This is a genomic window from Actinomadura sp. NBRC 104412 (genome assembly GCF_030269515.1).
GTDB lineage: Bacteria > Actinomycetota > Actinomycetes > Streptosporangiales > Streptosporangiaceae > Spirillospora.
Genome location: NZ_BSTM01000015.1, coordinates 1 through 57,671, shown reverse-complemented (window position 1 = coordinate 57,671; position 57,671 = coordinate 1). Strand labels below are relative to the sequence as shown.

44 protein-coding genes and 1 pseudogene (1 of these 45 running past the window's edge) are annotated in these 57,671 nt (G+C 71.6%); 29 read left to right on the top strand and 16 right to left on the bottom strand.

The features are described from left to right. From QSK21_RS19840 to QSK21_RS19785, 12 genes are all read left to right on the top strand, one after another. A protein-coding gene (locus QSK21_RS19840) for an ABC transporter permease (RefSeq protein WP_285697793.1) crosses the window boundary here: on the top strand, positions 1 to 597 show its 3' portion. It extends 339 nt beyond the left edge of the window; 597 of the gene's 936 nt are visible here — the last part of the coding sequence; the start codon falls outside the window, past its left edge; it ends in the stop codon at positions 595 to 597. An 11-nt stretch (positions 598 to 608) separates the two neighbouring features. After that, a complete protein-coding gene (locus tag QSK21_RS19835) occupies positions 609 to 1,388 on the top strand; it encodes an ABC transporter ATP-binding protein (protein ID WP_285697791.1) in 780 nt (259 codons plus the stop codon). Then, complete coding sequence (locus tag QSK21_RS19830; protein WP_285697790.1) at positions 1,385 to 2,536, top strand: M24 family metallopeptidase; 1,152 nt, start codon at positions 1,385 to 1,387, stop codon at positions 2,534 to 2,536. The genes QSK21_RS19835 and QSK21_RS19830 overlap by 4 nt, the downstream gene beginning before the upstream one ends. Then, entirely contained in the window at positions 2,533 to 3,594 is a 1,062-nt protein-coding gene (locus QSK21_RS19825; RefSeq protein ID WP_285697789.1) for an aminopeptidase P family N-terminal domain-containing protein, read from the top strand. The genes QSK21_RS19830 and QSK21_RS19825 overlap by 4 nt, the downstream gene beginning before the upstream one ends. Next, entirely contained in the window at positions 3,591 to 4,670 is a 1,080-nt protein-coding gene (locus QSK21_RS19820) for an ornithine cyclodeaminase family protein (protein WP_285697788.1), read from the top strand. The genes QSK21_RS19825 and QSK21_RS19820 overlap by 4 nt, the downstream gene beginning before the upstream one ends. Then, positions 4,667 to 5,224, top strand: a complete 558-nt coding sequence (locus QSK21_RS19815) for a LeuD/DmdB family oxidoreductase small subunit (protein WP_285697787.1) — start codon at positions 4,667 to 4,669, stop codon at positions 5,222 to 5,224. Before QSK21_RS19820 ends, QSK21_RS19815 begins: the two co-directional genes overlap by 4 nt. Further along, entirely contained in the window at positions 5,221 to 6,483 is a 1,263-nt protein-coding gene (locus QSK21_RS19810; RefSeq protein WP_285697786.1) for an aconitase/3-isopropylmalate dehydratase large subunit family protein, read from the top strand. Before QSK21_RS19815 ends, QSK21_RS19810 begins: the two co-directional genes overlap by 4 nt. Further along, positions 6,480 to 7,760, top strand: coding sequence for a 3-isopropylmalate dehydratase large subunit (locus tag QSK21_RS19805; protein WP_285697785.1), 1,281 nt, complete (start codon positions 6,480 to 6,482; stop codon positions 7,758 to 7,760). The genes QSK21_RS19810 and QSK21_RS19805 overlap by 4 nt, the downstream gene beginning before the upstream one ends. Beyond that, entirely contained in the window at positions 7,757 to 8,293 is a 537-nt protein-coding gene (locus QSK21_RS19800; RefSeq protein WP_285697784.1) for a LeuD/DmdB family oxidoreductase small subunit, read from the top strand. Before QSK21_RS19805 ends, QSK21_RS19800 begins: the two co-directional genes overlap by 4 nt. Positions 8,294 to 8,377: 84 nt before the next feature. Next, positions 8,378 to 9,757, top strand: coding sequence for an NtaA/DmoA family FMN-dependent monooxygenase (locus tag QSK21_RS19795; RefSeq protein WP_285697783.1), 1,380 nt, complete (start codon positions 8,378 to 8,380; stop codon positions 9,755 to 9,757). Further along, the gene (locus QSK21_RS19790) at positions 9,754 to 10,959 is read left to right on the top strand and encodes an LLM class flavin-dependent oxidoreductase (RefSeq protein WP_285697782.1); all 1,206 of its coding nucleotides are present in this window, start codon (positions 9,754 to 9,756) and stop codon (positions 10,957 to 10,959) included. The genes QSK21_RS19795 and QSK21_RS19790 overlap by 4 nt, the downstream gene beginning before the upstream one ends. Beyond that, the gene (locus tag QSK21_RS19785) at positions 10,956 to 12,068 is read left to right on the top strand and encodes an MsnO8 family LLM class oxidoreductase (RefSeq protein ID WP_285697781.1); all 1,113 of its coding nucleotides are present in this window, start codon (positions 10,956 to 10,958) and stop codon (positions 12,066 to 12,068) included. Before QSK21_RS19790 ends, QSK21_RS19785 begins: the two co-directional genes overlap by 4 nt. Positions 12,069 to 12,092: 24 nt before the next feature. On the opposite strand, the gene QSK21_RS19780 is transcribed toward QSK21_RS19785, so the two are convergent. Further along, a complete protein-coding gene (locus tag QSK21_RS19780; protein ID WP_285697780.1) occupies positions 12,093 to 12,479 on the bottom strand; it encodes a helix-turn-helix domain-containing protein in 387 nt (128 codons plus the stop codon). 137 nt (positions 12,480 to 12,616) lie between these two features. On the opposite strand from QSK21_RS19780, the gene QSK21_RS19775 reads away from it, so the two are divergent. The 7 genes from QSK21_RS19775 (at position 12,617) to QSK21_RS19745 (ending at position 18,889) form a co-directional block, all read left to right on the top strand. After that, positions 12,617 to 13,162, top strand: a complete 546-nt coding sequence (locus QSK21_RS19775; RefSeq protein ID WP_285697779.1) for a DUF4242 domain-containing protein — start codon at positions 12,617 to 12,619, stop codon at positions 13,160 to 13,162. Beyond that, positions 13,159 to 14,226: an acyl-CoA dehydrogenase family protein gene (locus QSK21_RS19770; protein WP_285697778.1), complete on the top strand. Its 1,068-nt coding sequence runs from the start codon at positions 13,159 to 13,161 to the stop codon at positions 14,224 to 14,226. The genes QSK21_RS19775 and QSK21_RS19770 overlap by 4 nt, the downstream gene beginning before the upstream one ends. Next, on the top strand, positions 14,223 to 14,957 hold the full coding sequence (locus QSK21_RS19765; protein ID WP_285697751.1) for an ABC transporter ATP-binding protein: 735 nt from the start codon (positions 14,223 to 14,225) through the stop codon (positions 14,955 to 14,957). Before QSK21_RS19770 ends, QSK21_RS19765 begins: the two co-directional genes overlap by 4 nt. After that, positions 14,954 to 16,144: an ABC transporter substrate-binding protein gene (locus QSK21_RS19760; RefSeq protein WP_285697749.1), complete on the top strand. Its 1,191-nt coding sequence runs from the start codon at positions 14,954 to 14,956 to the stop codon at positions 16,142 to 16,144. Before QSK21_RS19765 ends, QSK21_RS19760 begins: the two co-directional genes overlap by 4 nt. Then, the gene (locus QSK21_RS19755; protein WP_285697747.1) at positions 16,141 to 16,968 is read left to right on the top strand and encodes an ABC transporter permease; all 828 of its coding nucleotides are present in this window, start codon (positions 16,141 to 16,143) and stop codon (positions 16,966 to 16,968) included. Before QSK21_RS19760 ends, QSK21_RS19755 begins: the two co-directional genes overlap by 4 nt. A gap of 645 nt (positions 16,969 to 17,613) precedes the next feature. Then, complete coding sequence (locus tag QSK21_RS19750; RefSeq protein ID WP_285697746.1) at positions 17,614 to 18,354, top strand: alpha/beta hydrolase; 741 nt, start codon at positions 17,614 to 17,616, stop codon at positions 18,352 to 18,354. A 40-nt stretch (positions 18,355 to 18,394) separates the two neighbouring features. Continuing rightward, on the top strand, positions 18,395 to 18,889 hold the full coding sequence (locus QSK21_RS19745; RefSeq protein ID WP_285697743.1) for a beta-class carbonic anhydrase: 495 nt from the start codon (positions 18,395 to 18,397) through the stop codon (positions 18,887 to 18,889). A gap of 159 nt (positions 18,890 to 19,048) precedes the next feature. Here the strand turns inward: QSK21_RS19745 and QSK21_RS19740 are convergent, their stop codons facing one another. The 4 genes from QSK21_RS19740 to QSK21_RS19725 form a co-directional block, all read right to left on the bottom strand. After that, positions 19,049 to 19,366, bottom strand: coding sequence for a hypothetical protein (locus QSK21_RS19740; RefSeq protein WP_285697741.1), 318 nt, complete (start codon positions 19,364 to 19,366; stop codon positions 19,049 to 19,051). Positions 19,367 to 19,626: 260 nt separating this feature from the next. Beyond that, positions 19,627 to 19,992 (bottom strand): DUF488 domain-containing protein, encoded by a 366-nt coding sequence (locus tag QSK21_RS19735; RefSeq protein WP_285697739.1) that lies wholly within the window; start codon positions 19,990 to 19,992, stop codon positions 19,627 to 19,629. A 167-nt stretch (positions 19,993 to 20,159) separates the two neighbouring features. After that, positions 20,160 to 20,300, bottom strand: coding sequence for a hypothetical protein (locus QSK21_RS19730; protein ID WP_285697737.1), 141 nt, complete (start codon positions 20,298 to 20,300; stop codon positions 20,160 to 20,162). Between the two features lie 250 nt (positions 20,301 to 20,550). Then, entirely contained in the window at positions 20,551 to 20,811 is a 261-nt protein-coding gene (locus tag QSK21_RS19725) for an acyl carrier protein (protein WP_285697735.1), read from the bottom strand. 299 nt (positions 20,812 to 21,110) lie between these two features. On the opposite strand from QSK21_RS19725, the gene QSK21_RS19720 reads away from it, so the two are divergent. Genes QSK21_RS19720 through QSK21_RS19710 form a run of 3 tightly spaced genes read left to right on the top strand, consistent with a single transcriptional unit; the run spans position 21,111 to position 24,547 of the window. Beyond that, on the top strand, positions 21,111 to 22,556 hold the full coding sequence (locus QSK21_RS19720; RefSeq protein ID WP_285697976.1) for a class I adenylate-forming enzyme family protein: 1,446 nt from the start codon (positions 21,111 to 21,113) through the stop codon (positions 22,554 to 22,556). Positions 22,557 to 22,610: 54 nt separating this feature from the next. Continuing rightward, positions 22,611 to 23,921, top strand: coding sequence for a beta-ketoacyl-ACP synthase II (gene fabF / locus QSK21_RS19715; protein ID WP_285697734.1), 1,311 nt, complete (start codon positions 22,611 to 22,613; stop codon positions 23,919 to 23,921). After that, positions 23,918 to 24,547, top strand: a complete 630-nt coding sequence (locus QSK21_RS19710) for a GNAT family N-acetyltransferase (protein WP_285697733.1) — start codon at positions 23,918 to 23,920, stop codon at positions 24,545 to 24,547. The genes fabF and QSK21_RS19710 overlap by 4 nt, the downstream gene beginning before the upstream one ends. Before the next feature lie 129 nt (positions 24,548 to 24,676). On the opposite strand, the gene QSK21_RS19705 is transcribed toward QSK21_RS19710, so the two are convergent. From QSK21_RS19705 to QSK21_RS19690, 4 genes are all read right to left on the bottom strand, one after another. After that, entirely contained in the window at positions 24,677 to 26,350 is a 1,674-nt protein-coding gene (locus tag QSK21_RS19705; protein WP_285697732.1) for a thiamine pyrophosphate-binding protein, read from the bottom strand. Positions 26,351 to 26,375: 25 nt separating this feature from the next. After that, positions 26,376 to 27,629 carry an aldehyde dehydrogenase family protein gene (locus tag QSK21_RS19700; protein ID WP_285697731.1) on the bottom strand — a complete coding sequence of 418 codons (1,254 nt, stop codon included), beginning with the start codon at positions 27,627 to 27,629 and terminating at the stop codon, positions 26,376 to 26,378. A gap of 63 nt (positions 27,630 to 27,692) precedes the next feature. Next, positions 27,693 to 32,897, bottom strand: coding sequence for a type I polyketide synthase (locus tag QSK21_RS19695; RefSeq protein ID WP_285697730.1), 5,205 nt, complete (start codon positions 32,895 to 32,897; stop codon positions 27,693 to 27,695). Between the two features lie 3 nt (positions 32,898 to 32,900). Beyond that, a complete protein-coding gene (locus QSK21_RS19690; RefSeq protein WP_285697728.1) occupies positions 32,901 to 38,522 on the bottom strand; it encodes a type I polyketide synthase in 5,622 nt (1,873 codons plus the stop codon). A gap of 151 nt (positions 38,523 to 38,673) precedes the next feature. Here QSK21_RS19690 and fabI point away from each other — a divergent pair, with 151 nt between their 5' ends. Then, entirely contained in the window at positions 38,674 to 39,438 is a 765-nt protein-coding gene (gene fabI, locus QSK21_RS19685; protein ID WP_285697727.1) for an enoyl-ACP reductase FabI, read from the top strand. Here the strand turns inward: fabI and QSK21_RS19680 are convergent. From QSK21_RS19680 to QSK21_RS19670, 3 genes are read right to left on the bottom strand one after another with little or no spacing between them, the layout of a single operon-like run. Beyond that, positions 39,435 to 40,340, bottom strand: coding sequence for a phytanoyl-CoA dioxygenase family protein (locus QSK21_RS19680; protein WP_285697725.1), 906 nt, complete (start codon positions 40,338 to 40,340; stop codon positions 39,435 to 39,437). The two genes, fabI and QSK21_RS19680, sit on opposite strands and share 4 nt — an antisense overlap. A gap of 18 nt (positions 40,341 to 40,358) precedes the next feature. After that, positions 40,359 to 41,096 carry a 3-oxoacyl-ACP reductase FabG gene (gene fabG / locus QSK21_RS19675; protein ID WP_285697724.1) on the bottom strand — a complete coding sequence of 246 codons (738 nt, stop codon included), beginning with the start codon at positions 41,094 to 41,096 and terminating at the stop codon, positions 40,359 to 40,361. Further along, positions 41,093 to 42,844, bottom strand: a complete 1,752-nt coding sequence (locus QSK21_RS19670; RefSeq protein ID WP_285697722.1) for a fatty acyl-AMP ligase — start codon at positions 42,842 to 42,844, stop codon at positions 41,093 to 41,095. Before QSK21_RS19670 ends, fabG begins: the two co-directional genes overlap by 4 nt. Positions 42,845 to 43,251: 407 nt before the next feature. Here QSK21_RS19670 and ccrA point away from each other — a divergent pair, with 407 nt between their 5' ends. Both ccrA and QSK21_RS19660 read left to right on the top strand, forming a co-directional pair. Further along, positions 43,252 to 44,595, top strand: a complete 1,344-nt coding sequence (ccrA, locus tag QSK21_RS19665) for a crotonyl-CoA carboxylase/reductase (protein ID WP_285697721.1) — start codon at positions 43,252 to 43,254, stop codon at positions 44,593 to 44,595. 158 nt (positions 44,596 to 44,753) lie between these two features. Beyond that, positions 44,754 to 45,545, top strand: a complete 792-nt coding sequence (locus QSK21_RS19660) for a response regulator (protein ID WP_285697720.1) — start codon at positions 44,754 to 44,756, stop codon at positions 45,543 to 45,545. Between the two features lie 21 nt (positions 45,546 to 45,566). On the opposite strand, the gene QSK21_RS19655 is transcribed toward QSK21_RS19660, so the two are convergent. Further along, positions 45,567 to 48,656 carry an AfsR/SARP family transcriptional regulator gene (locus tag QSK21_RS19655; RefSeq protein WP_285697718.1) on the bottom strand — a complete coding sequence of 1,030 codons (3,090 nt, stop codon included), beginning with the start codon at positions 48,654 to 48,656 and terminating at the stop codon, positions 45,567 to 45,569. 148 nt (positions 48,657 to 48,804) lie between these two features. On the opposite strand from QSK21_RS19655, the gene QSK21_RS19650 reads away from it, so the two are divergent. Both QSK21_RS19650 and QSK21_RS19645 read left to right on the top strand, forming a co-directional pair. Next, on the top strand, positions 48,805 to 50,091 hold the full coding sequence (locus QSK21_RS19650) for an MFS transporter (protein WP_285697716.1): 1,287 nt from the start codon (positions 48,805 to 48,807) through the stop codon (positions 50,089 to 50,091). A 197-nt stretch (positions 50,092 to 50,288) separates the two neighbouring features. Next, complete coding sequence (locus QSK21_RS19645) at positions 50,289 to 52,064, top strand: AMP-binding protein (RefSeq protein WP_285697714.1); 1,776 nt, start codon at positions 50,289 to 50,291, stop codon at positions 52,062 to 52,064. A gap of 19 nt (positions 52,065 to 52,083) precedes the next feature. Here QSK21_RS19645 and QSK21_RS19640 read toward each other — a convergent pair whose 3' ends face one another. Beyond that, positions 52,084 to 53,964 (bottom strand): AfsR/SARP family transcriptional regulator, encoded by a 1,881-nt coding sequence (locus QSK21_RS19640; RefSeq protein WP_285697711.1) that lies wholly within the window; start codon positions 53,962 to 53,964, stop codon positions 52,084 to 52,086. An 813-nt stretch (positions 53,965 to 54,777) separates the two neighbouring features. Here QSK21_RS19640 and QSK21_RS19635 point away from each other — a divergent pair. Together QSK21_RS19635 and QSK21_RS19630 are read left to right on the top strand one after the other, a co-directional pair. Next, positions 54,778 to 56,001 (top strand): sensor histidine kinase, encoded by a 1,224-nt coding sequence (locus tag QSK21_RS19635; RefSeq protein ID WP_285697708.1) that lies wholly within the window; start codon positions 54,778 to 54,780, stop codon positions 55,999 to 56,001. After that, positions 55,998 to 56,651, top strand: a complete 654-nt coding sequence (locus QSK21_RS19630; protein ID WP_285697705.1) for a response regulator — start codon at positions 55,998 to 56,000, stop codon at positions 56,649 to 56,651. Before QSK21_RS19635 ends, QSK21_RS19630 begins: the two co-directional genes overlap by 4 nt. A gap of 18 nt (positions 56,652 to 56,669) precedes the next feature. On the opposite strand, the gene QSK21_RS19625 is transcribed toward QSK21_RS19630, so the two are convergent. Both QSK21_RS19625 and QSK21_RS19620 read right to left on the bottom strand, forming a co-directional pair. Beyond that, a complete protein-coding gene (locus tag QSK21_RS19625; protein WP_285697703.1) occupies positions 56,670 to 57,497 on the bottom strand; it encodes an ABC transporter permease in 828 nt (275 codons plus the stop codon). After that, a pseudogene (locus QSK21_RS19620) lies at positions 57,494 to 57,671 on the bottom strand (daunorubicin/doxorubicin resistance ABC transporter ATP-binding protein DrrA); the annotation flags it as partial. The pseudogene QSK21_RS19620 and the gene QSK21_RS19625, both read right to left, overlap by 4 nt.

Below are 57,671 nucleotides of genomic sequence, written 5' to 3'. Positions count from 1 at the left end.
CTCTACAAGACGGTGCTGCGGGTGGTCGCCGGGATGGCGATCGCGGTGCTCGCCAGCCTGATGATCGGCCTGATCATGGGGCTGTCGAGGTTCGGCGAGCAGTTCCTGGACTCCTGGGTGATGGTGGCGTTCACCGTGCCCTCGGTGGTCTACGGCATCCTGGCCATCCTGTGGTTCGGGCTGAACGACTTCGCCGCGATCATCGCGATCGGGGTCACCGCCACCCCCGCCGTGGCGATCAACATCTGGCAGGGCGTCAAGGCGATCGACACCTCGCTGGTCCACATGGGCGAGGCGTTCCACTTCTCCCGTGCCTCGATCCTGCGCAAGATCGTGATCCCTCAGCTCGTGCCGTACATCCTGGCGGCGCTGCGGTACGCGCTGGGCACCGCCTGGAAGATCGCCACCGTGGTCGAGCTGATCGGCCTGTCCAGCGGCGTCGGCTACCAGCTCCACTACTGGTTCGGCCTGTTCAACATGACCCAGGTGCTGGCCTGGACGATCGCGTTCACCGTGGTCCTGCTGCTGATCGAGTACGTGGTCCTCAAGCCGATCGAGGTCTATCTGACCCGCTGGCGGCCGAGCGTGCAGGGCTAGGAGGGAGCACCGTGTCCGATTCGTACCTCACCATCGAGGACCTCTCCAAGGAGTTCGAACGGGACGGCGAGCCGCCGCTGCGAGTGATCGACAACCTCAACGCGCGGGTCGAGGACGGCGCGCTGCTGTCCATCCTGGGGCCCTCCGGCTGCGGCAAGTCCACCCTGCTCAACATCATCAACGGGCTGGACGACGTCACCTCCGGCCGGATCACCATCAACGGCACCACGATCAGCCGCCGGTCGCGGTCCGCGGTGAAGATCGGCGTGGTGTTCCAGGATCCCCGGCTGCTGAACTGGCGTACCGTCCGCGACAACGTCCGGCTGCCGCTGGACGAGCTGAAGGTGCCCAGGGACGAGGCCGAGGAGCGCGTCGACCGCTATCTCGACCTGGTGGGCCTGCGCGAGTTCGGCGAGTACTACCCGTTGCGCCTGTCGGGCGGGATGCGGCAGCGGGTGTCGCTGGCCCGGGGGCTGGCGATCGAGCCCGACCTGCTGCTGGCCGACGAGCCGTTCTCCGCGCTGGACGAGATCACCGCCCGCAAGCTGCGGATGGAGCTGATCCGGATCTGGCAGGCCACCGGCCGCACGATCATCTTCGTCACGCACAACATCCGGGAGGCGGTCTTCCTGTCCACCCGGATGCTGGTGGTCACGGCCCGGCCCGCCACCACCCATCTCGATCTGCCCATCGACATCCCGCATCCGCGGGTGCCCGAGGACGACCGGCTGTTCGAGATCGAGAAAGAGGTCACCCGCGACTTCATCCGCATGGAGGAGGCAGCCGAATGACGCCGGAGGATCTGCGCGAGCGGGATCACCGCTACCGCCGCGTTCGCGACGCGATGGACGAGCAGGGCCTGGACGCCCTGCTGGCGTTCGCGCCCGGATGGCGGCGGGAGAACGTCCGCTACCTGACCGACGCACCGGTGAAGGGCAGCGTGGCGCTGGCGCTGCTGCCGGCGACCGGCGACCCGTGCGCGTTCACGGTGCGGCATGCCGACGCCGCCGCGATCGCCGCCGCCGGCTGGGTCACCGACTGCACCACGGTCGCGCTCCCCGAGGACACCGAGCCGGCCGGCCGGCTGACCGGCCGGCTGCGCGACCTGGCCCCCCGGCGGCTCGGCGTCGCCCACCTCGAACTGCTTCCCGCGTTCCTCGACGACGTGCTCCGCAAGGCCCTGCCCGGCACCGAGATCGTGTCGGCGACCGCCCTGATGGACGGCGTCCGCCTGGTCAAGAGCGACTGGGAGCTGGCCAGGATGCGGCGCAGCGCGGAGGTCTGCGAGGCGGGCTGGCGCGCGTTCGTGGACGTGCTGGAACCCGGGCTGCCCGAGTACCGGATCGTCGCGGAGGTGGAGGCCGAGATCAAGCGGCGGGGCGCCGAGGACAACTTCATGCTCATCGCCTCGGGCGGTGACGAGGTGCGCGGCATGACCCCGCCCGGTCCCCGCCTGCTGGAGGACGGCGACATGGTCCGCACCGAGCTGACCCCGCAGATGGACGGCTACTGGCTCCAGATCTGCCGGTCGGCCGTGGTCGGCACGCCCAGCGACGGGCAGCGCCGCTCGTTCGACCTGTTCAACGAGTCGGTGGAGGCGGGCCTTTCGGTGGTGAGGCCCGGGGTGACGGCGCACGAGGTCGCCAAAGCGCAGAACGACGTCTTCCGCAAGTACGGGTACGGCGAGTACTGCACCAGCCAGTACACCCGCGTCCGCGGGCACGGGCACGGGCTGCACCTGGACGAGACACCGATCATCGAGGGCAACGAGACCGTCCTGCCCGAAGGGGCGGTGTTCATCATCCATCCCAACACCTACACGCCCCTGGCCGGTTACCACGTGCTGGGCGATCCGGTGACGGTGACCGCGACCGGCCCCGAGATCCTCATCAGCACCGAGCGCAAGCTGTTCTCCACCGCCGAAGAGAGGGCGTCATGAAACGCGGGCTGGTGGTCCTGGACCACGACGAGATCCCCGAGTCCGAGTGGACGTCCCGCGTGGGAACGCTCCAGAACAGGCTCGCCGAGGACGGCATCGACATCGCCCTCGTCTACGGCGACGTGTACCGGTCGGACGACATCGGTTACCTGACGAACCTGTGCATCTATTGGAACGAGGGCGTCGTCGCGGTACCGGCGGAGGGCGAGCCGTCCTTCCTGACGAAGCTGTCACCGCGCGTGCACACCTGGATGCGGCGCACGTCCAAGGTCTCCGACCTGCACAGCGGCCGGGCGTTCGGCCCGCTGGTGGCCGGTCTGCTGGACGGCAGGGAACGCGGCGTGGCCGGCCTGGTCGACGCGGCGCTGTGGCCCGCCGCCCTGGTGACGGAGCTGACCGGCGCGCTGCCCGGCTGGGAACTGCGTCCGCTGGGCGGCCTCGTCCGCGAGCAGCGGCTGCGGCCGTCACCGAACGAGACGGCCTTGATCCGCGACGCCACCGCACTGCTGGACGAGGCCCTGCGGCGGGCCGTCGCGCCGGGCCTGGCGCCCGCCGACAGGGTGTCGGTCGTCGAACGGACGCTGCGCGGCGGCGGCTACACCGAGGTGCTGGTGGACACGACGAGCGCCCAGGACGGTGCCGTCTCGGTCGACGTCACCGGGCAGTACCGGCACAACTGGCTGCGCGCCGCGAGAACGGTCGCGGACCCCGGCGGCGCTTCCCCGGCGGCCGGACTGGAGGCCGGGCTGGAGGCCGCGATCGGCGCCGTCGCCGCCGGTACGGCCGAGTCCGCGCTCGGGCATGCCGCCCTCTCGGCGCTCCCCGCGTTCCCGGACGGGACGGAGGCCGAGGTCCGCTGGATCGACCAGGCCGACCTGTCCACCGGCGGCGACTACCGGCCACCGGGCGAGGACGTCCGGCTGGAGCAAGGCTCGGTGGGGGCCGTCGCCATCGAACTGATCCTTCCCGGCGGCGGCCGTGCCGTCGTCGCCGACACCGTCCTTGTCGGACCGCGAAGCGCCGAGAGACTGACCGGAAGCAAGGAGCCGCGATCGTGAGAATCCTGTCGAACGCCGACGTGGAGAAGGTGCTGACAGCAGAGGAGACCATCGGCGCGCTGGAGACGGCGTATGTCGAGCTGACCGAGGGCCGCGCCGCCAACCGCCCCCGCAACCACACCTATTTCCCCGTCGAGGACGCCGACCACCCCGGTTTCCGGTTCCGGTTCAAGTCCCAGGAGGGCGGCAACGCGGCCAGCGGGGTGTGGGCGCTGCGGATCACGTCCGACATGGCCGGTGTGGAGACGCTGCCCACCGGGGAGAAGCGGCGGCGGCTCATCCCCGCCGCGCCCGGCGGCACGTACGTCGGCCTGGTGACGCTCTACAGCATGAAGACGCTGGAGCCGCTGGCGATCATCCACGACAGCTTCGTCCAGAAGATGCGGGTCGGGGCGACCTCGGCGCTGGGCATCCGGGAGATGGCGCCGGAGGGCGTCACCGTGGCCGGGATGTTCGGCTCCGGCTGGCAGGCGCAGGCGCATCTGGAGTGCCTGCTGCTGGTCCGGCCGGAGATCGAGGAGGTGCGCGTCTACAGCCCGACCCGCCGCAACCGGGAGACGTTCGCCGCGGAGTGGTCGGCGCGCACCGGCCGCCGGATCGTGGCGGTGGACGAGCCGAGGGGCGCGGTCGAGGGCTGCCGGATCGTCACCTGCGCCACGGCCGCGATGGACCCCTGCTTCGAGGGCGGGTGGCTGGAACCCGGCTCCCATGTCACCGCGATCACGTCCCCGGACGGCACCGCGACCCGGCGCGAGCTGGACGACGCCACCTTCGACCGGGCCGACAGGATCGTGGTGCTCTCCCGCGAGCAGGTGCACCACGACAAGCAGTTCGACATCCTCGGGCCGGTCGAGCGCGGCCGGATGTCCTGGGACGACATCCGCGAACTGGGCGAGGTGCTGGCCGGGCGCGCTCCGGGACGCACGTCCCCGGACGAGGTCACGATCTTCGCCAACAACACCGGGATGGGGCTCCAGTTCGCCGCCGTCTGCGCCCGCGCGCTGGCGCTGGCCGAGGAGCGGGGCCTCGGCCACGAGGTGCCGACCGACTGGTTTCTCGAGGAGACCAGCCCGTGAGCGCCGGGACGCACCGCGTGGGCGGGCCCAGTGTCGTCTTCGGTGACGACGTGAACACCGATGTCATCATCCCGGGCCGCTACCTGGTCAGCATCGATCCGCAGGAGCTGGCCGGGCACGCGTTCGAGCCGCTCGGGCCGCGCGTCCAGGAGCGGCTGCGGGAGAGCCGCGTGGTGGTCGCTGGCCGCAACTTCGGCTGTGGCAGCGCCCGCGAGCAGGCCGCGACCTGCCTGATCGGGGCGGGGATCACCGCGGTGGTCGCCGCGTCGTTCTCGCGGGTTTTCTTCCGCAACGCCATCAACACCGGGCTGGTCGCGGTCGAGTCGCCCGGTGCGGCGCAAGCCGTCAGGGAACGCGCCGCCGACTTCGACGGCGACGGGGGAGTGCCGGGCGGCGAGGTCCGGGTCGACTACGCCGACGGGGTCGTGGAGGTGGACGGCGAGCGGTTTCCGTTCGCGCCGTACCCGGAGAACCTGCGGACGATCCTGGAAAGCGGCGGGCTGATCCCCTACCTGATGAACACCATCGCCACGACGAAGGGGGGCGCCCGATGAGCAGGACCTTCGCGCAGAAGGCGCTGGAACGGGCCTCGGGCGAGAGCGGGCTGGAACCGGGGCGGATCGTCGACGCCTACCCCGATCTCTACATGAGCCACACCGCGAGCTGGCGGTGCATCCGCACGCTGGAGCGGATGGGCGTCGACAGGCTGTACGACGTGGACCGGATCGCGATGGTCATGGACCATATCTCGCCGGCGAACTCGGCCAAGACCGCCGCCGACCACCGGCTGTGCCGCGAGTTCGCCGAGAAGATGGGGATCCGCACGTTCTACGACGTCAACGCGGGCATCGCCCACATCGTGCTGATGGAGAAGGGACATGTCAGGCCGGGCGCGCTGATCATCGGCACCGACTCGCACTCCACCATCTACGGGGCGCTGGGCGCGCTCGGCACCGGCGTCGGCTTCAGCGAGATCACCGCGGCCTGGGTGACCGGGCGACTCTGGATGAAGGTCCCCGAATCCATCAAGATCACGATCGAGGGTCCGCCGCCCGCCGGGGTGCACCCCAAGGACATCATGCTCCGCCTGATCGGCGACCTCGGGGCGGACGGCGCCACCTACTGCTCGGTCGAGTTCCACGGCTCCTACCCGGCCGCGATGTCGGTGTCGGAGCGGATGACGCTGTGCAACCTGGCGATGGAGATGGGCGCCAAGAACGCGTTCGTCCCGCCCGACGAGACCACCCGCGCCTACCTGGCGGAGGCCGGCGTCGCGCCGGACGACTACGTGGAGCTCCGGCCGGATCCCGGCGCCGTCTACCGGCAGGAGGAGGTGATCGACACCCGGGCGCTCTCGCCGCAGATCGCCGTCCCGCACACGGTCGACAACGTCGTCCCCGTGGAAGAGGTCGAGGGCACCCGCCTCGACCAGGTGTTCGTCGGCTCCTGCGCCAACGCCAAGTACGACGACCTGGCCGTCGCGGCGCGCTACCTGAAGGGCAGAACGGTGGCACCCGGGGTCCGGCTGATCGTCACCCCCGCGTCCGCCACGATCATGTCGAGGGCCGCCGCCGACGGCATCCTGTCCACGCTGCTGGAGGCTGGTGCCACGATCACCAACCCCGGCTGCGGGGCGTGCGCGGGCAACGGCGGCGCGATGGCCGACGGCGAGGTCACCCTGTCCACCGCCAACCGCAACTTCCGCGGCCGGATGGGCGCCTACGAGTCGCGGATCTATCTGAGCAGCCCGGCCACCGCCGCCGCCTCGGCGGTCCGCGGCGTCATCACCGACCCCCGGGAGGTCACCGTATGACCGGGCCCCACCTGACCTTCGTCGAAAAGATCCTCGCGCGGGCCGGCGCGAAGAAGGCGGTGACGGCCGGGGACATCGTGGTCGCGGACGTGGACCTGCTGATCATGCACGATCTCAGCGGTTTCCTGACCGCCAAGGTCTTCGACGAGCGGGTCGGCCGGCCGATCCTGCGTCCGGACCGGGTGGCGATGGTGTTCGACCACCACTTCGCACCCGCGACCGAGCGGCAGGCGGCGGTGCTGGAGGCCAACCGGGAGTGGGCGCGCCGCCACGGCATCCGGCTGTTCGACTGCGGCAGCGGCAACATCCACAACGTGGTGATGCGGCGCGGGCTGGTGCGGCCCGGGTCGATCGTGGTCGGGTCCGACAGCCACACGCCCGTGCACGGCGTGCTGGGCGCGCTCGCGGTCGCCCTCGGCAACGACTCGCACGCCGGGACGGTCCTGCCGTACGGGAAGGCGTGGTTCAAGGTGCCGTCCACGGTCCGCGTCGAGATCGACGGCCGGACGGGGCCCGGCGCCACCACGCGCGACGTGGCGCTGTGGCTGGTCGGCGAGCTGGGTGAGGGCGGCCAGGTCTACAAGGCGCTGGAGTTCGGCGGCCCCTACGTCAAGGCGCTGCCGTTCTGGGACCGCTGGCTGTTCCCGCTGCTGACGGTGGACGTCGGCGCCAAGTGCGGGTACGTGGAGCCCGACGAGGTGACCGAGGCCCAGGCCCGCGCGCTGGGCGTGGACGGCGTGTTCGAGCGCGGCGATCCCGGGGCGGCCCACGAGGTGGCTTCGTTCGACGTCACGGGACTCGGCCCGCAGGTGGCCTGCCCGCCCACGGTCGGCAACGTCAAGCCCGTGGAGGCCCTGGCCGGGACTCCCGTCCAGTGGACCGAGCTCGGCGGGCACGGCGGCGGGCGGCTGGAGGACTTCCGGCTGGCCGCCGAGGTGCTGGACGGGCGCACCGTCCATCCGGACGTGCGCCTCAACCTCGTGCCCGCGAGCCGGGAGGTGTTCTCGGAGGCCGAGCGGGAGGGGCTGGTGCGGCGGCTGCACGAGGCCGGGGGGACGTGGTTCCCGCCCAGTACCGGCTCCAACCAGGCCGCCAACATGGGCGCGATGGCTCCGGGCGAAGCGATGATCTCCACCCATGCCCGCAACTTCCCCGGCCGCAACGGCAGCCCCGAGGCCAGCATGTTCCTGGCCTCGGCGGCCACGGTGGCGGCCTCCGCCGTCACCGGCCAAATCACCGATCCCCGCGAGATCACACACCGGGCGGGGCCGCGATGAGAGGGACGAGCATGGTCTTCGAGGGCCGCTGCTGGAAGTTCGGCGACAACATCCCCACCGACCGGCTGGTGAAGTCCCGCTACGTCTTCGAGCCCATGTCGGAGATCGTCAGGCATGTGCTGGAGGATCTGGACCCGAGGTTCCCGCTGGAGGTCGAGCCCGGCGACATCGTGGTCGCGGGGCGGCACTTCGGGCAGTCCTCCGGCCGGGCCATCGCGACCAAGGCCCTCCAGGCGACCGGCATCGGGTGCGTGGTGGCCGCGACGTTCGCCCGCACCTTCTACCGCAACTGTTTCGAGATCGGCTTGCCCGCCCTGGAGGTCCCCGATGTCACCGACCTGGTGAGCACCGGTGACCGCCTGCGGGTGGACATCACGGAGGGGACCTTCACCAACCTGACGACGGGAACGACCCGCACCGTCCCGCCCGCCGATCCGTTCCTGCTGGAGATGCTCGCCGGCGGTGGCCTGATCGAGCTGGCCATCGCCCGTCCCGGCCTGTTCGGGGCGCCCCCCGCCACCGCTCCCGGCTGACGAAGCCCGCGCGCGGGCATGGCCGGATCCAGATCTTTCCTACTATATTGGTAGGAATATCGACCCGTCCTTGGGAGCGATGCCATGCCCGCGTCGGCGGCCGCCGCGAAGCAGGTTCATCTGGCGGCGCACTTTCCCGGTGTCAACAACACCACGGTGTGGTCGGATCCGGCCTCGGGAAGCCAGATCGACTTCGCCTCGTCCGTCCATCTGGCGCGGACGGCCGAGCGTGGGCTGTTCGACTTCTTCTTCCTGGCCGAGGGGCTGCGGCTGCGGGAGATGAAGGGGCGCATCCACGATCCGGACGTGGCGGGGCGTCCCGAGTCGCTGACGGTGCTGTCCGCTCTGGCGGCGGTGACGACGCACCTGGGCTTGGCGGCGACGGTGAACTCCACCTTCAACGAGCCGTACGAGGTGGCGCGGCGGCTGGCGACGCTCGACCACCTCAGCGGCGGCCGGGCCGCCTGGAACGTGGTGACCAGTTGGGACGAGTTCACCGGGGAGAACTTCCGGCGCGGCGGGTACCTGGCCGAGGCGGACCGCTACAACCGTGCCCGCGAGTTCCTCGCGACGGCGCGTGAGCTGTGGGACTCGTGGCGGGACGAAGACGTCGTGGCCGATCCGGGCACGGGACGGTTCCTGGCGCGCGGCGACGCGGGCGCGTTCGCGCATCGGGGGCCGCAGTTCGACATCGCCGGGCGGTTCAACGTCCCGCGCGGGCCGCAGGGCCATCCCGTGATCATTCAGGCCGGGGACTCCGCCGAGGGCCGCGAGTTCGCGGCCCGGGACGCCGACGTGATCTTCAGCCGGCATGGGACGCTGGAGGACGGCCGTGCCTTCTACAGGGACGTCAAGAGCCGGATGGCCAAGTACGGGCGCGACCCGTCCGAGCTGAAGATCATGCCGGCGGTCACCTTCGTGCTGGGCGACTCCGGGGAGGAGGCCGCCGAGCGGGCGGCGCAGATCCGGCGCGCGCAGGTCAGCCCTCAGACGGCGATGGTGTTCGTGGAGGCGATGTGGGGGCGTGACCTGTCGGGCTACGACCCGGACGGTCCGCTCCCGGACGTGGAGCCCGACTTCGGCGAGGGGGTCTCGAAGGGACGTGCCCAGTTCCGGGGCGACCGGCGCGAGACGGTCCGGACATGGCGGGCGCTGGCTGCCGAGCGCGGCCTGTCGATCCGCGAACTGGTGATCGAGGCGACGTCCCGGCAGACCTTCGTCGGCACCCCGCGCTCGGTGGCGGACCAGATCGAGGAGTTCGTGCGGACCGGCGCCGCCGACGGGTTCGTGTTCGTCCCGCACCTGACGCCCGGCGGCCTGGACGACCTGGTCGACAGGGTGGTGCCGCTGCTTCAGGAACGCGGTGTGTTCCGCACCGAGTACACCGGGCCGACCCTGCGCGACCATCTCGGCCTCCGTGCTCCCCGTTCCGCGAAGGAGGAGGAGAAGGAGGTGGTGGTGTGACCGCGCTGCATCTGGCGGTGGCCCTGGAAGGCGCGGGCTGGCATCCGGCGGCGTGGCGTGACCCGGCGGCGCGCCCGGCGGGGCTGTTCGAAGCCTCGTACTGGGCCGAGCTGGTCGCCGAGGCCGAGCGCGGGCTGCTGGACTTCGTGACGATCGAGGACGCGCTGGGCTTGCAGTCGTCCCGTTTCGAGGGGCCCGACGACCGGACCGAGGTGGTGCGGGGCAGGCTGGACGCGGTGTTGCTGGCCGCCCGGGTGGCGCCGCTGACCTCGCGCATCGGGCTGGTGCCGTCCACGAGCGTCACGCACACCGAGCCGTTCCACGTCTCCATCGGCATCGCCTCGCTCGACTTCGCCAGCGGCGGGCGGGCCGGCTGGCGCCCGCAGATCTCCGCGCGCGCCGCCGACGCGGCCCACTTCGGCCGCCGCGAGTTCCCCGCGCTCACCCTCGACGAGATGCGCGGGCCGCGCGGGCGGGCCTTCGCCGCCGAGCTGTTCGCCGAGGCGTCCGACGCGGTGGAGGTGGTGCGGCGGCTGTGGGACAGCTGGGAGGACGACGCCGAGATCCGCGACGCCGCGACCGGACGGTTCCTCGACCGCGACAAGCTGCACTACATCGACTTCGAGGGCCCGCACTTCAGCGTGCGCGGGCCGTCCATCACGCCCCGCCCGCCACAGGGGCAGCCGCTGGTCGCCGCGCTGGCCCACGACGACCTGCCCTTCGACTTCGCCGCCCGCGGCGCGGACGTCGTCTTCGTCACCCCCGAGTCCCACGTCGAGGCCGCCGAGCTGGTCGGGCGGGTACGGGCCGCCGAGTCCGCGGCCGGCCGCACCGGCGAGCCCTTGAAGGTCTTCGCGGAGCTGGTCGTCCTGCTGGACGCGGCGCCCGGTGCGGCGGCCGCCCGCCGGGCGCGGCTGGACGGGCTGACCGCGATCGCCTCCGATGCCGCGATCTTCACCGGGACGCCCGGTGAACTCGCCGAGTTGCTGCTGCTCTGGCGCGGGGCGGGACTGGACGGCTTCCGGCTGCGTCCCGGCGTCCTCCCGTACGACCTCACCCAGATCACCCGGGGTCTGGTGCCCGAGTTGCAGCGGCGCGGCGCCTTCCGTACCGAGTACACGGCCGGGACCCTGCGCGGGCACCTCGGGCTGCCCCGGCCGGCCAGCCGTTATGCGACCCCGGCTCCCGGAGGCAGGTCATGATCCCGCTGTCCGTCCTGGATCTGGCGCCGATCCCTGCGGGCGGAACGCCGTCGCTGGCACTGCGCGACACCCTGGATCTGGCCCGGCGCGTCGAGGAGTTCGGCTACCACCGTTACTGGCTGGCCGAGCACCATCTCGCCCCGGGAGTGGCCGGCTCGGCGCCGCAGGTGCTGATCGGCGCCGTGGCCGCGGCGACCGAACGGATCAGGGTCGGCTCCGGCGCCGTGCAGACCGGGCACTGGACGCCGCTGGCCATCGTCGAGCAGTTCGGCACGCTCGACGCCCTCTATCCAGGGCGGATCGACCTCGGTCTGGGCCGTTCGGGGAAGGCCCGCAGGGAGCAGGTCATGCGGCGGCGGACACCGACGCGCGAGGCGGCGGTGGTGGACGGCCTGCTGATCCCTCCGCCTTTCGACCAGAGCCGGCTGGCCGGTTCTCCGGTGGTCTCGCTGCTGGGGACGATGCTTCAGCAGCCCGGTGCGCGAACCCCCGGCTTCGCGGAACTGGTGGACGACATCGCCGCGCTCCTCGACGGCTCGTACCGGTCGCCGGAAGGGCACCGCGCCCACGCGATGCCGGGCGAGAACGCCGATGTGGAGCTGTGGATCCTGGGCAGCAGCGGGGGCGAGAGCGCCCGGGTCGCCGGCGAGCGCGGCCTGCCGTTCGCGGCGAACTACCATGTCGCCCCGGCGCACGTGCTGGAGGCGGTGACGGCCTACCGCGAGGCGTTCCGGCCGTCCAAGGTCCTGAACGAACCGTACGTGGTGGTCTCCTCGGACGTGGTGGTCGCCCCGACCGACGAACAGGCGCGTGAGCTGGCCTCCCCGTATCCGCTGTGGGTGCACAGCATCAGGACGCGCCTGGCCGCGATCCCGTATCCGGCTCCTGCCGAGGCCGCCGCCCATGTCTGGGATCCCGCGGACTGGGACCTGGTGGCCGACCGGGTGGACACCAGGTTCGTCGGCTCACCGCGTAGGGTCGCCGAGGGCCTGGAGGTGCTGCGCCGCGTCACCGGCGCCGACGAGTTGCTGATCACCACGATCACCCACGACCACGCCGATCGCGTCCGCTCCTACGAACTGCTGGCGGCGGAGTGGGCGGGCGGCTGAGCCCGGCCGTAGGCGCGGGACGTGTCAGCCGAGGTCGGCGGACGCCGGGGCGGGACGGTCACCGGCCGGGCGGCTGCCCACGGCGATGGCGGTGAGCAGGCCGGGGAAGCGGGCCTCGATGTCGTCGCGGCGGAGGCTGACCAGGACGCGGTTGCCGAGGTCGTCGAGGCGGAGCAGGCCCGCCTCCCGCAGGACGCGGAAGTGGTGGGTCCGTCCGGCCTTGCTGACGGGCAGTTCGAACCACGGATAGGAGTGCCGGGCCCCCTCGGGCTCGTTCAGCAGGGCGAGGATGACCGAGCGGCGGTGCGCGTCGGTCAGTGCGCACAGTACGCGTTCGAGGTCGAGTTCCTCGCGTGTGGGATGCCACAACTGTCGGCGTTCGGATCGCTGTGGCATTCGGTCCTGCGGCATGGAAGGGCTCCCCACGTCCCGGCGGGTGCGACCGCCGGTCATCGTATCCCATGGCATGTATTTCCTACCTATTTACATAGGTATAGTGGCAGCCGTACCTTCGCCCTGTGAGATCACCTGCTGAGGAGGCGCGTGTCATGACGCTGCACCTGGTGGAACTGCAACCGGAACAGCCCGAGCGGGATGCCGCCGCCGCGCTGGTGGAGCGCGCCGAGGCGGCACTGCGGTCGGCGGGAGCGCGGTTGCTGGAGGCCCATGTTCCGCGGACCTTCGAGCGGATCTTCCTGATCGCCGAGCTGCCAGGCGAGGCCCCGTCCGCGGACGCGGTGGGCGGCGCGCTGCTGGAGGCGGGGATCGCCTTCGACGACGTGGCCCAGGTCCGGCTGGTCGGCGCCGAGATCGAGGAGGTGCGGAAGCTGGCGGGCAGCCGTCCGGTGGGCTACCTGGTGGAGTGGGACCTGCCGGAGGGCCTGTCCATGGACGCCTACCTCGCTCGCAAGAAGGAGAAGGCACCCCTTTACGCGCAGGTCCCGGAGACCACGTTCCTGCGCACCTACGTGCGCGAGGACATGGACAAGTGCCTGTGCCTGTACGACGCTCCCGACGAGGAGGCCGTCAAGCGGGCCCGGGAGGCCGTCGACACGCCCATCGATCGACTCCACGCACTCGGCGAGCTACGGTGACCGCGCCCCGCACCGTGGCCCCGGGCGACCTCGGGCTCGCGGAGCTGACCGCGTGGGTCGGCGGACGCGCCGCCGCGGTGGACCGCGACGAGGCGGACGTACGGGAGGCGCTGGCCCGGCTCGGCGAGCGCGACCTGCTGGGCATCGGCGCTCCCGCGGACGGCGACGGCCGGTTCGCCGAGTTCGCCGAACTGGTGGCGGCGCTCGCGGGCGAGTGCCTGAGCACCGCGTTCTCGCTGTGGGGCCACCACATGGTCATCGAGTACCTGGCCCGTGCGGGCACCGGCTTCGCCGCCGGACTGCTGCCCGGCCTGCGTGCCGGACGGCCGGTGGGCAGCAGCGCGATGGCGCCCGCCCTGCGCGACCTCGCCGGGCTGGAACCGCTGCCGGTGATCGCCACCCCGGCGCCTGGCGGCTTCCTGCTGGACGGCCCGATCCGATGGGCGTCCAACCTGTACGAGGACGCGGTCATCGTGCTGCCCGCCCGTACCGAGGACGGCGACCGCCTGATCGTCACCGTGCGGGCAGGGACGCCGGGGCTGACCATAGCCCCCGCCCCACGGTTGCTCGCGCTCAACGCGACCGCCTCGTCCTCCGCACGGCTGGAAGGCGTGTTCGCCCCGGACGAAGCGGTCGTCACCCGCGACTTCGCCTCGTTCGTCCACAGCGTGCGGCCGTTCTTCCTGCTGACGCAGACCGCCTTCTGCCTCGGCCTGGCGGCGGCCTCGCTGCGGTTCGCGGGCGAGGCCGAGGGCACGGCCGCGGCGGCACTGGCGCCCGGCATCGGCGAGACCGGTGACCGGTACGGCCGAGCCCGCGACCGGTTCACCGCGCTGATCCGTCCGGGCGCCGACCGCGACTCCGCGGCCGAGCTGCTGCGGCTGCGGCTGGAGGCGGCCGAGGTCGCGCAGGCCGCGACCCGGCTGGAACTGGCGGTGCGGGGCGGCGCCGGGTTCGCCATGAGCAGCCCGACCTGCCGCCGCTTCCGCGAGGCCGCCTTCCTTCCCGTTCAGGCACCGACCGAAGGGCAGTTGAGGTGGGAGATCCAGCGCTTCGCATCGTGAACGCCCACAAGTCCTACGGCCGGCGGCGCCCGGTCCTGCGGGGCGCCGAACTGGAGGTCGCGGCGGGCGAGTTCCTCGTCCTGGTCGGTCCCAGCGGCGCGGGCAAGTCCACCCTCCTGCGCGTGGCGGCCGGGCTGGAATCCCTCGACCAGGGCCGCGTCGAGTACGGCGGTGACCCGGACGGCGCGTCCGGGCGTCCCGCGATCGGCGTGGTGTTCCAGCAGCCGTCGCTGCTGCCGTGGCTGACCGTCGCCGGCAACATCCGGCTCGGCACCCGGTACCGCGCCAACGCCGGCACCGCCGACCGCCTCGACGTGGACGGGCTGCTGGACCGGCTGGGCCTGCCGGGTCTCGCGGGCGCCTGGCCGGACGCCCTCTCCGGCGGCCAGGCGCAGCGTGTCGCGTTCGCCCGCGCGGTCGCGATCCGGCCGTCGCTGCTGCTGCTCGACGAGCCGTTCAGCGCGCTCGACCCCGCCAACCGGCGGGAACTGCGCGAATGGCTGCACGCCCGGTCCGGTGACCTGGCCCCGACGATCGTGCTGGTCACCCACGACTGCGACGAGGCGCTCTACCTGGGCGACCGGATCGCGCTGCTGGACGGGTCCGGCGGTATCGCCGAGATTTGGGACAACACCCCCGGCGACCCCGCCACACCGGACGCCGGGCGGACACGGGACGGCCTGCGCGAGGAGATCCTCGGCCGCTACCGGCTACCGGCGGTGACGGCATGACGGAGATCGGGGGTTCCGGACGCCTCGACCGCAGGCGGCTGCTGGGCGCGGGCATCGGAGCGGGCGCGGCGCTGGCCCTCGGCGGCGGCGCCACCGCCCTCGCGCGGACGGCCGCCGCCCGTCCCGGCGGGCGGGCGCTGCGGATCGGCTACCTGCCCATCACCGACGCCTCCCCGCTGCTGATCGCCCACGCGCGAGGACTGTACGAACGCTTCGGCGTGCGGGTGGAACGCCCCGTGCGGTTCCGCGCCTGGGCCGAGCTCGCCCAGGCGCTGGTGGCCGACCGGGTCGACGTCGTGCACCTGCTCATGCCGTTCGCGATCCAGCTCCGGTACGGGATGATGCCGTCGCTGCGGGTCGTGGCGTGGAACCACACCGGCGGCTCCGCGCTCACCGTCCACCCGTCCGTCGGCGAGGTCGCCGACCTGGCCGGGCGGACGGTCGCGATCCCGTACTGGTGGTCGGTGCACAACGTGGTGGTGCAGCGGATCCTGCGCGGCGCCGGGCTGCGGCCCGTGACCCGCGACCGGCCGTCCCGCGCCGCCGGGACCGTGCGGCTCGTCGTGATGAGCCCCAGCGACATGCTGCCCGCCCTCGACAACGGAGTGATCGGCGGCTACATCGTCGCCGACCCGTTCTGCGCCGCCGCCGAGGCGCGCGGAGTGGGACGGATCCTGCGCTTCAGCGGGGACGTCTGGCGCGACCACGCCTGCTGTGTCGTCGCGATGAGCGAGGAACTGGCGGCGAACCGGCCGGAGACCGTACAGGGCGTACTGAACGCGGTCACACGGGCGCAGCTCGCGATCCGCGCCGACCGCGCGGCGGCGGCCGGTCGGCTGTCGGCCGGTTACCTGCCGCAACCGCTGAAGGCGATCCGCCGGGCGCTGACCTACCCGCGGGAACCGTACGCGGCGCGCGGCGCGGTCACCCGCCCGGACTGGGCGGGGGAGCGGATCGAGTTCGCCCCGTTCCCCTTCGCCTCCTACACCGAGCGCCTCGTCACCGAGATGAACCGGACGGTCGTGGACGTCGACCGCGGCTTCCTGACCGGCATCGACCCGGCGGCCGTCCACGGCGAGCTGGTCGACGACCGGTTCGTCCGCGCCGCGATCCGGCTCTCCGGTGGGCCCACCGCGTTCGGCCTGCCCGCCACCCTGACCAGGACCGAGGAGGTCGACACCGGATGACCATCGACCAGAGGACACCCGCCACCACGCACGCCGCCCTGCCGGGCGCCGCCCCGGGGACCTCCGTGGCCACGGCTCGCACCCGCGCGGCCGTGTGGCGGCTGGTCCCGATCGCCGTCGCGTTCGCCGCGTGGTGGCTGCTGACCACCGTGGCGGGCGCCGGAAGCCCGCTCCTCACCGGGTTCGCGCCGCAGCACGCGCTGCCCGCGCTCGTGCGCGGCGTCCTGGACGGACCTCTGCTCCCGGACGCCGCCGCCAGCCTGTGGCGCCTGATCGCCGGGCTCGCGCTCGCCGCCGCCGTGGGGATCCCCGTGGGCCTGTCGTGCGGGCTGCTGCCGGGCCTGGAACGCGCGACCCGCCCGCTGTTCCAGTTCACCCGGATGATCTCGCCGCTGGCCTGGGCGCCGGTCGCGGTCGCGCTGTTCGGCGTGGGACACCAGCCCGTGGTGTTCCTGGTCGCGATGGCGGCGGTCTGGCCCGTGCTGCTGAACACCACGGCCGGAGTACGCGGCATCGACCCCGCCTTCCTCCAGGTCGCCCGTTCGCTCGGCGCGACCCGGTGGGAGGTGATGGCCACGGTCGTGCTGCCCGCGATCCGCCCGCAACTGCTCACCGGCCTGCGTCTCGCGCTCGGGGTGGCCTGGGTCGTCCTGGTCCCCGCCGAGATGCTCGGGGTGAGCTCCGGCCTGGGCTACGCCGTCCTCAACGCCCGCGACCAGCTCGCCTACGACGGTCTCATGGCCGTGATCCTGATCATCGGCCTGCTCGGCTACCTGCTGGACGCACTGGCCCAGCGCGTCCTGACACCCCGCCGCGGAACCTGACCGCTCACCGCCTTCCCGCTGGCGATGCCGTACGGCGGACTGCACATACCCTCACCGCGCAGGCCCTCGGCTCGCTCGCATGGCCGGCCATCGTCAACCCGATCGGGGTGCTCCTTCTGCTGTTCGTTTTGCTAGGACGTGGCACTGGCGGAGCCGCGACCAGCCTGCTCCACCTGGTCCCGTCCGTCACGGCCGTGCTCGCCGCATGGCCATCTCGGCAATCGGCGTCCTGCTGGTCCTGGCACGCCCACGAATGCGAGATGCGGTGCGCGGATGGGTTCGCGAGTAGCTGGACACCGTCCATGGTGAGCGGCGCATCCGGCGCGCACTCGACGCGTCGTGCCGTCCCGAGAGAACGTGAACCGACTACGCGCCCAGGTCGCCGTAGCCGAAACACCGGTCGCGAATTGACCCGAGCGGGGCGGTCAGCACGCCGTGCCAATTGCGAGTATTCCCCGCTGGAAAAAGTCGAAATATGGGAGTACGGTCGTGTCATGGCGAGCCAGGCCCGTCTCACCTTCCGGGGACACGTCGACTTCTGTCGCGTCGCCAGCGCCCTGTGTCGAAGCCGACGTCTGTCACGGTCCTGAAGATCAGGCGTTCGAGGCATCGACTTCGCGCGCCGTGAACTCCTCGGAAGTGCCGATGTCCTTCTTCGACGGTCCCTCTGGCCGTATCCCCTACCATTTCTGGCCCGCCCGCCGTCCACTGGCCGGGCTGATCTTCCTGCATGGAGCCGCCGACTCCCATCGCTACCACCGGCTCGCCATGACCCTCAACGAGCGCCAGGTCAGCGTGCTGGCCACCAACGGCGTCGGGGAGATTCAACGCGACGCACCGCCGCACCTGTCGTCCCTGGACGTACCGGCACGTGCCGTTGAGATGCTCGCCGAACGCGCCGCGCGGCGGTTGTCCGGGATACCGCTCGTCCTGGGCGGGCACTCGCTGGGCGGCACCGCCGCCGCGTTGGCCGTAGCGCGTAACGCCGGTCCCTACGCGGGGTTGGTCCTGTCGGGCACCCCGTTCACCAGACCGACCCGGTTGCGGGGAGGGCCCGTCAGCATGGACCTCTCCTATCTCCCCATGGCGTTTGGCGGTGCGGCCCCCGTGCCCGTCGTGGAATCCCGGGCGCTGGAGATGGCCTGGTGCGAGTTGGCCGAACGGTTCGAGCGGGTCCGTATACCCGTCCTGTTCGTGCACGGCGGCAAGGACTCGCTCGTGCCCATCACCGACAACCGGAGCTGGGCTTACCGCCTCCCCGTGGCACAACTGGCCTGGTTCCCCCGGGCCGGACACGACGTGTTCAACACCCCGGGTCCGCCCAGAGCCGCCACCACGGTGGCCGACTTCGTCCTGTCCGTGGCGTTGAGCCAAGCCGTGGCCTGACCACGGTGCCGCCCCATCCATCGACGCAGCAGGAGGTCCCATGAGCGTCACCGACGAACTCATCGCCAACGCCGAGCGGTACGCGGCCACCTTCGACAAGGGAGACCTGCCCCTGCCACCTGCCAAGGGGGTCGCGGTGGTGGCCTGCATGGACGCGCGGCTCAACCCGTACGGGCTGCTCGGCCTGACCGAAGGGGACGCGCACGTCATCCGCAACGCCGGAGGCGTGGTCACCGCGGACGAACGGCGCAGCCTGGCCATCAGCCAGCGGCTGCTGGGCACCCGCGAGATCATCCTCATCCACCACACCGACTGCGGCATGCTGACCTTCACCGACGACGCCTTCAAGGCCGCCATCCAGGAGGAGACCGGGGTCAAACCCGACTGGTCGGCCGAGGCGTTCACCGACGTGGAGGAGGACGTGCGGCAGTCCATCGGCAGGATCAAGGCCGACCCGTTCATCCCGCACACCGACCAGGTACGCGGGTTCGTCTACGAAGTGGAGACCGGCCGCCTGCGCGAGGTCAAGGCATGACCGTCTGACGACCGACGGCCCTGGCGCCTCCGGAAGGAACGTCGCCCCCGAGGTGGAGCCGGCGCGGAAGCCCACCTCGGGGACGGCACGCCCGAAGGCGGCGTGCTTCGGATTGGGCGATACTTTGGCGTCCGACGCCGAGCCGGTCAATACACCCGCCTACCGCGGATCACATCGCTGCCAGAGCATCTCCAGCCCCAGCACGATGGCGCACAGAACCCCCACGGACCCGGGGACGGCCACGAAAGCCACATGTATAGGGCTGCTCCGATCCGGGATGAACAGGTCAGCCCATCCCAGCGCCAACGCCAGCGCGGTGGCCATCCCACCAATACGGGAGGCCCATTCAAAAAATCGCGGATGCAACGGTTTGGGCGGCGCCGAGATCCTCGAACGCACATCGATGCTGAAAAAGATCAGCAAGACGGCAAGAAAGGAGATCAGGGTGACCATGTCGGACGACGGCATCGGACGCATGCCGCCACCCTAGTCGCAGGCCGAACGCCGGAGCCGCCCACCATTTCGTCAAGAGAATCCGCACCTCAATAGGAGGCGAAGCACACGAGCACCCGGCCGTCACGTTGCCCTTGATCATCATCTCGGAGGATCTGCGCGGTGGCCTCTCACGTCCCGAAACCGTAGAGCGCCGAGCCGCTGATTCCAGGTTCGCGCCGCAGCACCAGGGCGGCGATATCGCGGCGGGGACGATGGGCCGGTGTCCACTAGGTGTATCCAGGTCAGCTCTGGAGTATCTCCGCGAGCACCGCCGCCTGGCTGATGTCGATGTTCTTGGTGGCGGTCAGCAGCGTCAGCGTCTGGTCGCGGGAGATGCTCCGCAGGTGCTCCAGCGCTTCGGCCCGCTCATCCTCCTGTAGTTCGGATCGGTACCGGCGGGTGAACTCGTCGAACCGCTCTGGATCGTGGCCGTACCACTTGCGCAGCTCCGTGGACGGCGCGACCTGCTTGCACCACTCGTCTATGTGGGCCTTCTCCTTGCTGAGCCCGCGGGGCCACGCACGATCCACCAGAACACGCACACCGTCCCCCTGCGCCGGTCCGTCGTAGACGCGGCCCACTTTGACATGAGCCTTCTTGGCGGCCATGTCGTCTCCTCCTCTTCCCCGGCTCCCGGCTGGAAAGGCTGCCCAGTGTCATGCCCTTTCGCCTAGCCGCATACCCTCGCACGCCCACGCCTGCTCCTGGTTCTGCCTCCCCACGCGACGTCGGGTGAAGCCATGGGGCTGGCCGTGTCCAGTGTTGGGATCGACAATCAGGCTATCGGGGCGGCGTGTTCGAGGATGACGAACAGCGCGTCCACGGCAGAGGTCACCGTTTCCACGGCTTCGGCGGCGTCGGTGCCCGGGTTGAGCTCGCCGTAGACGGCGCGCGGCGGCAAGGAGACGGTCGGCATCGGCGACGGTGAGATCACGTCGCAGGCGCAGCGATAAGGACATCCCGTTCGCGAGCGGCTCGTCCTCAACCATGTCGCCATCGCCGACCATGCGGACAGCCTACGGAAACAGGCACTGCCGGCGGACGTTTGTGCGCGGCGTCCCGCCGCGTTCACGCCGCGGTCTCGGCCATGCGTCGAGGCTGGTCGATGCGAGTGTGATGGACGGCCGACCTGTGGTCGGCCACGCCGGTCGGGTCGTGGGGGTGGCTCAGCTCGCCACGCGGGCCGCGCGTTCGACGACGTAGCCGACCATGTCGCGGACCACGATGAGGTCCTTGAAATTCTCTTCGGCGATCTCCACGCCGAACCGGTCCTCCAAGGCGAACCCGAGTTCGACCAGGGCCAGTGAGTCGAGGCCGCGGTCCTCGATGAGATGCGTGTCCAGGGTGATGCCGTCGGCGGGAACGCCGATGATGTCCTCCACGATTTCACCGATCGCCTGAAGAACCTGCGCCTGCGACACGTCCATCGAGCACCTCCGGGTTGATCGAGGCAAAGTCCGTCGACGCCGCCCCGAGCGGCGGCGGTGATATGTGGACAACTATGCACCGGCGGCCCTCGCCGAACAAGACCGCCGGCCACTTTGGAACGGAAATTCACAGGAAATCTATAACCATCGATAGAGCTGCTATATCGAAATGCATACCGTCGCTCATTTCGGGGCCGCATGACTCTTGTCGGCATTGTTCGGGGATGGCTACTATGCCACCGTGCCGCCATAAGCATTAGCCCGTGGAGCGGCTCGGGAGGAGTCGGTTGGTGAGCGCCATGCTGTCCAGCGCCGAGGTGCGGGAGTGCTCGATCGCCGATCCGCGCGCCTCCCTCGCAATGGCGCGGCGGTTGCGGGAGATCGGTGTTTCCGCAGGTGATCGGGTGATGCTCAAGGCCGATAACTCGGTCGCCTTCGTCGCGGCCCTGTTCGCGCTGCTCCATCTGGATGTCTCGTTGGTGCTGGTCGATCATCAGCAGGCGGTGGCGGAGAGCCGGCACATCATTGACTTGACAAGGACGTCCTGGGTGTTGCTCGGTGACGGTATTCGGGAGCCCTCGGGAGCGCGTGTCATTCGTTTCGAGCGGCTTTTGGACGGGACCGCCGGCGACGCGGGGCCGGAGCGGCTGGATCTCGATCGATGGCGGAGCAGGGGCGACGCGTTGATCGCCTGGTCCTCCGGATCGACCGGTAGGCCGAAGGCCGTCGTGCGATCCGGCGGTGCATTTCTCGGCAATATCGAACGCACCGGGAGGGCGATGGCCTATCGGCGCACCGATATGTTCCTTCCGCTGCTGCCTTTCTCCCACCAGTACGGGCTCTCCCTGCTCTTCCTGGCGTTCCTTTCGGGCGCCGGGCTCCTGGTCGCCCCGTACCGGCGGCTGGACCTCGCCCTGCGTTCAGCGCACCGCGCGACCGTCCTGGACGCCACGCCCGCGACGTACCGGAGCCTGGTGTCGCTGCTGGAACGCAAGCCCGAGCTCAGGTCGGGGCTGGAGTCGGTGCGGTTGTTCTGCACTGGGGGCGCTCCGCTGGACACGCGCTTCTCGGAACGGTTCCGTGCCGCGCTCGGACGCCCCCTCCTCGACGGGTACGGGAGCACGGAACTCGGCAACATCGCCTTGGCGACCCCTGAGAGGCCGGTGGGTTGCGGCCACCCCCTCGACGGCATCGAGGTCGAGATCCTGCGCGATGACGGAGGTGTCGCGGCGGCCGGTGAGGTCGGGGAGGTGGTCGTGTGGTCTCCCGACGCCATGGAGGGTTACCTCAGAGGGGACGACACGGTCGAGCCCGTGCAGCCTCCCCCGTACCGCACAGGGGATCTCGGCTACCTGGACGATCGGGGGCATCTCTTCGTCGTGGGCCGGAAGCGGGCGGTGCACCGGCTCGGTCACACGCTCTATCCCGAGGTGCTGGAGCGCAAGGCGGAGGCCATCGGCCGGCCGGTCGCGGTGGTCCCTCTCGAGAACGAACGCCGCGGCTGCACGCTGGTGTTCGCGGTGGAGGACCCCGACACCGGCGACGCCCGGATGTGGCGGGCGCGGATCGGCGCACACCTGGCCCCCTACGAAAGCCCGGACCATGTGGTCGTCTTCGGACGGTTTCCGGTCAACCGCACCGGCAAGACCGACCGGGCCGAGCTCCGCCGCATGTGCTGGGAGGCGGTCTTCCGGCCGTCCGAGGCCGGAGTTCCCGTGGACGCCGAGGGAGACGCCCGTGCATGACCTCGTCCGGACAGCTCAGCCGTGCCATGGCGCGGGAAGGGAGCCGAGATCGTCATGAACAGTTACAGGGACCGGCCGCGGCGCCGGGTCGCCGTGACCGGCACCGGAGTGATCTCCTCGGTGGGACTGTCGGTCGAGGAGTGGTGGGAGTCGCTGCTCGCGGGCCGCAGCGGGATCGGTCCGATCAGCGGTTTCGACGCCGGCGGCCTGCCGGTGCGGATCGCCGCCGAGGTCCGCGGGTTCACTCCGCCCGACCATTGGCCGCGCGAGGTGAGCCGCCGGCTGGACCGGTCGGCCCTGTTCGCCCTGGCCGCCGCCGAGGAGGCGATCGCCCAGGCCGGTCTGAAGATCGATCCCGAGCTGGGGGAACGTACGGCGGTGCTGGTCGGCAGCAGCGACGGCCCGGAAGCGTTCATCAACGAGTGCCAGACGCGCCTGCGTGAGCGCGGATATCGGAAGATCCCGGCCTACTACGCGGCGACCGCCGCCAGTGGCATCGCGACCAACCAGATCGCTCTGTGGTTCGGCGCGGGCGGCCCGTCCGCCTCGATCAGCACGGCCTGTGCGACGGGTGCGACCAGCATCGGCGAAGGGATGCGGCTGATCGAGCGGGGCGACGCCGATGTCGTGATCGCCGGGGGTTGTGAGGATTCCATCAGTCCGCTCAACGTCGCCGGCGCGGCCATCGCGGGCGCGCTGACCCGCCGCAACGACGAGCCCGAACGGGCCAGCCGCCCCTTCGACCGGGAACGGAGCGGGTTCGTGTACGGGGCCGGTGCCGGTGTGGTCGTGCTCGAGGAAGGCGAACTCGCGCGCAGGAGAGGGGCGACGATCCTCGCCGAGCTGGCGGGGTACGGCGCCGCCACCGACGCCTACCATCTGACGGCGCCGCATCCCGAGGGACTGGGCGCCCAGCGGGCGATGCGGCGGGCCCTTGAGGACGCGGGCGTGCGTCCCGACGAGGTGGACTACATCAACGCGCACGGCACCAGCACCGTTCTGAACGACCGGATCGAGGTCGCGGCGATCCGCGCGGTCCTCGGTGAGGCCGCCGTCCGGACCCCGGTCAGTTCCATCAAGTCCATGCTCGGTCACATGATCGGGGCGGCCGGTGCCGTGGAGTTCATCGCGGCGGTCCAGTCGCTGGTGACCGGGATGCTGCCGCCGACCGTCAACTGTGACGACCCGGAGGACCCGGAGATCGACTTCGTCCCGCACGTGCCGCGGCGGCACGATCCGGAGGTCGTGATGAGCGACTCGTTCGGCTTCGGCGGGCACAACGCCGTGCTGGTGGCCAGGCGGTGGCGGGACGAGCCCGCGCCCTCGGCCGGAACCGGGAACGACCGACACGAGGAGCGGCCATGAAGGGTGACTACGTCTCGCTGCGGCGGATGAAGGACGCCGACTTCGAGCTGCTGGCCGACTGGATCGGCGGGCGCGTGGGCAGCTACGGCGCCGGCTCGCCCTTCTTCGTCACCCCCGAGGAGCTGCGCCGGGGCGCCGACACGTACCTGATGGTCGTCCGGAACGACGGCGAGCGGATCGGCGTCGTGTCGTGGCGGCAGCTCGCCTACGTCGGAAGCTACGAGCTGGGCGTGGCGATCGGTGACGAGAGCGCCTGGACCGACGGGTACGGCGTCGAGGCCGTGCTGCTGCTCCTGCATTACGTGTTCCACGCGCGCAACGCGCACCGGGTGGAGATGAAGGCCGGGCTCTTCAACCGGCAGCCGATCAGGATGGTCACCCAGGGGATCATGGTCCTGGAGGGCGTTCTCCGCGACTACTACTTCCTCGACGGCCGGTACTACGACGCGGTGGTGTTCTCCCTGCTCCGCGAGGACTACTACAAGCTGGTCGAGGCGCTGGAGCTGTCCCCGGACACCATCCCCGAGGCCGAGAAGCGGGAAGCGTTCAAGGTCTTCCAGGAGTTCCTGGCGAACAGGCCGCAGGACTACCTCTCCCAACTGCTGAACCGGAAGATCGAGGACTGACGCTCCCGGTCACGGCGGCACGACCCCGGCACCGGCGCGGTCGCGCCGGTGCCGGTTCCATGTCCGCGCCTGGCACGGGACGGGCGGGGCGCGCACCCCGCCCGTCCACGATGGGTGTACCCGGCCGGGTCATGACGGGCTTCCGAACAGGCGGCGCACGCCCACGGGGACGTCGTCCTCCCGTGGCCGGACGGTGACGACGGCCAGCCTCCCGCCCGCGGCGGCTTGCCGCGCGTCCCGCAGGGCCGCTCGGAGTCCGGTGTCGTCGGCCGGAGCCGCGTAGGTCCCTCCGAGACCCGCGGTGATAGCGTCCCAGGGCAGTACCGCGTTGAAGCGGGTCAGCTCGTCGGGTGCGCCCTCCTGCGCGCGCAGCCATCGGGGCCAGCCGTGACCCGCGTTGTCGAAGACGACCACGACGAGCCCGAGGCGCAGCTCGGCGGCGGTCGCGAGGGCCGGCAGGCTCATGGTGACGGCGCCGTCACCGCACAGCACGACGGTCGGCCTGTCCGGTTCGGCCACGGCGGCGCCCAGGGCGGCGGCCACCCCGAACCCCATCATCGTCTGCTCACCGGGAACGACGACCGACGTGCGGGCGCCCACGCTGAGCACCGGCCAGTGATAGGACCACAGGTCGTTGAGCCCGTTCTCCTGCACCAGCACCGCGCCGTCGCCGAAGACCTCCGCGACGGCGCCCAGCGTCGCCCTGACCGGGCTCTGCTCGAACGGCGGTGGCGTCGCGTGGTCGTCCAGCGCCGCCTGCCGCAACCGCGCCACGTGGTCCAGCCACTTGGCGCGGTTCCCGGCGTTCCTGTCGGCGCGGGTCGCGAAGCGTTCGTCCAGTGCGGCCAGTGTGAGGGCGGCGTCGCCCAGCAGTGCCTGAACGGGTTCCAGCGGCACACCGAACGCCTCCGGGTCGCAGTCGACGTGCACCAGCCGTACGGCGTCCAGTTCGGGCCAGCCCATCCGGGCGGTCTCCTCCAGCCGGGTACCGACGGCGAGCAGCACGTCCACCTCACCCGTCGCCTGATGCAGCGGCGGCGTAAGGTAGAGCCCGGCCAGCCCGACCGCGAGCGGATGCCCCTCGTCGATCACGCCGCGGCCGGCCGCCGTCGTCATCACCGGTGCCCGCCACCGCTCGGCGAGCGTCAGCGCGGCCCGTCCGGCGCCCGCGGCCCTGGCGCCGCCGCCGAGCAGCACCAAGGGCCGCCGGGCACCGGCCATCAGCTCGGCCGCACGCTCCACGTCCGGTGCGTGCGGCGACGCGCGCAACCGCCGGACGGGCCCGGACGGGCCGTGCCGTGGCGCGGGCCGCCGTAGTACCTCGTCGGCGATCTCCACCACGGTCACGCCCTGCCTGCCGTTGACGGACAGATGCACCGCGCGGCGCAGCGCCCAAATCAGACGGCCGGGGTCGTCGACGAGCAGGTGGGCCTTGGCGATCGGATGTGCGAGAGCCGCCTGGTCCACCTCCTGGAAGCCGCCGCGCCCCAGCCCCGAGGCGGGGACGCGGGTGGTGACCACGACGACGGGCGCGCACAGCGACGCCCCTTCGAGCAGGCCGGTGAGCGCGTTGGGGAAGGGCGGACCCGAGGTGAGGGCCAGCACGGCGGGCCGGCCCGACACCACGGCGTGACCCACCGCCGCGCACGCGCCCGCCCGCTGGTCGCGCACGGCCACCGCCGCGGGTGCCGAACGCCGCTGCGCGGCGTCCAGCAGTCCCGGCTCGTCGGAGGGAAGGCCGACCACCACATCGCAGCCGGCCTCGTCCAGCGTGGCCGCCACCACGTCCCAGACCTCGCTCACCCTTCACCCCTCGTGGTGGTCCGCTTCATGCCTCGGCCCTGCGGCGTGCCCGCCCTGCCTCGGCCGACAACAGCAGCGGCCTGGCGACGAGCTCCCCGTCCAAGCACACGCTGGAAGCCTGCGGCCCGTAACCACCGAACGGCTGGTTGCCGTCCTCGGCGTCGAAGGTGGTCCGGTCCCGCCGGATCACCGCGGTGCCGAGCAGTTCCCCGGTGATCCCCGGCTCGCCGAAGACCGTGGCGTACATGCCGCGGTCGAGCTCGGTCGGGGTATGCGCCCACTCCTGGATCTCCGCCACATCGTCGTACGGGCACAGGCAGAAGATCGGGGAGAACAGCTCGGGCGGAACGAACCCGGCGGCGTGCGGCAGGACCACGATGCCGGGAGTGACGCGCCCCTCCTCCACGTTGACCTCGCCGCCGTACACCAGGTGCTCGCGGTGGGCGGCCAGGAACTCGGCCGCCCCCTGGACGGCGTCCTGGTAGACCAGCGGGGCGACCACCGTGCCGGGACGCCTGCGGTCGCCGACCCGCAGGCCGGCCAACTGGTCGCGGAGCAGGCCGAGCAGCGCGTCCAGCCGCGACCGGTGCACGAAGATCAGGTCGCTGCACAGGCAGTCCTGGCCGCTGTTGTAGAGACGGGAGATCAGCAGCGCCCGGCAGCTCTCGGCGGGATCGGCGGCGGGGCCCACCACCATCGGGTTGGGCCCCGAGCCCATGATCAGGAAGAGCGGGCCGCCGCCGACCCGTTCCAGCACGTTGCGGCCGTTGTCGTACCTGCCGGTGAACACGACGGCATCCGAGGCGGCGCCCACCTTCACGAAGTCGCGCTGCGACGCCTCGGCGAGCCTGACGCGTCCGCGCAGCCACGGGCGCCGGGCGAGCATCGTCTCGTGCAGGGCCAGGGCGGTGTCGCGGGTACGTGCCGAAGGCCGGATCGCGACCTCCTCCGCGTACAGGACCGGGATCAGCCCATAGAGCACGTACGAATAGAGGACGTTGTTGGACGGCAGGAAGACCGCCACCCGGTCGAGCCTCCCCGGATCGTTACGGGCGATCTCCCAGGTCGCGCCGGACAGCGTGCGCACGGCACGGTGCAGCTCGTCACGGGCGGCGTCATACGGCGTGATCGTGGTGAGCAGGTCCAGCAGCCGCTCCTGCGTTTCGAGAACGGCCGCGACCAGGTCCATGGACTGGTCGTGCACCTGCTGCAGGTCTGCGCGGGCACGGCCGGGCTCCGCCCCCGCCGGGGCGGGTCGCGCGGTCGCGAACGTGTACATCAGAACTCTTCCTCCAGGTCGAGTCCGCGCGAGCGGACCAGGACGGACGACGTCTCCAGCCGGTCAGGACGCGTCGGCACGGGAGTCGCCGCCCTCGCGGAGGATCTCCTCGATCCGTCCGCTCAGGGCGGAGACGGTCGGGTGCTCCCGCAGCGCCACCACGGGCAGCCGGTGCCCGAGCAGGGTCCGCAGCCGGCGCAGGATCAGGATGCTCATCAGCGAGTCCATCCCCAGGTCGTAGATGTTCTGGTCGGGGTCGAGCGCCTCGGCGGAAGGAAGCTTGAGGACCTCGGCGACGACGGCCCTGACCTGTTCCCGCAGCTCGATCCCGGCGTTCGCGGGCGCCCGCGTCGCCTGCCGCGTGGCATGCGGCGTGACCTGCGGTACGGGCTCGCCCGAATAGTCGGCGAGCAGGCCGGGCGGGCGGCTACCGTCCGCGAGGCCGACCTGGGACCATTCGGCGTCGGCGATGACCAGCCGGCCGGGGGCCTTCCAGCCGTCCAGCAACCCGAGCACGGCGCTGAGCTTGCGGCCCGCCATCAGCCGGAGCCCGGCCCCCTCGAACAACTGCTGCTGCGGGGCCCCGGCGAGTCCCTCACGCCAGCCGCCCCAGTTCACCGTGTGCCCGGGAAGGCCGCGGGACCGGCGGTCGAGGACGAGCGCGTCCTGGAAGCAGTTGGCGGCCGAGTAGGCGGCGTCCCAGCCGCCCAGGAGCGCGGCGAGCGCGGAGAAGCACACGAACCGCGTCACCTTGTGGGTCTCGGCGAGCCGGTGCAGCAGGTGCGTACCGGTGACCTTGGAGCCGAACATCCGGGCCAGATGGTCCTCGTCCATCTGGTCGAGCGGTGTCGTCGAGCCGGTGACGGCCGCCTGGTAGATGCCGCGCAGCGGCGGCAGGTCGGTCCCGAAGCGGGCGCTCAGGGAACGCATGGCGGCCTCGTCCCCGACGTCCGCGGCGACATCGGTCACGGTGACGCCGCGGTCGCGCAGCTCCCGGACGATGGGGGACGTGTCCGGCAACCCATGGCGCGAGAGCGTCACCAGATGCCGGGCACCGAGGTCGGCCAACTGCCGCAGGACCAGCGGGCCGACCCGCCCGGTCGCGCCCACCACCAGTTCGCAGCCGCCGGGGTCGATCGTCAGCGGCGGGCCGGGCGGCAGCGTGCCCGGTACGAGCCGCGGCACCAGCCGGGCCGTGCCCCGATGGCAGACCTCGTCCTCGGGCGACCCGGCGAGGATCTCCCGGCGGATCAGCTCGGCCGCTCGTCCCGCCGGGCCGTCGTCCAGGTCGATCAGGCCGCCGTGCAGCTCCGGACGGGCGGGCAGGAGGCTGCGCGCCGCGCCCCAGACCGCCGCCCGCGCGGCGTGCACCGGATCACCGGGGCGCGCCGACTGGGCGAACCGGGTCACCAGCCAGAGCCTCGGGGGCCGGTCGGCGCCGACGGCCACGAGGTCGTGGACGAGCCGCCACGCCTGGAGTGTCAGGCGATGCGCGGTCGCGGGATCGCCGCCGGCGTCGTCGGTGTCCAGGCCCACCGGCAGCACGATCCGGGCGACACCGGCCAGCGGCCCGAGACGGGCGATCCTGTCGGCGGCCTCCGGTGCCGTCAGCTCCCCGGCCGGGACGACGCGGTGCTCGGCCCCGGCCTCGGCGAGGTCGCGGACCAGGGCGTCGGCCACGTCGGAGCCGTCGCTCACGACGAGCCAGCCGCCGTCGCCGACGACCGCGCCGTCCTCACCGGACGGAAGCGGACGCTCCCGCCAGGCCACGGTGTGCACCCATGAGGCCGGTACCGGCGCGGGAGCGGGCTCAAGCCGGAGCCCTCGCACCGATCCGCCCTGCCCGCCGGCCGCGTCCAGCGTCGCCGACACCGCCAGCCCAGCATCGGCGGGCTCGGCCGACACCAGCCGGGCGCTCACGGCGCTGCCGTTCGGCTCCCACACGAGGTTGTCGACGCCGACGGGCACCAGCGTCCCGGGCACCCGCGCCTTCTCGATCGCCTGCGACGCCAGGCCGTCGAGGCATCGGGCGAGTGCCGCCGCGCGCCCGGCGCCGTCCGGTCCGGTGTGGGCGGCGGGCTCCCCGGCCGCGCGATGGATCCTCGCGGACGCGCGCAACCGCCAGCCGCCGGCGTCGCCGTCCGTGTCGCCGTCCGGTGTGTAGATCCGCACACCGAACAGGGCGCCGCCGCCCTGGTCCTCCGGGGTGAGCGCCGTCTGGACGTCCGCTCGCTCGCCCGGCCGCAGCGGCTCGTGCACGCACAGGTCCCTCAGCGCGGCGGGCCGTACGCCGGCGCCGCGCGCGGCGGCCAGCGCCATCTCCCCGAACAGGGCAAGGGAGATCGTCTCCTCCGGCAGGCCGCGGCCTCCGTCCGTCCACGCCGGGTCGAGCCGGCCGTGCCAGAGCTGGGTCCCGGGGCTGGTCGCCGGGCGTGTGCGCACGCCGAGCAGCGGGTGGCCCGCGTCGCCCGCCACGAGGCCCGGCGAGTCCGGATCGGCGTGCGCGACGGCGTCACCGGCCGTGGCGGCCCGTGCGCCGCCGTCAGGGGGAGACGCCCTCCAGTAGGTACGGCGATGCCAGGCGGTGGTGGGCAACGGCGCGACGCCGCCGCCGGGGAACAGCCGCTCGCGGGGGACGGGCAGGCCGTCGCAGCACAGAGCGGCGAGCTGGGCGAGCATCGTGGCCTGCGCCGGCTGGTCGCGCCGCAGGGTCGGCAGGACGAGCGGGTCGCGCACCCCGGCCGCCGCCAGCGTCGGCTCCGCCGCCCACCGCAGCAGGGGATGCGGGCTCACCTCGACGAAGACCTCGTGCCCGTCGTCGGCCGCCGCCTCGATCGCGGCCGCCAGGCGGACGGGCTTGCGGAGGTTGTCCACCCAGTACGGCGCGTCGAAGGACGGCGTCTCGCGCGGATCCTCGGTCACGGTCGAGTAGAAGAAGGGGCGGTCTCCCCGTTCCGGTCCGTCGTGCCGTGGGCCGAGACCGCCCAGAGCGTCGAGCAGCGGTTCGGAGAGCCCTTCCATCAGCGGGGTGTGCGAGGCCACCATCGTCGGCAGGGACCTGGCCGAGACGTCCCGCGCCTCGAAGTCGGCGACGACCCGCGCCACCTCCTCCGGGCGCCCGGCAATGCCCGTCATCACCGGCCCGGCCGGCACCGCCACCCACACGGCGTCGTCCACGCCCAGCTCCGTCAGCCGGGCCGCGACCTCGTCGGCCGGCGCCTCGATCGACGCCATGGCGCCCTCGCCCTCCAGGCCGGCGATCAGGTGGGCGCGCCGGCACAGGATCCTCGCGCCCTCCTCGGGGGCGAGGGCGCCGGCGACGACCGCCGCGGCGACCTCGCCCATCGAATGGCCGATCACCGCGGCCGGCTCCACCCCGTAGGAGCGCCACACGGCGGCGAGGCCCACCTGCATGGCGAAGATGAGCGACTGGGCGGCGGGGATCTCGGTGGGAATCGGGCCGCTCGTCAGGGTCTCGCCCAGGGACAGCCCCGTCTCCTTCTTGATGACCGGTTCCAGCTCGGCGATCGCGGCCGCGAACGCCGGCTCCGACTCCAGCAGCTCGCGGCCCATCTCCGGCCACTGCGATCCGTGCCCGGAGAACACCCACACCGGCCCCCGGCGGCGTTCCCTCCACTGCCGTGGCGCCACGACGCCCGGTGCGGCACGGCCCGCCGCCAAGGCGCGCAGTCCCGAGAGAAGTTCCTCGCGGTCAGCGGCGACGACCGCCCCCCGGGCCCGGACGCCCGCGCGCCGCGCCAGCGTCGTCCCGATGTCCGGCATGGGGACGTCGGCACCGGGTCCCTCCAGCCAGTCCGCGAGGAGACCGGCCGCCTCGGCGCACCGTTCCCCGTCCCATCCGGAGACCACGTACACCCCGGGACCGGTCGTGGAGCCGGAGCCCGGTTCCTCCGCGGGTCCGGCCTCCAGCACGACGTGCGCGTTGGTGCCGCCGAGCCCGAACGAGGACACCGCGGCCCGGCGCGGCTCGCCCGCCTCGGGCCATGGCACCGGCTCGGTCGGGACGAAGAAGCGGCCGCCGTCCGCGTCGATCGCCGGGTTCCACTTGGTGAAGTGCAGATTGGGAGGGATGACGCCGTGCCGGAGCGCCAGCACCGACTTGATGAGGCCCGCGATCCCCGCCGCCGCCTCGGTGTGGCCGATGTTCGTCTTGACCGCGCCGAGCGCGCACGGCACGTCGCCGGTTCCGTAGACCTGGTCGAGCGCCTCGAACTCGATCGGGTCGCCTAGCTGCGTGCCCGTGCCGTGCGCCTCGATCAGGGCCACCGAGGCCGGTGGCGTGTCCGCGTACCGGAGCGCCTCCCTGAGCACCGCCGCCTGCGCGTCGGTGTTCGGCGCCGTCACCCCCTGCGAGCGCCCGTCGGAGTTGACCGCCGAACCGCGGATGACCGCCAGGATGCGGTCCCCGTCGCGCAGCGCGTCCCCGAGGCGTTTCAGCACCACGACGCCGCATCCCTCCCCGCGCACGATGCCGTCCGCGGCGGCGTCGAAGCTCTTGCAGCGGCCATCGGAGGCGAAGACCCCCCACTGCTCGATGGCCACGTGCGTGTACGGGCTCAGGATCGTGTTGACACCGCCGGCCAAGGCCAGGTCGCTCTCCCGCATGCGCAGGCTCTGCGCCGCCAGGTGCACCGCGACCAGCGAGGAGGAACAGGCCGTGTCCAGCGCCGCACAGGGGCCGCGGAGGTCGAGGAGGTAGGCGATCCTGCCCACGGCCACGCTGTGCGCGTTGCCCGTGCTGCTGTAGGCGTCGACCTCGGTCGAAAGCCTCTGGTAGTCGGTGTGGTAGATCCCGGCGAAGACCCCGGTCCGGCTGCCCGCCAGCGACCCGGGTCCGATGCCGGACCGCTCCAGCGCCTCCCACGCGGTCTCCAGCAGCATGCGTTGCTGCGGGTCCATCGCCTCGGCCTCGCGGGGCGAGATGTTGAAGAAGGTGGCGTCGAAGCCGCCGACGTCATCCAGGAACCCGCCGCGCCCGGCGGCGTGGTCCGGGGCGTCCGGTCCGGAGACGGAGGCCGTCGCGGGGTCCCAGCGGGTGGCCGGGATGTCGGTCACGGCGTCGCGTCCTTCGACGAGCAGCCGCCAGAACGCCTCGGGGCTGTCGGCGCCGCCGGGGAAGCGGCACGCCATGCCGACGACCGCGATCGGTTCGGCGGCGATCGTGCCGGCCGCGTCCGCCAGCCGGTCCGCCAGCACGGCCATCTTGTCCTCGGACAACTCGGCGAGCCGCTTGGTGATACTGGTCATGGCTCATCTCCTATCGCCGCTCTCAATGCGGGTGAGCAGGTCGTTCCAGCCACGGGCCGCGGGGCCCGGCGAGGCTTCGCGGGACGGGCCGGGGTCCGCAGGACCGGAGGCGGGCGCCGGCGCGCCGTCCGCCTCCGCCAGGCGCGCGTCCAGGAACGCGGCCAGGTCGTCGATCGTCGGGTGGTTCCACAACGCGGTCGCCGGAACGCGCAGGCCGAACGCCCGCTCCGCGCGGTTGCGGATCATCAGGCCCATGATCGAGTCCAGGCCCAGCTCGGCGAGCGGGCGCCGGGTCTCCACGTCGTCGGGGCGCAGGCCCATGACGTCGGCCACGATGGCCATGACCGTCGCCTCGACGCGCGAGCGGCGCTCGGCGGGTTTGAGACCGGCCCACTCCGGGCCGCCCGCCGCCCGGCCGTCGGCCTGCCGCTTCCCGGCGTTCGCCAGGGCGACGATCTCGCCCAGCAGGCCGGGTGGCTCGGCCGATGGCGCGGCCCCGGTGACCGGGACCACGATCCCCTGCGCGGCGCCGGCGCGATGCAGCCGGTCCCAGCCCGCGAACGCCTCCTCGGGCCGCAGCGGCCGCAGCCCCGCCGCCCGCAGTTCGTCGATGACCAGGCCGGCCGCCCTGTGGCGGGCGAAACCGAGCCCTTCCCAAGCGCCCCAGTTGATGCTCGCCGCGGTGCATCCCTGGTTCCGCCGTAGGTGGGCGAGGGCGTCGAGGTAGGCGTTGGCCGCCGCGTACGCGCCCTGCCCGGGCACCCCGGCCAGGGCGCCGGCGGACGAGAACAGCACGAAGAAGTCCAGGGACCCGGGCGGGAAGGCACGATGCAGCACGGACGCGCCCACCGCCTTCGCCCGCAGCACCGCGTCCAGATCCTCGTCCCCGGTGTCGGCGAGCATCCGGTCGGCGAGGACCCCCGCCGCGTGCACGACCCCGCGTATCGGCGGATGGCCTTCACGGTCGAGGTCGGCCAGGAGCCGGGCGACGGCCGCGGGGTCGGCCACGTCCACCGGGGCGATCCGTACCGCGATGCCGCGCCGCTCCAGCCGGCGCAGGGCGGCGACCGGTTCCCGCCACCTCTCGTTGTCGATCTCGTCCCAGGTGCGCCGGGGCGGCGGCGCGGTCCGGCCCGCCAGCACGAGCCTGCGGGCACCGCGGTCGGCCAGCCACCGCGCCGTACGGAGCCCGAGCGCGCCCAACCCGCCGGTGATGAGGTACGCGGCATCCGGTGCGCAGGTCAGCGGCGCCGAGCCCGCGTCGGGTCCGGGCTCGGCGGGCCGTACGCAGGGGACCAGGGTCTGCTCGCCGACCACGACAAGGCCTTCGTCGGGCGGATCGAGCAGCAGCCGTGCCAGCCAGGCGGCCCGGTCGGCGGCGCTTCCCGGCGACAGGTCGGCCACGGCGCACCGTAGGTGCGGGTATTCCGCCGCCGCTACCTTGGCCAGGCCCCACAGCGTCGCGGCGGCCGGCGCGTCCTCGTCCGTGGCCTCCCGCACTCCCTCCGTGACGAGCCAGAGTGCGGCGCCATCGGAGCGGTGACGCCCGGCGAGGGTATTGATCACTCGCAGAGCGCGCCGGCAGCCGTCGAGCATGGCCTTCGCCACGTCGCCGCCGTCCGGCCGTGCCGGAGGCAGCAGCACGAACGTGCCGGTGGGCGCGTCCAGCAGCGCGGGATCGTGGACGTCCACGATGTGCCGGGCGGAGACCCCGGCCTCCCGCATACGGCTGACGAGACGGGTGGCCAGCTCCGAGGAAGGCCCGAGCAGGACGACTTCCGCGTTGGTGGTTCGCGTGGCGGAGCCTCCGTCGAGCACGCGCCATCCCACGGTGTGGACGAGCGGGACATCCGGCGCGGCGTCCGCATCGTCGTTCCGGAGCGGCGCATAGCGGACCCCGGTCAGGCTCAGGACGCGACGCCGTTCCGGTCCTTCGGCTTCGATGTCGACGACCAGCTCGCCCGGCTCCGCCTGGTCCTGACGTGGGACGACGCGGAGAACGAAGGAGGGCTCCGCCTCCGAGCACGCCGAGACCCGCTCGATATTCGCCGAGACCCGCTCGATGCTCGCCGGCACGCGGACGCCCTCATCCTGGGCCACCAGCGGTGCGACGTTCAGCGCGGCGTCGAGAACGCCCGCCAACGTCGCGTCGCCGTCCGGGAACACGACACCGGCCGTCAGGCCGGCCTTCCCCGTGGACAAGGCCGTGACCTGCCACGGATACGCGGTGCTCTCGACCCCGGCCGAGGTCAGCGCAGAGCGGACCGTCCCCGGATCGAGGGCGGTCTCGTCCTTGGGCTGCGGCAGGCGCGGCGCCTCATCACCGGCATCCGAGGGAGCGGCCTGGAGCACGTCGGCGGTCATGCTGGCCACCCAGGCGCCGTCCTGCCCGGCCGACCGTACGTGGACTTCCAGCACCTGATCCCGGACCGTCACCTGCACGTCCTGGTCCCGGTCCGGCAGAACGGGATGGATCAAGCGGATCGCCGACACGTCCGGGTGGGGTGCCGCGCGCAGCGCGGTGTGGACCAGGACGGAGGCCGGCACCAGGGACACCCCTCCGACGGAGTGCCGGCTCGGATAGGGGAGCGCGCCGGGCCGGAGACGCGCCCGCCAAAGCTTCAGCCCGTGGACGCCGGGGACGTCCACGCGTTCGCCGAGCAGCGTCCCGGTCTCCGGGGCGGCACCGGCCTCCACGCGTATCCGGTCCATGTCGAGCCAGTGCCTGCTCCGCCGCCAGGCGGTGGTGGGCAGGTCGATGACGCGGCCGCCGGGGAACAGCCGGTCGGGGACGGCCGGACGGCCACCGAGCAGCAGCGTCGCCGCCTGCGCCCGCATGGTCCCGGCCTCGTCGCGGTCACGGAGCAGCGTGGGCAGGACGACCGGGCGCCGCGTCCGGTCCTCCAAAATCTCGCTGATCGCCGGGAGCAGCAGCGGATGCGGGGACACCTCGACGAAGCAGTCGAAACCGTCGTCGGCGGCGCAGGCGACCGCCGCGCTGAACCGGACCGTACGCCTGAGGTTGGCCGCCCAGTAGGCCGCGTCGAAGCCGGGGACCTCCCGCGGGTCCGCCAGCACCGTGCCGTAGAACGGCACCGTGGGCCGGGTCCCGTGAACGTCGGCGAGCACCGTGTCCAACCGCGGCAGGATCGGATCGATATGGGACGAGTGGCTCGCGTAGTCGACCGCGACGAGCCTGGCCCGGCCGCCGTCGTCCACCACCTGCTCGACCAGCGCCCGTACCTGCCGCTCATCCCCGGCGATCACCGTCTGATGGGGCGAGGTCCGCACCGCCACCTCGACGCCCGGGACGGGGGCGATGAGCTTCAGCACCTCGTCCTCGGAGAGGTCGAGCGAGGCCATCGTGCCGCTCCCGGCCACCTCCAGCAGCAGGCGCGACCTGCGCGCTATCACCGCGAGCCCGTCCTCGCAGGACAGCCCTCCCGCCACTACGGCGGCGGCGACCTCGCCCATGGAGTGACCGATGACCGCGGCGGGCCGTAGGCCCATCGCCTCCCAGGTCCTGGCGAGGGCGACCTGCATGCCGAAGAGCACCGGCTGTATCCGGTCCACCGACGAGGGGACCTCCCCCGACTCCAGCAGTCCGCGCAGCGAGAAACCGGCCTCCGCGAGGAACAACGGGTCCAGGTAGGCCACCGCCTCCGCGAACGCACGGTCCTCCTCCAGCAGCCGCCGCCCCATGCCCGGCCATTGCGACCCGTGCCCGGAGAAGACCCAGACCGGTCCCCTCAACGGGCCGCCGTCCGGAGCGCGCACGACGGAAGGGCCATCGCCGCCCCTCACCAGGATGTCGAGCCCCTCGCGCAGTTCGCCGGGGGTACGCGCCAGGACCGCCGCCCGCGCCGTACGATCCCGCCGGGCCAGGGAGTAGCCGATGTCGGTCAGCGAGGCACGCGCGTCCTCGGCATCCAGCCGGCGCCGGAGCGCCGACGCCGTACCGGCCAGGCGTTCGGACCCGCTCCCGCCGATCAGGAAGATGCCCGGTGCGGACAGCGTGCCCGCATCCGCGTCGGCGTTCGCCGCCACGGCCCGCTCACCCGCCGCCTCCACGACGACATGGGCGTTGGTCCCGCCGAACCCGAAGGACGACACTCCCGCGACAGGGGGCTCCGAGCCCCGGTAGCGCGGCCACGAGGTCGGGGCGGTGACGACGCGCAGCCGCAGGTCGTCGAAGCGGATGTGCGGGTTGGGCGTGTGGAAGTGCAGGCTCGGGGGCAGCCGCCGGTTGCTCAGCGCGAGCACCACCTTGATCAGCCCGGCGACGCCCGCCGCCGCCTCCAGATGACCGAGGTTGGACTTGACCGACCCGATCAGCAGCGGCCGACTCGCCGGTCTGCCCTCTCCCAGGACGGCGCCGAGCGCGTTGGCCTCGATGGGGTCGCCGAGCAACGTCCCGGTGCCGTGCGCCTCCACGTAGTCGACCGAGCGCGGGTCGATGCCCGCCGCCGCGTACGCGTCCCGCAGCACGGACTCCTGCGCCGCCGGGTTGGGCGCCATCAGGCCGTTGGTGGCTCCATCGGAGTTGACCGCGCTTCCCCGGATGACCGCCAGAACGCGGTCGTTGTCGCGCACGGCCTCGCTGAGCCGCTTCAGCACGACGATCCCGCAGCCTTCCCCGCGCCCGTAGCCGTCGGCGGCGGCGTCGAAGGTCTTGCATCTGCCGTCGCGCGCCATGACACCGGCCCGGTCGAACCCCGTCGCGATGGCCGGGGAGATGATGAGGTTCACGCCGCCCGCCAGCGCGACCTCGCTCTCGCCCCGGCGCAGGCTCTGCACGGCCAGATGCACGGCGACCAGCGACGACGAGCAGGCGGTATCCACCACCAGGCTCGGCCCGCGCAGCCCGAACAGATGGGAGACCCGGTTCGCCAGGACGCTGAGGGAGGAGCCGGTCGCGGTCCAGGCGTCCACCGTCGCGTGGTCCCGCATCTGGAGCAGGCCGTAGTCGGAGGTGGAGGCGCCGATGAACACGCCCGTCCGTGACCCCGCGAGCGCGCGGGTCGCCATGCCGGCGTGCTCCAGCGCCTCCTGGGTCACCTCCAGCACGAGCCGCTGCTGCGGATCCATCGCCGCCGCCTCCCGGGGGCTGATCCCGAAGAAGTCCGCGTCGAACTCCGCGATGTCGCAGTCGAGGTAGCCGCCCCGGTCACCGGGCCGCCCGGCCGGGGCTCCGCCGGTCCGGTCTCCCCAGCGCTCGGCGGGGACGTCCCGCGTGCCGGAACGGCCGGACGACAGCAGCGCGCGGAACGCCTCCGGATCGTGCGCCCCTCCCGGAAACCGGCAGCCCAGGCCCACGACCGCGATCGCCTCGCCGGAACGCCCGATGTCCCGGGCTGCGGCCTCCGGTGCCACGGCCTCGGCGCCTCCGACCGGCTCCGCGCAGTGTCCGGCCAGCAGGGTGATGGTCGGATGACGGTAGATGACCTGCGGGTCGAGCGGCCGGTCCAGGAGCTCGCCCAGGTCGCCGGACAACTCCACCAAGTCCCGCGAGCGCAGCCCGTAGGACTCGAACGTCCGGTCGGGATCGACGGCACCCCGGGGTTCGTTCACCCGATCGGCCAGCCAGCCGATCAGCCAGTCGCGCACCTGCCCACTGCGCACCATCGCGGCATCCTCACCTCAAAAATGACAGCCCAGAACAACGGCCGGGCATTTCCATGAAATCCGAATTCAAATCTCCGGCACCGGTTGACACTGTCGCGGTCATCGACTAAATGTCTATTGTGCGTTGCAGGCGCTCCTTCCGGAGGAATCCATGGGCATTCTGGACGGCAAGAACATTCTGATTACCGGGGTAATCACCGACTCTTCGATCGCCTTTCACGTGGCCCGTCTCGCACAGGTGGAGGGAGCCCGTGTCGTGCTGACCGGGTACGGCCGGTTGAGCCTGGTGAAGCGGGTCGCGCAGCGGCTTCCCGAGCCCTGCCCGGTGATCGAGCTCGATGTCACCGACGACCGTCAGCTGGAGACGCTCGCCGCCCGCGCCGGGGCCCATCTGGACGCTTTCGACGGCGTTCTGCACGCCATCGCCTTCGCCCCGCAGACGGCCATTGGCGGCAATTTCATGAATACCCGCTGGCCCGATGTGGCGACGACGCTGCACGTTTCGACATATTCGCTCAAGGCGCTTGCCGCCGCCGTGCTGCCGATGCTGCGGAAAGGTTCCTCCATCGTCGGGCTGGACTTCGACGCGCAGGTGGCCTGGGACGGTTACGACTGGATGGGCGTGGCCAAGGCCGGGCTGGAGTCCTGCACCCGCTACCTGGCGCGCGACCTGGGACCACACGACGTGCGGGTCAACCTGGTCGCCGCCGGGCCGCTGCGCACCACCGCGGCGCGGAGCATCCCGGGCTTCGACGAGTCCGACAAGGACTGGGACCGCAGAGCGCCGCTCGGCTGGGACACCCGCGATCACACCGCGGTGGCGCGGGCGTGCGTGGCGCTGCTCTCCGGATGGTTCCCGGCGACGACCGGCGAGATCATCCATGTCGACGGGGGCGTTCATGCGATGGGCGCCTAGCGCGGCCGGCCGAGCGGCTCGCGCTCGAGCAGGCCGCGCGGGTCCTGGTTGTCGAACACCCCGACGATGCCCCCGCCCACCTGCGTGGCGTCGTGCACGGCGTACCCGAGCAGTTCCGTGAGTTCGGGAGGCAGGTCCGCGGCCACGATGGGCGGGCTGGCCAAGGTACCGTTCTCCAACTGACGCAGCCAGCCGACGCAGTAGCTCAGCACGCACCCGCGCCGGTGCCGGTCCGGAGTGCTGTTGCCCCCTCCGCCGTGAAAGACGTCGCCACGGAAGAGCAGCACGTCGCCCTGATCCATGATCGCCGACCGGAGCGTCCCCGCCCCGGGCCGCCGACCCGGTGGCCAGCGATGGCTTCCCAGCGCGACGCGCGTCGCCCCGTTCTCGGCGGTGAAGGGCGTGAGCGCCACTATGGCGAGCACGTTCACCGGATGCTCCTGGCGCAGCAGCTCCGGCCACCAGGCGTCGGAGTCGCGGTGCAGGTACTGCGGGGTCTCCCGCGGGCCGATCTGGATGATGTCGGCGCTGCTGAGCAGGATCCGCCGGCACAACGGCGCGAGCGACCGGCGCGCCCAGGCCAGGATCGGATCGTGCGTGATCAGCCCGCGGGCGATGGGGAACCTGGTGGTCACCCGCTGCAACCGGATCGTGCGGAACCCGAGGAAGGTGTCGTAGGCCGGCGTCCCGCTGTTGGGACGGCGAGGGCCGCCCTCGTGCTGCTCCAGCCACCCGTCCACCTCCTCGTTGACGCGGACGCACAGATCGCGTCCGACCAGCCGGCCGACGACGACCGCCCCCCACTCCCGCACCGCCGCGTCGATGGCCTCCCAGTCGTACGGCGGCTCGAAGCGCGGTATCGCGTCGGGGACGGACGGTTCACAATCGGCGGGGGACGGCACTGCATACTCCTCTGCTCGTCAGTGGCCCATGGACGCGCCGCCGTCCACCGGGATCACGGCTCCGGTGAGGTAGGCGGCGTCGTCGCTGGCCAGGAAGCGCACAACGGTCGCGATCTCCGCGGGCGTCGCGGCCCGTCCGAGCGGTGTCTGCTCGATGAACTCGGCGAGCACGCGGTCGGGCAGTCCCGCGGTCATGTCGGTCAGGACGTAGCCGGGAGCGACGACGTTGACGGTGACATCGCGCGCGCCGACCTCCCGCACCAGCGACCTCGCGAACCCGATCAGGCCCGCCTTGGAGGCCGCGTAGTTGGTCTGGCCGGCCGCGCCGAGCATGCCCACCGTGGAAGAGATCAGGATGACGCGCCCGCGCCGCTTGCGCAGGATCCCGCGCATGGCGCGGCGGACGACGCGGTAGACGCCGACCAGGTTGGTGTCGACGACCGAGAGGAAGTCCTCGTCGGTCATCAGCGCGAGCGGCTTGTCGCGGACGATGCCGGCGTTGGCGACGAGCACCTCCACGTTGCCGTGCCGTTCCTCCACGATCTTGAAGGCCGCGTCGACCTGCGCCCCGTCGGTCACGTCGCAGCGGACTCCCAGCAGCCCCTCCGGCGGTTCCCCGGTCCGGTAGGTCACGGCGACCGCGTCGCCCTGACGGGCCAGCTCCTCGGCGATGGCCAGCCCGATGCCGCGGTTGCCGCCGGTCACCAGGCAGGAGCGTGGGCTCGGGACCCGCTCGGGGCCGGTGGTCGCGGTCACAACCAGACCTGCTTCGGCAGCGCGCCGGACAGGAACAGCTCCCGGCAGGCGCCGCGCCGCACCTTGCCGCTGCTGGTACGCGGGATCGTCCCGGGCCGGGTGAGGACGACCGTGTCGGTCGCCAGGCCGTGGCGCGCGGCCACGCGTTCCCTGACGGCCCTTTCGGTCGACTCGGGGGTCAGCTCCTCGGCCCGCGCCCTGGCCGGATGCAGCTCCGCCACGACCACCAGGACCTCGCCGTCGCCCGCATCGACGGAGAAGGCCGCGGCCCTGCCGAGCGCGGACGCGACCGGCGACTCCATGATCGTGGCCTCGATGTCGTCCGGGTAGTGGTTCTGGCCGTCGACGATGATCAGGTCCTTGCGGCGGCCGGTGACGAACAGCTCCTCGTCGCTCCGGAAGCCGAGGTCCCCGGTGCGCAGCCAGGGCCCGGACCCGTCCGCCAGGCGCGCGCCGAAGACCTCGGCGTCGCGTTCGGGCCGGGCCCAGTAGCCGCCGGTGACGTTGGGTCCGCGCACCCAGATCTCCCCGACCCGGCCGGGGGGCAGCGCGCGGTGCCCGTCCGGATCGACGATCCGGAGATCGACCTCCGGCAGCGGCGTGCCGCAACTGGCCAGCGGCAGGGAGCCCTCGGAGTTCGGGTCGGCGGCCCGCGCGTGTCCGCGGCCGAGCTCCGCCCTGTCGAAGTGGCCGATGACCCTACCCTTGACCGGTGAGGTGGAGGTGACGCCCAGGGTGGCCTCGGCGAGGCCGTAGCCGGCGGTCGTGGAGCGCTCGGCGAGCCCGCACTCGGCGAAGGCCGCCTCGAACTCCGCGATGCTGGTGGGCCGCACCTGCTCACCGCCGCTGAGCAGGTTGTCCAGCGTGCTCAGGTCCAGCCCGTGTTTGCGGTCCCCGGCCACCCGGCGTACGCACAGCTCGAGAGCGAAGTTGGGCGCGGCCGAGTAGGTGCCCCCGTACCGGGTGATCAGTTCGAGCCAGCGGCGCGGGTCCTGGACGAACGCCCAGGCGGACAGGTGCACGGCGTGGGCGCCCACGCTGAGCGGCATCAGCAGCCCCAGGACGAGGCCCATGTCGTGGAAGAGCGGCAGCCAGGAGACCATGACGCCCTGCCTGTCGAAGCCGGCCCGGCCACGGGTCTGCCAGCAGGCCGCGGCGATGTTGCGGTGCGTGACGCGCACACCGGTCGGCCGGCTGGTGGAGCCGGAGGTGTACTGGAGGTAGGCGACCTCGTCGAGATCCACGTCGGTCGGGCGCCACTGCCCGGCGGCCTCGTCCGGGATCCCGTCCACGGGGATCACCTGCCTCACGGTGTGATCCGGGCACGCCTCCAGGAACGCGTCGACGGCCGCCCTGCCGGCGACCGTGCCGAGGACGCATCGCGCACCGCAGTCGGCGAGCACGGACCGGAGGCGTTCGCTCCCGCGTTCCTCCGGCGGGAAGAGCGGTACGGCCAGGACACCGGCATAGAGGCATCCGACGAACGCGGCGATGTAGGAGAGACCCTGTGGGAGCAGGAGGGCGACCCGGTCGCCGGGCGCGGTCTGGGATTGCAGCTCGGCGGCGATCGCCCGCGCCCGCAGATCCAGGTCCCCGAAGGTCAGTGCGGTCGGAATGCCCCGGCGGTCGGAGCTGAAGTCGACGAAGGTGAAGGCCGGTGCCGCCGGGTCCTGCCGCGCGAACTCCCGCAGCACGTCCACCATGGATTCGTCGTGGTCGACACCGGCCGCCGCCACCTTTATCGCCATTTCCGACTCCATCTCAAATCCATAGTCCGGTCAGACCATGCCGACGATCCTTCCAGCGCGATCACACATGTGCCATCTATCCTTGTTCATACATCCATTGTTATAGCGCCGGAACATGCCCCTTCAGCGCGGTCGGAAGGGGGTTGACAGGGCGGCTCCGGCTGGCGAATCTGGATATGCGAATGTGACACGAAATCGCCTTGATCCATGCTCGCCACCCATGCGGGCGTACAATAACCGGCCGCCGTGGCAGGCATATCTTCGATGGATGGATTTCCTCCGGAGGCGGCTTCTTCTTCCGCGCCACGCACGGGAGGCCGCACCGGCCGTCGTACCGCGTCTCCGGGCGGCCCTTGGGGCGTCGGCATCCCGTACAGGAGGATGACCATGATTCGCAAGGGACCGACATGGACCCCATGACCGAGGCCCTGCTGAGCGACGCCCCGGCGAGCGTGCTGGCACGGACCCCCGTGCCGGAGGAGTACCCGGCCCTGTACCTGCGCGCCGAGGACGTCGGCATGTTCGCGGGGGTCTCCGACAAGGACGTGCGCGAGTCGCTGCGCTTCGGCCCGGTGCCCATGCCCGAGCTCGCGCCGGACGAGGTCCTGGTCGCGGTGATGGCCAGCTCGATCAACTACAACACCGTGTGGTCGGCCATGTTCGAGCCGAAGCCCACCTTCGAGTTCCTCAGGCGCTTCGCGCGGACCGGCGGCCACGCGACCCGCCATGACAGGCCCTACCAGGTGGTGGGATCGGACGGTGCGGGGATCGTCGTGCGGACCGGGACGGGGGTCAGGCGCTGGCGGGTGGGCGACCGGGTGGTGATCAGCCCCGCCCAGGTCGACGACCAGGAGGCCGCCACGCACGGCGACGGCATGATGGGCGCCGAGCAGCGGATCTGGGGCTATGAGACCAACTTCGGCGGCCTGGCGCGCTACAGCGTCGTGCGCGCGAGCCAGCTCATCCCCAAGCCCGCGCACCTGACGTGGGAGGAGGCCGCGTGCGTCACGCTGTGCGCGGGAACCGCCTACCGGATGCTGGTCAGCCGGCAAGGCGCCGCCATGAAGCAGGGCGACATCGTGCTGATCTGGGGGGCCACCGGCGGGCTCGGCGCGTACGCGGTCCAGATGGTGCGCAACGGAGGGGGGATCGCCGTCGGCGTGGTCGGCTCGGCCCACAAGGCCGAACGCCTGCGGGCGCTGGGCTGCGATGTGATCCTCGACCGCACCGAGTTCGGCATCGACGACGGTGAGCAGGACCCGAAGGAGACCATCCGGCTCGGCAAACGCCTGGGCGGGGCGATCCGGGCGGAGGCCGGGGGCGATCCGGACATCGTGTTCGACTACGTTGGTCAGGCGACGTTCGGACTGTCGGTCTTCCTGGCCGCACGTGGCGGCACGGTGGTCACCTGCGGTTCCAGCACGGGGTACCTGCACGGGTTCGACAACCGCTACCTGTGGATGAACCTCAAGCGGGTCATCGGCAGCCACGCGGCGAACCTGCGGGAACAGTGGGACTGCCTCAGGCTGTTCGAGCGGGGCATGCTGGTGCCGACACTGTCGCGGCTCTACCCGCTGGACGAGGCCGCCGAGGCCGTCCGCCTCGTCCAGAAGAACGCCCATATCGGAAAGGTGGGCGTGCTGTGCATGGCCCCCGAACCCGGCCTGGGCGTCACCGACGGCGCGTTGCGCGAACGCATCGGTCCCGGCCGTCTGAACCCCCTTCTCGAAACGCCCGTACCGGTCGGCTGACGGTCTCGGCCGAGCCTGTCATCGAAGCCGCCCAAGCCCTTTTTCCGGTCGCCGCGGCGGCTCAATGAAAAGTGTCCGGACGCGCATATAGCCGGGATATAGGAGGTCGGCGAATAGTGAGCATGGAAGAGATCGGTGTCCGCGGAAGGAGCCGGTGGATGCATGCTCGCGATAAGTCACGACAGACCTTCTCGCAGGGAAGGCCCGGCCCGGCCATCAGGGTCCTCATCGCGGATGGCGAACCGGCCGGGCGGCGGGCGCTGCGGCGTTCCCTCGCGCCCGCGAACGACATCGAGGTCGTCGGGGAGGCCGCCGACGGCGGGGAGGCGGTCGAGGCGGCACGGCGGCTCCGGCCCGATGTCGTCCTGATGGATCTGAGCATGCCGCAGATGGGCGGGATGGCCGCCATCCGCCGGATCCTGGACGCTCCGGACACGCCGAGCGCGGTGATCGCGCTGAGCCCGGACAGCGGCGACGACCATCTGTTCGAGGCGCTTCAGTCGGGTGTGTCCGGTTTCCTGCTGAAGGACGGCGACCCCACGGTCCTCATCGAGGCGATCAGAAGGACCCACCGCGGGCACGGGCTGCTGGACCCGCTGGTGACGCGGCGTGTCATCGAGCGGCTCGCCGTGCTCTCGCCGCTGCCCCCCTCTCCCGAGCTCCGCAGCCTCACCGCACGGGAGGACGACGTGCTCGCGCTCCTCGCGCAGGGGCACAGCAACCGCGCGATAGCGAGCATCCTGAAGATCGGCGAGGGGACGGTCAAGATCCATGTGAATCGTGTGCTGGCCAAGCTGAATCTGCACTCACGGGTGCAGGCGGCCATCTACGCGATCGAGCACGGGGTCATCATGCCCCGGCATGGCACCGTGGCCGGCCGCGGTGGTGAGGGACGTCGCGGGCGCGGTGTCGCCGAGAGCGCGGGCCTGCCCCGGGCGGTCGCGTCATGACCGTGGCGTGCGCGGCGTGTGTCACTCAGGCTGGTTCGCCGGCATGCCCTCCGGTAGGGACTCGCCGAGCAGTGCGCTCAGCTCCGCGACCGCGCCGTCGTCGCCGAGACGGCGGAACAGTTCCAGGGCCTCACCCCATACCTTCCTCGCCGATTCCTCGTCTCCGGTCCCGGAATAGGCGCGACCAAGTGTGCGGAGTGCGTCCGCCAGGAACTCCCGCCAGCCGCGGGTGCGCCAGAGCCGTACCGACTCCTGGAGGTGCTCCGTCGCCGTCGCGTAGTCGCCGGAGGCGAGATCCAGCTCGCCGAGCACCTTCAGCGCGTCCGCCGCATGGTGGTCCATGTGATGGCGCGTGCTGATGGAGACCACCGTCTCGATGGTCGGGCGGGCTCGCTGGTCCCCGAGCGCCGTGTACAGCTTCCCGAGATACAGCAGCGAGAAGGCCGCGGCGTAGTGGTCCCTGTACGAGTGGCAGATGCGCAGGGACCGCACCAGCAGGTCATGCCCGCTCTCGATACGACCGGCCATGCAATGCGCGGCTCCGAGGAACTGCATCGCCGTCGCCTCGAACCGCGGATTGCCTTGGAGCCGGGCCAGGTGCAGGCAGCGTTCGAGGTGGTCGACGGCCGGCTCGATCTGCCGTTCGCCATGAGCGATCGCCATCACATGATGAGCGCGCGCCTCGCCCCCCAGGTGATCGTTCTCCTGGGCAAGCCGCAGCGCCTCCTCGCCTCGTTCCAGCCCCTGCGCCCTTTCGCCCATGGCGTTGAGACCCCAGCACTGCATCACCAGCGCGTCGGCCACACCCCGCCACTCCCCGATCTCGGCGAAGAGGCGTTGCAGGTGAACGGACTGCTCGTACAGCGAGATCATGGCCTCGTCGGCCCGGTCGCCGGGCATCCATGTGTTGATCTCAAGGAGCCCACGCAGCAGGACGGCCTCTCCTTTGCGGTTGCCCGCCTTCCGGCAGAGCGGGAGAGCCTTCTCGTGCATCCGGCGCCAGTCCGACGCCAGCCCCCGGACGTCGAGATACTTTTCCTGGGCCGCCGCCAGTTCCCAGGCCATCTCGTCCATGCCGAGCGCGCACGCCTGTTCCACCGCGGCGCTCAAGGCGAAACGTTCCGCGTCGAACCACGCGGTGGGTGCCGCCAGGAGTTCATCGGCGAGCGGCTGCGGCAGGGATGTGCGCGTGGCGGAGCCGTGGATGGTCGCATAGCACGGGCCGGGCACGAGGCCGGCCGCTCTTTCCGCCAGCCACAACCAGCCGCCGAGCGCCCGACGCACGGCCGCGGTTCTGTTCCCGGCGTCCTCGTCCACGTCCGCGCGCTCCCGCGCGTACAGCCGGGCCAGGTCGTGAAACCGGTACCGCAGGCGCCCGGTGTCGTCCGTCCCTGCGACGGTGATGAGCCTGGTGTCGACCAGGTCTTCGAGGTAGGCGGCGCCCGCCTCGAACGGGATGTCCAGCAGGGCGCCCGCGACCCAGTCGCCGAAGTCGGGTGCCCACAGAAGCCCGAGCAGGCGGAACAGCCGGCGCGCCTCGGCGGTGAGCCTGATGTAGCTCAGCGTGAAGCACGAACGCACGGCAAGGTCGCCGACGGCCAGTTCGTCGAGCCGGCGACGCTCGTCCTGGAGCCGTGTGGCGAGCCGGGCGAGCGTCCAGTGCCGACGGCCCGCGAGGCGGGCGGCCGCGATCCGCACGGCCAGCGGCATGTAGGCGCAGAGCCGCACGACCTCGGCCGCGGCCTCGGGCTCGGCCACGACGCGATCGCGGCCGGCGATCCTGGCGAGCAGTTCGATGGCCTGCGCCGGGTCGAACACCTCCAGGTGGGTGAGCGTGGCACCCTCCAGCCCGGTCAGCGGCACGCGGCTGGTGACCAGGGTGGCGCAGCCCGCGGCACCGGGCAGGAGCGGCCGCACGTACTGTTCGCCGGGAGCGTCGTCCAGCAGGACCAGCACGTTGCGCCTGGCCAGGATGCTCCGGTAGAGCGACACGCGGCTCTCCAAGGTCTCGGGTATCTCCCGTCCTTCGAGCCCGAGCGCCAGCAGGAAGCGGTTCAGGACCTGGGCGGTGTCCAGCGGGACGCCCTCCGGGTCGCGTAACTTCGCGTAGAGCTGACCGTCGGGGAATCGTTCCGCCAGCGCATGGCCGACATGCACGGCGAGCGTGGTCTTCCCGACGCCGCCCATGCCGGAGATGACCGCGACCCGTGCCGTGCGCCGGTCGGACAGCGTCCGCGACAGCTCCGCCACCTGCTGTTCCCTCGCGGTGAAATCGGGGATCCCGGGCGGTAGCTGGGCCGGCCTGGCGGCGATGCCCAGACCCGCGGGGACCGGCTCCTTCGGGCTGTCGCGGGCCAGCGTCGACAGATAGGCCCCGTACACCCGCTCACCCGGTTCGACTCCCAGTTCCTCCACCACGCGCTCCCGGAAGAGCCGGTAGCTCCGTAGCGCCTCGGCGACCCGGCCGTCGGCGCCCAGCGTCTCGATCAAGCTGGCCTGGAGTTCCTCGTGGAGGGGATAGGCCGCGGTGAGCGCCGTGAGCGCGTCGAGCGCGGCCGCCGGACGGCCGGCTGCGCGGCAGGCCATGGCCAGATCCAGGCCCGCGGTACGGACCTCGTCCTCGACGGCCCGTAACAGAGGGCTGGACAGGTCCACCATCGGCTGGTCCATGAGAACCGGCCCGCGCCAGAGGGTCATGGCGGCCGCCAGCGTGCTGCTCTGCCGCTCGATGTCCTTCTCCGCCCCCGCCTGTTCGACCATGTACCGGAATCGGGTGAGGTCCACCGCCTCCGCCGGCGCGGCGAGCCGGTAACCGACGCCGTCGTGCGCGAGCCGCCAGCCGCGCTCCGGGGTCGCGCCGAGCGACCTGAGCCACCGCCGCAGCCGGGAGACGCCGACCTGGACCGCGCCGGGACCGACCGTTTCGGAACGGTCCATCCAGATGAGGTCGATCAGCTGGGTCGCGGTCAGCGGCCGGTCCGCGGCGACGAGAAGGACGCCGAGCAGACCACGCAGAATGGGAGAACGCGGGGGAGTCACCGCCTTACCGTTCGCTTCGATCCGCAGCGGCCCTAATACGGCGAGATTCAGCGTTTCGGTGCGATTCTCCATGACCACCTTCGTCACGCTCTTCTTTTTTCCGGTTACGTTCCGTTATTGCGGCCCGGCGGAGCGATAAGACTTTCGTGGCAACGTGGACCATGCTGGGTGATTTTCGCGAAAAGTTGTCATATGGCGGTCATTGTCATATAACACCGGGGTGACTGACAAGACTCTCGCGATGACGGATGTGCCACCTTGGCCTGAACGGTCGTCGTCGCAGATCCGGCGGGCCAGGGCGGGCATCTACGCCATCTATGCCGCCGAAGGTCTCGCCTTCACCTCGGTGATCAGTCGCGGCCCGCAGGTGCAGCGGGCGTATCTGCTTGATGACACCACGCTCAATCTGCTGGTGGCACTGGTTCCGGTCATTGCCGTCGTCGGTGGGCTGGTGACCGCGAAGCTGACCGGAAGGGCCGGTTCCGGCACCGTCCTGCGCTGCGCCCAAGTGCTGTTCTACCTGTCCCTCCTGTCGATCGGGCTGGTGGATCGCGTGACGTTCCTGTTCATGGCGGTGGTGTTCTTCGGAATAGCGCTCGGGATGCTCGAGGCGGCGATGAACGCCCACGCCGTGGCGATCCAGCGGCACGCCGGGCGAAGCCTGATCAACGGCTTCTTCGCCACGTGGAGCGCGGCCGGTCTCCTTGGGGCGCTCTGGGCCTCGCTGTCCAACGAGCTGGACCTCTCGCTGACGGAGGGCTTCCTGGCGCCGGTGGTGCTGGGGCTGGTCACCGCCGCGATCACCGGTCCGCTGCTGCTGCCCAAGCGGCTGGAGGGCGGCGGGCATGGTGACAGGGGTGGCGGCAGGAATGGCGGCAGGGACGATGGCGCGGGGCGGCCCGCCGTGAGCGTGGCCGTCCCCTGGCGGCCGGTGCTCGTCATCGGCGGGCTGCTGGCATGCGCCTACGTCACGGAGGGCGCGGTCATGGGGTTCGGGGCCAAGTACCTGGGGGAGGAGCTGCGCGCGACGGCCACGGTCGAGCCGTTCGCGATCATCGCCTTCTCGCTGGCGACCCTCGCGGGCCGGGCCGTGGCCGATCTCGCCGTGCGCCGCCGGCGGCCGGGGCCGGTGGTCCGGGCCGGAGCCCTCACCGCCGGCGCCGGCCTGCTGTGCGTCTTCCTGGCACCGGCCCCCGCGATCGCCATCGCCGGTTTCGGGCTCACCGGGCTGGGGCTGTGCTCGGTGGCACCCGCCGCTTATGCCGCCGCCGGGCATCACGATTCCAGCGGTCTCGGAGTCGCCGTCGCGCGTGTCAGCGTATTCAGCTATGTGGGCACGATAGCGGGTACGGTACTGGTCGCCCTATTGCAACCACTGTCGAATTATCGTGTCTGCTTCGTGATTTCCGCGGTGCTTGTGCTGGTGGTCGTGCCGTTGGCGGGACGCTTCGATCCCGGCCGTGAGTCGCGCCCGCAGAGCCGCCGAGAGGCTGTAAGCGAACGGTAAGCCGAATCACCCACAATGGGTCCCGGTGGTCAAGGACGGACTCCGGAAGAGACGGAAATCCGTGTTCGGTGCGCCACGCGGAGTATGCAGGCATGCCGATCGTGGATTTCCCGGTCTTCGGCTTTTCCTGGGTAATCACCGCCTATCTGATCGATCAAGGCAGGTCAGCACGTCGATGCCTCGGTGAGGACATGGTGATGATCTCGGTTGACGAAACAGTGATGGACAGTGTCGTCGGTCATGCCGTCCGGGCGCCGGAGCGCCAGGCGGTGGTGTTCGTCTCCGGCGCGAGCGACCCTCTTCTGGCCGAGAGCCTTTCGTACGCGGAACTCGATCTGGGCGCCCGGGCGGTGGCCGCCTACCTGCAAAGCCAGATCGAACCGGGTGACCGTGTTCTGGTTATGCATCAATCGGGCATCGATTTCGCCAAGAGTTTCGTCGGCTGCCTGTACGCGGGAGCGGTGCCGATCGCCTGCCCGTTACCCGGCGGGTCCGGGCACCACCACCTGGCGCGGGCGACGGGGATCGCGCTGGACGCCGGATCTCGGGTGGCGCTCACGGACCCGGCGCACCTGCCGATCGTGCACGAGTGGGCCGACCAGGACGGGCTCGGCCGGATCGGCTGCCTGTCGACCGACGCGACGGCGGACCTGGCTCCCACACGGTGGAGGCCGCCCCTGCTCACCGCGGAGAGCGTCGCGGTGTTGCAGTACACGTCCATGGCGGGCGGCGACCACCGAGGCGTGGCGCTGTCGCACCGGAACCTGGCCGACAACGCGGCGAGGGCGGCGCGCCTGCTGGGCTGGCAGCCCGGGACGCGGTTGTGCAACTGGTTCCCGTTCCACCACGCCACCAGTCTGATCGCCTTCCTCGAGGCGCTGCTCCTCGGTGCCACCACGGTGCAGATGGAGCCCGCGGGCCTCGCCCGGCACCCGTCCACCTGGCTGGAGATCATCGATCGCTACCGCGCCGATGTCGCCATCGCGCCCGACGCCTGCTACGAGCTGTGCACCCGCCGGGTGAGCGACGAGGAGCTGGCCCGGCTCGACCTGTCCCGGTGGCGGCAGGCGGTCGACATCGGACGGCCGGCACGCGCGAAGACCATCGGCGAGTTCTCCGGACGCTTCGCGGCGGCCGGGTTCCGCCCTGAGGCGTTCGTCGCCGGGTACGGCCTGGCCGAGGCCACCATGATCGTGACCGGGGGTCCCGTCTGCGGGCCGCCGCGGGTGCTGCCCGCCTGCGTGGAGAACCTGCGGCGGGGACGGTTGGTCGCGGCCGAGGGCGAGGCGGGCGGGCTGGAGCTGGTCGCGCACGGGCCCGTGGACGGAAGCGACATCAGGATCGTCGATCCCGTCTCCAGAACGGTGCGGCCCGAGGGGGCCGTCGGAGAGGTCTGGGTTCGCGGCTCCGGTGTGGCCGGGGGCTACTGGCGTTCGGATCCTGAGCGGGACCAGGTCTTCGAGGCGACCACGGCCGAGGGCGAGCGCGGCTTCCTTCGTACGGGGGATCTCGGCGCGGTCCACGCGGGTGAGCTCTACCTCGTCGGGAAGCTGGACAAGCGCCTCGTCATCGGTGGTCGCATGATCCATCCGGAGGAGATCGAGCACCAGGTCCGCCGGCTGGGCGGCCTGCTCGGCCAGAGGATCCACCGGGTGTTCACCATCCCCCTGCGGGGCGGGGAGATCGCGGTGGCCCTGGAACTGGACACGGCCGCCGATCCGGACGTCGTGACCCGGTTGAAGAGCATCGTGCGGGCACGGCTGGCCCGGCGCTCCGGGCCGCCCGTCGCCGATGTGGTCATCGTGGAGTGCGGCACCCTCTGCGGCCTCTCCGGAGGCGGGCTGAGCCACGAACTGATGTGCCACCTGTTCGCGGCCGACGCGCTGGTGCCGCTGATCGAGGATCCGGAGCGAGCGGCGGGCCTCGGCCACCGGCGCGTTCCCACCGGCCCGCCGCTGCCCGCTCACCGTTGACGCGGGACGCGGGCCCGCCTCAGCCGGTCTCCAGCGTCAGGTCGGCGGGCTGGAAGAGCCGGTTCAGCGAGGCCCAGCGCTCCTCCGCCGTCTCGTCCCGGACCGCCAGGTCCAGCCCCACCGCGCGGACCAGATCGTGGAAGGCGTACCGGGGGTGGTCGGGCGACCGGCCTTCGCCGACGGCCTCGAGCAGCCGCGCGTCCACGAGCTCTTCCACGATCTCCCGCGCCTGTGCGATCGACGCGTCCAGCGCCAGCGCCACCGTCCAGATGCCGAAACGCGGCAGGTCCAGCAACGCCAGCAGCCGGAACGCCCGGCGGGCCGGCTCGCGGAGGAGGCGGTAGCTCTCCTCGATGCGGCCCCGGACCTCCAGGTCGGCGAGGGACAGGACGTCCAGGCGGCTCCGGCCGTCGGCCAGCGCGTCGGCGAACGAGCTCAGGGACCAGTGCGGCTTGGCCGCGAGACGGCCACCGGCGATGCGTACCGCCAGAGGCAGCCGGCCGCACAAGGCCACGATCCGTCCCGCGGCGTCGTGCTCGGCCGCCACCCGGGCCGTACCGATGATCTTCGCCAGCAGTCGCAGCGCCTCGGCATCGGTGAACATGGGCATGTCGACGAGCCTGACCCCGTCGATCGCGGTCAGTCTCGGCCGGGTGGTCACGATGGCGATGCTTCCGGGACCGGTCGGCAGCAACGGCCTGAGCTGCTGCTCGTCGGCGACGTCATCGAACAGCACGAGCAGCCTGCGGCCGTACGCCTTGCTGCGGAACAGCCGGACGCGGGCGTCGAGCCCGTCGGGTATCTCGCCGGCGCCGACCCCCAGCCACTGCAACATCGTGTCCAGCACGTCCGCGGGATCGGCCGGACGGGGTCGTGAACCGCGCAGGTTGACGAAGAACTGCCCTTCCGGATAGTCCCCCGCCGCGCGGTACGCGGCGTGCACGGCCGTCGCCGTCTTGCCCGCCCCGGCGGCGCCGGTGATGACGACGCGGTGCTTGGGGGCCGGCCCCGCTCCGGTCCCGCGGCCCAGCAACGCGCCGATCCGGGTGAGCTCCCGTTCCCGCCCGGTGAAGTCGGCGGTGTCCGGCGGCAGGTGAGTGGGCCGGACGTCGGCCCGGACCTCGGTCACGACGGGGCGGTGCTTCGCCTGACGCCCCGGCAATGCCAGGGTGCCGTCGGAGGCCAGGATCTTCTGATGCAGCGCCTCCAGCTCCGGGCCCGGGTCGACGCCCAGCTCCGCCGCGAGGAGGGCGCGGTGCTCCCTGTAGGTGGCCAGCGCCTCCGCGAGGCGGCCGCAGCGGTACAGCGCGAGCATGAGCTGGCCGCGGAACCGTTCCCTCAGCGGATGCGCCGCGACCAGGCCCATGAGTTCGGCCGTCAGCTCCTCGTGCCTGCCGAGGGCCAGGTCGGCCTCGATGCGGTCCTCCAACGTGGTGAGCTTGGTCTCCTCCAGTTGCGGGCGCCAGGCGTCGGCAAGGAACTCGGTCACCCCCGAAAGCGCGGGGCCGCGCCAGAGGACCAGGGCACGCCGGAGGTCCCCGGCGGCCTCCGCCGCCCTGCCGGCCGCCCACGCCGCCTGGGCACGGGAGGCGCGCTCTTCGAACTCGACGAGGTCCACGTGCGCGGTCCCCGTGAGCATGACGTACCCGGGCGGCTGCCTGCGGATCTCGACCGCGCAGCCCAGCTTTTGGCGCAGCCTGGAGACATAGGTCTGGATCTGCGCCTCGGAGGTGGTCGGCGGCCGGTCGCCCCACAGCATTTCCGTCAGCTTGATGTCGGAGACGACATGCCCGCGAGCCAGCACGAGCATTGCCAGTACGGTCCGTACCTTGGTGGCGCTCAACTTGATGCCCCCGTTGGGGGTCCGTACCTCCACCGGCCCGAGAAGCTGAATTCTCATAACCACCCCCTGCGCGATCGCGGTGGCGTAAGGAGGCTCTTACAGCGGGTGAACCCGATTCGCCCTCGGAATACTCCTCAGGGGCTGGACGAACTCGTCCATCACCTGTGGGCCGAGCAAGCGGGATCGCTTGTCGGGTGGCCGGGCGGTGGCGAAGGGTAATGAGAGACCGCGGTATCGATTCGGGAGCTGGATGATGTCATCGAAAGAGCCTCGACAAGCTAAGTAGTTCGGTCTTCCCTCAGCATGCTACGCCAGGCTCCACCCGTCAATATTGCACATGCACTCCTTATCCCGGGCGGTGCGGACTAAGGTGCCCTACAACCTGAAAAGGTCCCGCGTCCGGGCCATGTCCCGGCGGTCGGTATCCGGGTGATCCTCGCTGGCCACCATGGCTTCACCTGCTGTGAGTCGGGGGTTACGCGGGTTCCGGCAGTGCCGGCCCCGGCGGGCCGGACTATGACGGAGCGGGCATGAATGGCATGAGCATGGCGACCCCCGGCCGTATCTATTGTGTCGCGTCACAGGGCGGGACGCCGCCCCTATGCGGGCCGACAATCGGATTATCCGCAGCGGGCTATACTCCGCCTATACGAATTGGTTGCGCTCCGTCCGCTCCCGGTTGCGGCGAGTGCGGGTCGGTATTCTGATCTGGTGAGATGCGGCACCGGTTCCTTCGCGGCACGGGGAGGCCGGTCGGAGTCTCACTATTGATATATACGCGGTACGTGGACACTGGCGTACTCAATTGGAAGCAGAATCAATGACCCCGTAGTCTTGCCAAACCACCGGCTTTCGGCTCTTATGACTCCTATGCGAGCTGATCGGCTGTCGGGGGTGCTGATTCCCGACCGATGGCGGCATGTGACGCCCATGACCCGCGATGTGCTGGTCGCGGTCGCCGCGCTGGCATTGGGCTGCCTTCTGCTGCGGGCCGGAGTCGTTCATCGGCGTCCCGGGCCGGTCGACGCCGCATGGCTCGTCCCTCCGCTGATCCTGGCCAGCGGGTCGTTATCGCTGCGCCGGACCAGGCCACTGCTCGGCCTTGGGCTGGCGACGGCCGCGGCCGCCGCCGACATGGTGGCCGGGCCGTCGCTGCTTCCGGCGCTCATCCTGGCCAACCTGGTCTACAACGCGACCCTGTACGGAACCGCGCAGGCGGTGCCTTGGCTGACCGGCGGAGGCCATGCCGCGTCCGGGCTGGCGGCACTGCTCGTCCTGCTGTGCACGCGGTCGCCCCGAGACACCCTGCTGACCGCGGTCTGCGCCTACCTGGTGCTGGTGTGGCCGTCCACCATGGGGCTGACGGTACGCAGGCACCGCGAGCGCGCCGAGCAGGCGCGACGCAGGATCAAGGTGGCATGCCGCAGGTCGGTGATGCGCGAGAGGGCGCGGGTGACGGGCGACATCCACGACATCGTCTGCAACCACCTGAGCGCCATCGCGCTCCAGTCCACCGCCGCCATGGCCACCGCGCCACGCGACAACGAGAAGCATCTGACGGCCCTGGTCGGGATCCGGCGGAGCAGCCTGGAGGGCGTGGACGAGGTCCGCCGCATGATCGCGGCGCTGCGCACCGGCGCACGGGGACCGGAGTCCGCGCCCGCGTCGCTGGACCTGGTGCGGTCGCGCATTGAGCGCCTGGAGAGCCTGGGGTCACCGGCGCGGCTGCGGACGGTGGGCACCCCCGTCCCGCTTGAGCCGGACGTCGAGACGGCGGCCTGCCGGATTATCCAGGAATCGCTCACCAACGCGCTCAAGCACGCCCAAGGGGCCGCCGTCGAAACGACCGTCGCCTACCTGCCGGAACGGTTGGTGATCACAGTGGAGAACGGCCTGTCCGCCGCGCCCCCGGACCCGGCGCTCGGCGGCTCCGGGTTCGGCCTGGTCGGAATGGCCGAACGAGCCGCGCGGGTCGGCGGGACGTGCACCGCGCGGCGGGACGGGGACCGGTGGCGCGTGCACGCGGTGCTGCCGCTGACCCCGGCCGGCCGTGAACGTTCGGAACTCTCCTTGTCCGGGGGGTCAAGGTCATGACCATTCGTGTCCTCGTCGTGGACGACCACCTGCCCGTCAGGCTGGGGCTCACCATGATCATCAATTCGGTCGACGACCTGGAGGTGGTCGGCGAGGCCGCCAACGGCGAGCAGGCCCTGAGGCTGGCGCAGACACTCCGCCCGGACGTGGTGCTGATGGACATCCGCATGCCCGGGCTGGACGGGATCGCCACGACCCGGCGCATGTGCGTGCTGGGCGTGACCAACATCCTTCTGACCACGGCGTTCGACGCTGACGAGTACCTGTTCGGGGCGCTGCGCGCGGGAGCGGCCGGATTCATCCTGAAGGACACCGACGCCGACTCGCTGATCGCTGCGCTGCGGTCGGTGGCGAGCGGAGGCGGAGTCCTGTCTCCGAGCGTGACCCGGCGGCTGATCGCCGACTATGTCACCCGGATCTCGCCGTCGGAGGCGCGCGAGCAGCAGGCGAAGGTGCTGGAGCCGCTCACCGCGCGGGAACAGGAGGTGCTGGCCTGCGTCGGCCGCGGCCTGTCCAACCGCCAGATCGCCACCAAGCTGGGACTCGCCGAGAACACCGCCAAGACCCATGTCAGCCGCGTGCTGGCCAAGCTCAGGCTGAACAGCAGGGTCCAGGCGGCCATCCTCGCGCAGGAGCTCGACCTGGTCTGACCCGGCCCGTTCCGACTCTCAGGTGCGCTTCTTGAACGCGCGCAAGGAGAGTGGTGCGAAGACCAGGGAGATGCCCACACCCCAGGCGAGGGCGGTCAGGGCGTGGTCCATGACCGGGCCGCCCACCAGCAGGCCGCGCAGACCCTCGCCGAGGTGGCTGACCGGGTTGTGGGCCATGATCCAGGCGACCGGGCGCGGGACGCCCTGGGTCGAGGGAATGAGCGAGGTGCTGAGAAGGCTCAGCGGGAAGATCACGACAAAGCCGAAGATCTGCACCTTCTCCGGCTGGTCGACCTTCAACGCGATGTAGACCGGTGTCCACGAGAACAGCACGACGAACGCGAGCAACAGGACGAACGACATCAGCAGCGCCGGGACCGAGGTCTCGACCCGGAACCCGATGATGAACCCGACCACCAGCAGGACCAGCATCGACCACGCCTGCCTGGCGGTGTCGGCGACGATCCGCCCGGCCAGCGGGGCGCTGCGGCTGATCGGGAGGCTGCGGAACCGGTCGAAGACGCCCTTGGCGATGTCGGTGTTGAGCCCGAACCCGGTGGTGATCCCGGCGAACAGCGCGTTCTGCGCGATCATCCCCGGGATCACCACCGGCAGGTACGCCTCGACGCTGCCGGCCATCACGGGCCCGAACACGTAGGCGAACAGCAGCACGAACATGATCGGCTGGATGCTGAGATCGATCAGTTCCAGCGGGTTGTGCTTGATCTGCACCAGGTTGCGCCACGCCAGCGTCGCGGTATTGCGCACCGCCGTCCCCGGCGGCACCCGCCGCGTCAACGTCCGCGTCGAAGGCGCCGGCGGCGCCGCGATGCGCGTCGCGCTCACGCCGCCGCTCCTTGCCTGTCGGTGGTGCCGGCCAGGTCGCCGGTGTTGGTGTCGGTGTCGTGGTGGTCGGTGTGGTGGCCGGTGAGGGCGAAGAAGACCTCGTCGAGGCTGGATTTGCGCATCGACAGCTCGGTCAGCACGACACCGGCGTCGTCGAGGCGGCGGACCATGGCG

Bases quoted from the DNA above. Each gene is read 5' to 3' on its own strand.
- QSK21_RS19830 (WP_285697790.1), top strand. From the start codon at position 1,385: ATGACGCCGGAGGATCTGCGCGAGCGGGATCACCGCTACCGCCGCGTT.
- QSK21_RS19825 (WP_285697789.1), top strand. From the start codon at position 2,533: ATGAAACGCGGGCTGGTGGTCCTGGACCACGACGAGATCCCCGAGTCC.
- QSK21_RS19810 (WP_285697786.1), top strand. From the start codon at position 5,221: ATGAGCAGGACCTTCGCGCAGAAGGCGCTGGAACGGGCCTCGGGCGAG.
- QSK21_RS19805 (WP_285697785.1), top strand. From the start codon at position 6,480: ATGACCGGGCCCCACCTGACCTTCGTCGAAAAGATCCTCGCGCGGGCC.
- QSK21_RS19800 (WP_285697784.1), top strand. From the start codon at position 7,757: ATGAGAGGGACGAGCATGGTCTTCGAGGGCCGCTGCTGGAAGTTCGGC.
- QSK21_RS19795 (WP_285697783.1), top strand. From the start codon at position 8,378: ATGCCCGCGTCGGCGGCCGCCGCGAAGCAGGTTCATCTGGCGGCGCAC.
- QSK21_RS19785 (WP_285697781.1), top strand. From the start codon at position 10,956: ATGATCCCGCTGTCCGTCCTGGATCTGGCGCCGATCCCTGCGGGCGGA.
- QSK21_RS19780 (WP_285697780.1), bottom strand. From the start codon at position 12,479: ATGCCGCAGGACCGAATGCCACAGCGATCCGAACGCCGACAGTTGTGG.
- QSK21_RS19775 (WP_285697779.1), top strand. From the start codon at position 12,617: ATGACGCTGCACCTGGTGGAACTGCAACCGGAACAGCCCGAGCGGGAT.
- QSK21_RS19760 (WP_285697749.1), top strand. From the start codon at position 14,954: ATGACGGAGATCGGGGGTTCCGGACGCCTCGACCGCAGGCGGCTGCTG.
- QSK21_RS19755 (WP_285697747.1), top strand. From the start codon at position 16,141: ATGACCATCGACCAGAGGACACCCGCCACCACGCACGCCGCCCTGCCG.
- QSK21_RS19750 (WP_285697746.1), top strand. From the start codon at position 17,614: ATGTCCTTCTTCGACGGTCCCTCTGGCCGTATCCCCTACCATTTCTGG.
- QSK21_RS19745 (WP_285697743.1), top strand. From the start codon at position 18,395: ATGAGCGTCACCGACGAACTCATCGCCAACGCCGAGCGGTACGCGGCC.
- QSK21_RS19740 (WP_285697741.1), bottom strand. From the start codon at position 19,366: ATGCGTCCGATGCCGTCGTCCGACATGGTCACCCTGATCTCCTTTCTT.
- QSK21_RS19735 (WP_285697739.1), bottom strand. From the start codon at position 19,992: ATGGCCGCCAAGAAGGCTCATGTCAAAGTGGGCCGCGTCTACGACGGA.
- QSK21_RS19730 (WP_285697737.1), bottom strand. From the start codon at position 20,300: ATGCCGACCGTCTCCTTGCCGCCGCGCGCCGTCTACGGCGAGCTCAAC.
- QSK21_RS19725 (WP_285697735.1), bottom strand. From the start codon at position 20,811: ATGGACGTGTCGCAGGCGCAGGTTCTTCAGGCGATCGGTGAAATCGTG.
- QSK21_RS19720 (WP_285697976.1), top strand. From the start codon at position 21,111: ATGCTGTCCAGCGCCGAGGTGCGGGAGTGCTCGATCGCCGATCCGCGC.
- fabF (WP_285697734.1), top strand. From the start codon at position 22,611: ATGAACAGTTACAGGGACCGGCCGCGGCGCCGGGTCGCCGTGACCGGC.
- QSK21_RS19710 (WP_285697733.1), top strand. From the start codon at position 23,918: ATGAAGGGTGACTACGTCTCGCTGCGGCGGATGAAGGACGCCGACTTC.
- QSK21_RS19700 (WP_285697731.1), bottom strand. From the start codon at position 27,629: ATGTACACGTTCGCGACCGCGCGACCCGCCCCGGCGGGGGCGGAGCCC.
- QSK21_RS19695 (WP_285697730.1), bottom strand. From the start codon at position 32,897: ATGACCAGTATCACCAAGCGGCTCGCCGAGTTGTCCGAGGACAAGATG.
- QSK21_RS19690 (WP_285697728.1), bottom strand. From the start codon at position 38,522: ATGGTGCGCAGTGGGCAGGTGCGCGACTGGCTGATCGGCTGGCTGGCC.
- fabI (WP_285697727.1), top strand. From the start codon at position 38,674: ATGGGCATTCTGGACGGCAAGAACATTCTGATTACCGGGGTAATCACC.
- QSK21_RS19670 (WP_285697722.1), bottom strand. From the start codon at position 42,844: ATGGCGATAAAGGTGGCGGCGGCCGGTGTCGACCACGACGAATCCATG.
- ccrA (WP_285697721.1), top strand. From the start codon at position 43,252: ATGGACCCCATGACCGAGGCCCTGCTGAGCGACGCCCCGGCGAGCGTG.
- QSK21_RS19660 (WP_285697720.1), top strand. From the start codon at position 44,754: ATGCATGCTCGCGATAAGTCACGACAGACCTTCTCGCAGGGAAGGCCC.
- QSK21_RS19655 (WP_285697718.1), bottom strand. From the start codon at position 48,656: ATGGAGAATCGCACCGAAACGCTGAATCTCGCCGTATTAGGGCCGCTG.
- QSK21_RS19645 (WP_285697714.1), top strand. From the start codon at position 50,289: ATGATCTCGGTTGACGAAACAGTGATGGACAGTGTCGTCGGTCATGCC.
- QSK21_RS19640 (WP_285697711.1), bottom strand. From the start codon at position 53,964: ATGAGAATTCAGCTTCTCGGGCCGGTGGAGGTACGGACCCCCAACGGG.
- QSK21_RS19635 (WP_285697708.1), top strand. From the start codon at position 54,778: ATGCGAGCTGATCGGCTGTCGGGGGTGCTGATTCCCGACCGATGGCGG.
- QSK21_RS19630 (WP_285697705.1), top strand. From the start codon at position 55,998: ATGACCATTCGTGTCCTCGTCGTGGACGACCACCTGCCCGTCAGGCTG.